Consider the following 57521-nt stretch of genomic DNA (forward strand, 5'->3'; position numbering starts at 1 on the left):
TGGCATAAAAGCGGACGATTTGCCTTCTGGTGAAACAGAGGCATTAAGTGACCGCTCATCTGTGCTAGCATGCCGGGCTCAAGCGTTCTCAGGCTCCGGATGACTTTCAGTCCCGGCGGCGGTCAACGTGCGAATATTCTGATTTGAATCCCAGTCACTCTGGTTCGGTTTTCCGGTTGGCCGCAAGGCTCCTGCCGCTGTAAGGCAGGCGTTCGTCATTGAATGGCCTGGATCGGATCTTGTACTGGCTCATCCCAACCCACGTGACCTTTGGTAGGGGTCACCACTAGGAGAGGAGGCGCCATGCCAACTATTACTCTTCCCGACGGCAGTCAACGTTCATTCGATCACCCGGTTTCCGTAGCCGAGGTCGCCGCATCCATTGGTGCAGGTCTGGCCAAAGCCACTCTGGCCGGCAAGGTCAATGGCCAGTTGGTCGACGCCAGCGACATCATCGACAGCGACGCTACGCTGCAAATCATTACGCCAAAGGATGAAGAGGGGCTGGAGATCATTCGCCACTCTTGCGCCCATCTGGTTGGCCATGCGGTCAAGCAGCTCTACCCGACTGCCAAAATGGTGATCGGGCCGGTCATCGACGAAGGCTTCTATTACGACATCGCCTTCGAGCGTCCTTTTACTCCGGACGACATGGCGGCCATCGAACAGCGCATGCAGCAGCTGATCGAGAAAGATTACGACGTCATCAAGAAAGTCACTCCGCGTGCCGAAGTGATCGAAGTGTTCAAGGCGCGCGGCGAAGACTACAAGCTGCGTCTGGTCGAGGACATGCCGAATGAACAGGCCATGGGTCTGTACTATCACGAAGAATATGTCGACATGTGCCGCGGTCCGCATGTGCCGAACACCCGCTTCCTGAAATCCTTCAAGCTGACCAAACTGTCCGGCGCCTACTGGCGCGGCGACGCCAAGAACGAGCAGTTGCAGCGCGTTTACGGCACTGCGTGGGCGGACAAAAAGCAGTTGGCGGCTTACATTCAGCGCATCGAAGAAGCCGAGAAGCGCGATCACCGCAAGATCGGCAAGCGCCTTGGTCTGTTCCACACTCAGGAAGAATCCCCGGGCATGGTGTTCTGGCACCCGAACGGCTGGACTCTGTACCAGGTGCTCGAGCAGTACATGCGCAAAGTGCAGCATGACAACGGCTACCTTGAGATCAAGACGCCGCAAGTGGTTGACCGCAGCCTGTGGGAGAAATCCGGGCACTGGGCCAACTACGCCGACAACATGTTCACTACTCAGTCGGAAAACCGCGACTACGCGATCAAGCCGATGAACTGCCCTTGCCACGTGCAGGTGTTCAATCAAGGCCTGAAGAGCTACCGCGAGCTGCCGATGCGTCTGGCAGAGTTCGGTGCCTGCCACCGTAACGAGCCGTCGGGTGCGCTGCACGGCATCATGCGTGTGCGCGCGTTCACTCAGGACGACGCCCACATCTTCTGCACAGAAGAGCAGATGCAGGCTGAATCCGCTGCGTTTATCAAGCTGACAATGGACGTATATCGTGACTTCGGCTTTACCGATGTCGAGATGAAACTGTCCACTCGTCCGGAAAAACGCGTCGGCTCGGATGAACTGTGGGATCGCGCCGAAGCGGCACTGGCCGCGGCCCTTGATAGTGCGGGCCTTGCGTACGATCTGCAGCCAGGTGAGGGTGCGTTCTACGGTCCGAAGATCGAGTTCTCGCTCAAAGATTGCCTTGGCCGTGTCTGGCAGTGTGGTACCCTGCAGCTCGATTTTAACCTGCCGATCCGTCTGGGAGCCGAATACGTCTCCGAAGACAACAGTCGCAAGCACCCGGTAATGTTGCACCGGGCGATCCTTGGATCCTTCGAACGATTCGTCGGAATCCTGATCGAGCACTACGAAGGGGCATTCCCTGCGTGGCTGGCTCCGACCCAGGCAGTGATCATGAACATCACTGACAAACAGGCCGATTTTGCCGCCGAGGTTGAAAAAACTCTCAACGAAAGCGGATTTCGTGCCAAGTCTGACTTGAGAAATGAAAAGATCGGCTTTAAAATCCGCGAGCATACTTTGCTCAAGGTTCCTTTTCTCTTGGTTATCGGAGATAGGGAAGTCGAGATGCAGACTGTCGCTGTGCGTACTCGTGAAGGTGCTGACCTGGGCTCGATGCCCGTCGCCCAGTTCGCTGAGTTTCTCGCGCAAGCGGTTTCCCGGCGTGGTCGCCCAGATTCGGAGTAATTACTATTAAGCGTGAAATGAGACAAGATAAACGAGCTGCACCGAAAGCCCCGATCAACGAGAATATCTCGGCACGCGAGGTTCGGTTAATTGGAGCTGAAGGTGAACAGCTTGGGATTGTGTCAATTGAAGACGCGCTTCTTAAGGCTGAAGAGGCCAAACTGGATTTGGTGGAAATTTCCGCCGATGCAGTACCCCCTGTTTGCAAACTGATGGACTACGGCAAATCGATCTTCGAGAAGAAGAAGCAGGTTGCCGCGGCCAAGAAAAACCAGAAGCAGATTCAGGTTAAAGAAATCAAGTTTCGTCCAGGGACGGAGGAAGGGGATTACCAGGTAAAACTGCGCAACCTGGTACGTTTCCTGAGTGATGGGGACAGGGCCAAGGTATCCTTGCGATTCCGCGGCCGTGAGATGGCCCACCAGGAGCTGGGGATGGAGCTCCTCAAGCGAGTTGAAGGTGACTTGCTCGAGTACGGTTCGGTCGAACAGCATCCTAAGATGGAAGGACGCCAACTGATCATGGTCATCGCCCCGAAAAAGAAGAAGTAATCAATAGGGCACGGCAGGCCTTCTGATTATGTTTATCAACTGAATGCGGAGTACCGAACATGCCAAAGATGAAAACTAAAAGTGGTGCTGCTAAGCGGTTTCTGAAAACTGCTAACGGTATCAAGCACAAGCACGCTTTCAAGAGCCACATCCTGACTAAAATGTCGACCAAGCGTAAGCGTCAACTGCGCGGTAGCAGCTTGCTGCATCCGTCGGACGTCGCAAAAGTCGAGCGCATGCTGCGCCTTCGTTAATTTTAGTCAAGAATAGAGGAAGTAACTCATGGCTCGTGTAAAGCGTGGCGTCATGGCGCGTAAGCGCCACAAGAAAATTCTGAAACTTGCTAAAGGCTACTACGGTGCACGTTCGCGCGTATTCCGTGTTGCCAAGCAAGCGGTTATCAAGGCTGGCCAATACGCCTACCGTGACCGTCGTCAGAAAAAACGTCAGTTCCGCGCTCTGTGGATCGCTCGTATCAATGCTGGTGCTCGTGTTAACGGTCTGTCCTACAGCCGTTTCATCGCTGGCCTGAAAAAAGCGTCCATCGAGATCGACCGTAAGGTTCTGGCTGATCTGGCAGTGAACGAAAAAGCGGTGTTTGCTGCGATTGTCGAGAAAGCTAAAGCCACCTTGGCTTAAGTACCCCCGACAATCACCCGGCCTCACTTCCGTGGGGTCAGGTGGTAAACGTCTTAAATAGGGGAAGAGCCTTCAAGCTCTTCCCCTATTTTGTATCTGGAGTCTGTACATGGAAAACCTGGATGCGCTGGTCTCTCAAGCACTAGAGGCTGTGCAAAGCGCTGAAGATATCAATGCCCTGGAGCAAATCCGGGTTCAATACCTTGGCAAAAAGGGTGAATTGACTCAGGTGATGAAGACCCTGGGGAATTTGCCGGCAGAAGAGCGTCCGCAAGTCGGCGCCCTGATCAACGTTGCCAAGGAACGTGTTACAGGCGTTCTCAATGCGCGCATGGCTTTGTTTGAAGAGGCCGAGCTGGCCGCCAAACTGTCTGCCGAATCCATTGACGTGACGTTGCCGGGCCGTGGCCAGACCTCCGGTGGTCTGCACCCGGTTACCCGGACTCTGGAACGTGTTGAACAGTTCTTCACTCGAATTGGCTACGGCATTGCCGAAGGCCCTGAAGTCGAAGACGACTATCACAACTTTGAAGCGCTCAACATCCCAGGCCATCACCCGGCCCGGTCGATGCACGACACCTTCTATTTCAACGCCAACATGCTGCTGCGCACCCATACCTCGCCGGTCCAGGTCCGCACCATGGAATCGAAACAGCCGCCGATCCGCATTGTCTGCCCAGGCCGTGTGTACCGCAGCGACTCCGATATCACCCACTCGCCGATGTTCCACCAGGTCGAAGGCCTGCTGGTTGATCGCGATATCAATTTTGCCGATCTCAAAGGCACCATCGAAGAATTCCTGCGCGTGTTCTTCGAGAAAGAACTGGCCGTACGCTTCCGTCCTTCGTACTTCCCGTTCACCGAGCCGTCCGCTGAAGTCGACATGGAATGCGTGATGTGCAGCGGTAAAGGCTGCCGTGTCTGCAAGCAGACTGGCTGGCTGGAAGTGATGGGCTGCGGCATGGTTCATCCGAACGTGCTGCGCATGTCCGGCATCGACCCGGAAGAGTTCTCCGGCTTTGCCTTCGGCATGGGCGTCGAACGTCTGGCCATGCTCCGTTACGGCGTGAACGACTTGCGTCTGTTCTTCGACAACGACTTGCGGTTCCTCGCGCAATTTCGCTAGTCGTAACGAATTCTTAGGAGAGCAGGATGAAATTCAGTGAACAATGGCTGCGTGGCTGGGTTAGCCCGCAGGTAAATCGCGACGAGCTGGTTGCCCGTCTGTCGATGGCCGGTCTTGAGGTCGATAGCGTGACCCCGGCCGCCGGTGTATTCAGTGGCGTGGTAGTGGGCGAGGTGCTGAGCACCGAGCAGCACCCTGATGCCGACAAATTGCGTGTGTGCCAGGTCAGCAATGGTGCGGAAACCTTCCAGGTCGTGTGCGGTGCGCCAAATGTGCGTCCGGGCCTGAAGATTCCATTCGCCATGATCGGTGCCGAGTTGCCGGGCGACTTCAAGATCAAGAAGGCCAAGCTGCGCGGCGTTGAGTCCAACGGCATGTTGTGCTCGCAAGCCGAACTACAGGTCGGTGAAGGCAATGACGGTCTGATGGAACTGCCGGCTGACGCGCCGGTGGGCGAAGATTTCCGCGTGTATCTGGATCTGGAAGACGCCAGCATCGAGGTCGACCTGACCCCGAACCGTGGCGACTGCTTGTCGCTGGCTGGTCTGGCCCGTGAAGTTGGCGCGTTGTACGCCGCTCCGGTCACCCGTCCAGTGGTGCTTGCCGTTGCTGCCGTGCATGACGACGTGCGTTCGGTAGAAGTGCTGGCGCCAGCCGCGTGCCCGCGTTACTTGGGTCGTGTCATTCGCAACGTTGATCTGTCCAAGCCAACACCGCTGTGGATGGTTGAGCGTCTGCGTCGCGCCGACGTGCGCAGCATCGACGCTGCTGTCGACATCACCAACTACGTGATGCTCGAACTGGGTCAACCGCTGCACGCCTTCGACCTCGCCGAAATCAATGGCGGCATCCGTGTGCGCATGGCGGAAGAGGGCGAGAAGCTGGTATTGCTCGACGGCCAGGAAGTTAGCCTGCGTAGCGATACGCTGGTGATTGCCGACCACACACGTGCCCTGGCGATTGCCGGTGTGATGGGTGGCGAGCACAGCGGTGTATCCGCGACTACTCGCGATGTGTTTCTTGAAAGTGCGTTCTTCGATCAGATCGCTGTCGCCGGCAAGGCTCGTTCGTATGGCCTGCACACCGATGCTTCGCACCGCTATGAGCGTGGCGTGGACTGGCAACTGGCCCGTGAAGCCATGGAGCGCGCTACTGGCTTGCTGCTGGAAATCACTGGTGGTGAAGCCGGTCCGATCATCGAGACGGTCAGCGAGCAGCACTTGCCGTCGATTGCCCCGATTACTCTGCGTGCGCAGCGCATCACCCAAATGCTGGGCATGGAAATGGATTCGGTACAGGTCGAGCGCCTGCTCAACGGCCTCGGCCTGAATATTTCCGCCGACGGAGCAGGGCAGTGGCGCGTTGAAGTGCCAAGTCATCGGTTCGACATCAGTCTGGAAGTCGACTTGATCGAAGAATTGGCCCGTTTGTACGGCTACAACCGTCTGCCGGTTCGTTACCCGCAAGCGCGCCTGGCGCCGCAAGCCAAGGCCGAAGCACGTAGCGATCTGCCTGAACTGCGCCGTCTGCTGGTGGCTCGTGGTTATCAGGAAGCGATCACTTACAGCTTCATCGATCCAAAGCAGTTCGAACTGTTCAACCCGGGCGTCGAGCCGCTGTTGCTGGCTAACCCGATCTCCAACGACATGGCTGCCATGCGCTCGTCGCTGTGGCCGGGTCTGGTCAAGGCGTTGCAGCACAACCTGAACCGTCAACAGGATCGCGTGCGTCTGTTCGAAAGTGGCCTGCGCTTTGTCGGTCAACTGGAAGGCCTGAAGCAAGAGCCGATGCTCTCCGGTGTTGTTTGCGGTAGCCGTCTGCCGGAAGGTTGGGCGCAAGGTCGCGACACGGTCGATTTCTTCGACGTCAAAGCTGACGTAGAAGCCGTACTGGGTTTCGCCGGTGCTCTGGATTCGTTCACTTTCGCCCCGGGCAAACACCCGGCGCTGCATCCGGGTCAAACCGCACGCATTGAGCGGGAAGGGCGAGAAGTCGGCTTTATCGGCGCTATTCATCCTGAATTGTCGAAATCCCTCGGCCTCGATCGTCCGGTTTTCGTTTTCGAGCTGGTTCTGGCTGAAGTGGCACTCGGTAAAATGCCGAAATTCCACGAGTTGTCGCGCTTTCCTGAAGTGCGTCGTGACCTTGCATTGATTGCGCACAAAGACGTTGCAGCCTCGGCTGTATTGGACGTAATCCGTGAAAATGCAGGCGAATGGCTCACAGATCTCAGGCTGTTTGACGTATATCAGGGTAAAGGTATTGATCCTGATAGAAAAAGCCTTGCAGTTGGCTTGACCTGGCAGCATCCATCGCGCACTCTTAATGACGATGAGGTGAATTCGACGACGCAAAATATCCTCACCTCGCTCGAACAAAGGTTGAACGCCACGTTAAGGAAGTGACGTATGGGGGCTTTGACGAAAGCTGAGATGGCGGAACGTCTGTATGAAGAGCTGGGCCTGAACAAGCGGGAAGCCAAGGAATTGGTAGAACTGTTTTTCGAGGAAATCAGGCACGCTCTTGAAGACAACGAGCAGGTCAAATTGTCCGGTTTCGGCAACTTTGACCTTCGGGACAAGCGCCAGCGGCCTGGCCGCAACCCGAAAACGGGGGAAGAAATCCCGATCACGGCTCGCCGTGTGGTCACCTTTCGTCCAGGGCAGAAGTTGAAAGCCCGAGTTGAGGCTTATGCTGGAACCAAGTCATAACGACGAACTACCCGTCATCCCGGGCAAACGCTACTTCACCATCGGTGAAGTCAGCGAGCTGTGTGCCGTAAAGCCACACGTGCTGCGCTATTGGGAGCAGGAGTTTCCTCAACTCAACCCCGTCAAACGCCGCGGAAACCGCCGGTATTATCAGCGCCAGGATGTGCTGATGATCCGGCAGATCCGCGCGCTCCTTTACGACCAAGGGTTCACCATCGGCGGCGCACGCTTGCGTTTGTCCGGCGATGAAGCCAAAGACGACACCACCCAATACAAGCAAATGATCCGCCAGATGATCGCTGAGCTCGAAGATGTTCTGGTGGTACTCAAGAAATAAAAAGCAGCGTTTGAATACTTCCAGTTTTCAAAAGCTTGCGATATATTCTTGAGCGTTCTTCGATGTGAAGAGCGAGTTGCAAAACCAGTCGGGGCGTAGCGCAGTCCGGTAGCGCACTAGCATGGGGTGCTAGGGGTCGAGTGTTCGAATCACTCCGTCCCGACCATATAACTCCAGAAAATCCAACCACTTAGCGGTGGTTGGATTTTTTATGCATCTTTATTTTTCGCGTTTTCTCATTGTCACAGGCTTATGGTTGCCAATTGGTTGCCAATTGCGATTGACTTAAGTCTCAGCTATGAGCATTTTGCTAGTACGTATGCGGTGCATTTCAAAGCACTCCCTGCTAGCTGTTGCTTTTGTCGAGCGTCTGCTTGTGAGTTCATGCCGTTTTTGGCCCTTTTTTGCGCTGTCTTTGGCACCAATCCTGTTTGATATTTATCTTCTTTCTCAGCTTTTTCGCATGTCAGATAGCCTTGCCAAAAGCCCTGTTTCCGGGCGATTAGGGCGTTTTTCCTCACCGGCTCCGCGGCGCTAAACCCTGGAAGCTCAGTTCCGATTCTTCGTTCTTAAAGGTCACCATCCCAAATCATCGAAACAGGCTGTACGTCACGCGGGCCGTGCCTTTGAAAACAAACGGAAGCAGCGAAAGCCGGACTTCCGATTGTGCGCTAGGGAAACGGAACAGAGCGCGGGGAGGGCTCATCTATTCGAATTGATTGCTGATGGGCTGTGGGCCTCCTAAAGACCCTTTGATCACAAGGCCCAGGGGCCGATTTGGAATCACACCATCGCGTCCGAGAGCCTTATTCATACCTCCAAATTCGACGTTTTTGGGCCCAAACCGCAGTGCCAAACAGACCGCAAATTCACCCGATTTCTTGCTGTTTTGGTGACAAACCATTTTGCAGGTAGTTGGCACCGATTGAGTGCCGCTGAACCCTCGAAAGATCCGTCGGCCGCGGCTCCTAGCGGTCAGCTCGGAATCTCTTACAAGGTCCTGCTCGGTGCCAAATCCGCTGCTAACTCACATTATCAAGACGGGCTGCGCAAATGGATTGCGGTTGCCCGATATTTCTCCGTCGGCGCCGCGAAGTCGAGCGTTCTCGATAAATCAGCTATTTTTTGCGTTTAGCTTGCGAAGCTCTTCGTAGGTCGCGGATTGAACGAACCAGAAACCAGAGATGATGCACCAGCTCAAAGTGCCGATGACGAAGGTGCTGATAGCTGCGAGAAAACTCTGGCTCAGCATTACCAGTGCAGCAATCCAGATGACTGCCAGTGCAATGTAGAGAACGGTGTTGTTGACGCTGATAACGAAGTCTTTCATGTGCATTCCTTGAATAGATATTCCTCTGGTTACCCTTCATGGGATTCCAGTGGCGGCATCATATTGCCGTCGCACCAGGCTTCGCTAGTCGCTAATGGGGAAAGACTCGATGTAAGTCATGCTGTTAGGCGATTACTGATTGGGCTTTTTCTCGATATCTTCCGAGTCACTCGACGTCGCCGCATCTTTTTCCGTTTCATGGGCTTGCGCACCCGCATTTCCCCCTGAAGATTCCTCTCCCTTTTTGTTCGCCTTCTCATCATTGGCGCGCGAGCTTTTCGATTGATTGACGCCCGGCAGGGCATTGGGTGACGCGGCGGAGTCAGCGCTGGTTTTCTCGGTTGCCAAGCCGCATGCCGGCCCGATGAGCAACAGACCGGCAAACGATACCGCCATGATTTTCTTGTTCATCATCTAAGCCTCCACGCGATTGGATGTACTGCATTGGAATTGTGAGTCGGGAAAAGGTGCGCGGCGATGGACGAGTGGTAGTAATTACCGACTTGCAACCCGCGTCATTTGGCTGAGCCTTTGGCTTGGCGAGTTGTCGCCAGATATTGTCCAAAAGCGGCAAATTGCTGGCCCCCGAGTTGTCCTTTCATCGTCAAACTCGCCTTTTTTCAAAAGGTTAGGTTGGCTATATGCGGACGATTGTCATAGCCGTTGCAACGCTTTCCCTGGCTGTCTTTGCCTCGGGAGTACAGGCAAAAGAGTTAAGCAAAAGCCATCGTTTCGCCTGTACCTGGGGCTCTGATATCGCCGCAGGAGCGCAGCGATCCAAGCTCTCAGGGATGTCTTTGTATGGCGCGCGTAAACAGTTGCAGGTACGTCGATTTCAGCAGCCATGGATGCGCATGACTGCAATGGGGATTACCGAACAGACCTACAACAGCAGCTCAAAGCTTAAACCGGCGGCGGTCAAGCAGACCTACTACGAGCAGTGCGTGCGACATGAACTGGCCCAGCGATAGACGGGGACTACTCGACATCCAGAACCAATTGGCCAATCGCGGTCTACAGTTCAGTGGATGATCCCACTGTCTGAGAGTACGGATATGTTCAGATCAACTCGATGGGTTGCAGGTTTGATGTCACTTGTTTTGGCTGCCGGCTCGTCGGTGGCGCTGGCCGATCCCGGTAACGGCAAAGGGCAGGGCAACGGTAAAGGCAATCCTCACAATTCCCAGGGCCAGGGCCAAGGGAACAAAGGCAAAAATGCGGGGCGTGACGATTGGAGTCATGGCCCGGCTGTCGACCGAGGTAATGTGATCGGTGTGATTGGCGGCTATCGCGACTACTGGAGCCCAGGCCCTGCGCTGCCTCCGGGCATCCAGAAAAACCTGGCGCGCGGCAAGCCGCTGCCGCCGGGTATCGCGAAAAAACTCGACAATCGCCTGCTTGGCCACCTCCCGCGCTATGACGGCTACGAATGGCAGCAGGCGGGTACGGATTTGATTCTGGTCGCTCTCGCCACGGGGCTTATCTATGAAGTGCTCAATGGTGCCTTTGATTGATTGCAATTAAGTCATCAGCCCAACCTTTTCAGGTTGGGCTTTTTAATACCTTGAAGAAGTCGTAGCAGGAGCAGCGGAGTACCATGTCGCGCTCTATTCACCTGCCGAGCTCAATGTCCTATGCCTGCTTTTTCCCGCGTCACTTCGTTGCTCGACCAAGCGCAACGCGCCTTGCGATTGGTTTGGGGGACGTCGCGCGGGTTGTTTCTGGGCTTGGTGCTGGCGACATTGATTGCAGGTGTGCTACCGGCACTCGCGGCATGGTTGGGGCAGCGGATTGTCGATGCAGTGGTCGCAGCCATGCAGTTGCACGCGCAGCAGGGTGATGCGCCGTTATGGCCGGTGTTGCGTTATGTGCTGCTGGAGGCGGGTGTACTGGCGTTGCTGTCCGCTACACAACGGGCGTTGTCGGTGCAGCAGTCGTTGTTGCGGGTGCAGTTGGGGCAGAAGGTCAACACGTTGATTCTGGAGAAAGCTCAGACCCTGTCATTGGTGCAGTTCGAGAACTCTGAGTTCTACGACAAACTGGTGCGTGTGCGTCGCGAAGCCTCGACACGGCCACTGGCGTTGGTCATGAAGTCGCTGGGGCTGATCCAGAACCTGATCATGCTGATCAGCTTCGGTGTGCTGCTGGTGCATTTTTCCCCGTGGGCATTGGTGCTGCTGGTTATCGGTGCGTTGCCGGTGTTCTTCGCCGAGGCGCATTTTTCCGGTGATGCTTTTCGGCTGTTCACCCGTCGCGCGCCGGAGAGTCGCCAGCAGAGTTACATCGAAACGCTGCTGTCCCACGAGGCCTACATCAAAGAGGTCAAGCTCTTCGGTTTCGCTCCGCTGCTGTTGCAACGCTATCGCGACACCTTCGCCAAACTCTATGCCGAAGACCGGCGACTGACGTTACGTCGCGATAGTTGGGGGTTCGGTCTCGGCTTGCTGGGCACGGCGGCGTTTTACGTGGCGTACGCCTGGGTGGTGATCGATGCGGTGCATGGCAATATCAGCCTGGGTCAGATGACCATGTACCTGGTGCTGTTCAAACAGGGGCAAAGTGCAGTCAGTAGCAGTCTGAGCGCAATCAGTGGTTTGTACGAAGATGGCCTGTACCTCACGAGTCTTTATGAATACCTGGCCGAGCCGGTTCTCGCCGACAGCGGTCACCTGACTGCCGGCGCACGACCGGGCGATGGGTTGCGCTTCGAAAACGTCGGTTTCCGTTACCCCGGTGCAAGTCGTGCGGCACTGGAAGGCATTGACTTGCATCTGGTGCCGGGCAAGAGCATGGCGCTGGTCGGGGAAAACGGCTCAGGCAAGACCACGCTGATCAAGTTGCTGACCCGGCTCTACCGTCCCGATCAAGGGCGGATTCTGCTTGATGGCAGCGATTTGCAGGATTGGGAGGAAACCACGTTACGGCAGCGCATTGGCGTGATTTTCCAGGATTACATCCGCTACCAGTTCAGCGTTGGAGAAAATATCGGCGTCGGCGACACGCTTGCGTTCAACGATCAACAGCGCTGGAAAGAGGCCGCAGCTGAAGGCATGGCAGCGCCCTTTATTGAAGCCCTTGACCGTGGTTATGCGACACAACTGGGACGTTGGTTTGCCGGTGGTCAGGAGTTGTCCGGCGGGCAATGGCAGAAAATTGCCTTGTCCCGGGCCTATATGCGGCGTGATGCCGACGTCCTGATCCTCGACGAACCGACGTCAGCCCTTGACCCGGCGGCAGAGGCGGCAGTGTTCGAGCATTTCAGCCAACACACTGAAGGGCGCATGACCTTGCTGATCTCGCACCGTTTTTCCAGTGTGCGCAATGCTGATCACATCATTGTCTTGGAGCAGGGCCGGATACTCGAGCAGGGCGGCCACGAAGATCTGATCGCCGTTGCAGGGCATTACGCCCAACTGTTCGATTTGCAGGCCCGTGGCTATCGCTAAGAGTCCCGTGCGCTGCGCAGCGCCGCTGGCCCGGCAATCCGCGGAGCAGGTTTGGTCTGCATCAACGCATCGATTGCCTTGCGATAATTCTGTCCGCCCAGCGCCATGCTGTTGTTGTGCGTGGCGCCCGGTACCAGCAGCAGGCGCTTGGGTTGTTGCGCGGCGTTGAACAGTTGCTCACTGAAGCGCGACGGCACAAAAGCATCTGCCAGACCATGCACCACCAACAGCGGCATATGAATATCGGCGATCTTGTCGACGGAATCGAATTTCTGCGACAGCAGCCAGCGCACCGGTAGCGAGGTGTTGGCCACGGCGGCAGCGACGTCCGCCAGCGACGTGAACGTCGACTCGATCACCAGACCGCGCACCGGTAGCGGCGAGTGATTGAGGGTGGCGTCCTGACCGAGTTCGGCCGCCAGATCGATCGCCACAGCGCCGCCCAGGGAATGACCGTAAATCAGGCGTTTTTGTGGATCCGGTTGCAGCAGTTTGAAACGCTCCCAGGCCACCCGGGCATCTTCGTAAACGCTACTTTCCGATGGCAGATCACCCTTGCTCTTACCGAACCCCCGGTAATCGATGGCCAGTACCGAGTAGCCCGCCGCGCGCAATTGCTCGATGCGGAACAACTGCCCGGTGAGGTTCCAGCGCACGCCGTGCAGATAGAGAATCGCCGGTGCGTTGGCTTTTTCCGCCGGCCACCACCAGGCATGAATGTTTTGCCCGGCCTTGAAACTCTTCGGTTGCAGATCGAGTTCCTGCACGCTGCCGGGCAGGCCGCGATACCAGCCGGCCGTGCCCGGTTCGATGCGAAACAGCAGTTTGCGTTCGGTATGTTCCAGCACGGCACAACTCGTCGGCACGCCGATAATCAAGGCGGCCATGCAGGCAAACGCCAAGCGGCGACGGCGCAGACGAGTCATGAAGGAAAGGAACATTAAACGTTTCACCACGGCGCAGACAAAGAACGCTTTTTACCAGATGCCTCGGTCTGCGCGCGATATTTTCGACCACCGTGCATGCGCAACGATTACAAAATGCTGCAACGGCTCAGTCGACCCGCAGCACAATCTTGCCGATATGGTCGCCGGCTTCCATGTGCGCATGGGCCTGCGCCGCGTCGGAGAGTGAGTAAACCTTGTCGATCATCGGCAGGCAGCGTCCGGCGTTCAGTGCTGGCCAAACGTGCTCGCGCAATGCGTCGGCGATGGCGGCTTTCTCCGCAGTGGTTCGTGCGCGCAGCAGCGACCCGGTGACCACCGCGCGTTTGCCGAGGATTGCCAGCAGGTCCACGTCGTTGGCCTTGGCGCCGCCCAGAAAACCGAGCATTACCAACCGCCCGTCCATCGCAAGGGCGCTAACGTTACCGTTGAAGTACGAGCCGCCCATGATGTCGAGAATCACATTCACACCCTGGCCAGCAGTTTTTTCGGCGACGACTTCAGCAAAATTTTGATCGCGATAGTTGATCGCCTCGCCACCCAATTCACGAATCGCCGCACATTTTTCAGGGCTGCCGGCGGTGGCGAAGGCTTCGATGCCGAATTCGCGGCAGAGCATCAGAGCAGTGGTACCGATGCCGCTGGTGCCGCCATGAATCAATACACGTTGCCCCCGGCTGGCGCCGCCGAGGCTGAACAGATTGGCCCATACGGTAAAGAAGGTTTCCGGGATCGCGGCGGCCTGCACCCAGTCGAGGCCATCGGGGATTGGCAACGTCTGGCCCGCCGGGACTGTGCAATATTCGGCATACCCGCCGCCATTGGTCAGCGCACAAACCTTGTCGCCCACGGCAAACTGGCTGACTCCAGCGCCGAGCGCCACCACTTCACCCGCGACTTCCAGGCCGGGAATCGGGTTCATGCCGGGCTTCATCGGATATTTGCCGGCACGCTGCAAGGCGTCCGGGCGGTTGATTCCGGCGGCATGCACACGGATCAGCACTTCACCTGCTGCGGCCACCGGTAGCGGCACGCGTTTGGCTTGCAGGACATCAGGGCCGCCGGGTTCAGTGATTTCGATTCGGGTCATTTCGTTGGGTAAGGACATGTCGATTCCTGTTGCTAGAGGTTCTGTAGATCGGAGCACGGCCCGCAGGCAATGATTCCCTTCAATTTGCGCAGCAGCGTTGTTCAGTCGAAGAGGGCAGCCATTTCAGGGCCTGCTCCAGCAAAAGCGCCACTGCAATCGCGCCGGCAGCGATCACGAACAGCAATGCATGATGGCCGCCCGTGGCATTGAACAACGCCGAATAGGCAAACCCGGCCAGCGCCTGAAACGTGGCAAACGATACGGTGGCGCGGCTCCAGGCGATTTGTTGGCGATGATGATTCGGCACCAACTCATGCACGCGAGCCAGGGCCAGTGGCACGATGCCGGGTGGGAATGAACCGATAATCACTGCCAGCACGGCCAGCGCCATAAAGGATTGGGAAATCGCCAACAGGCCCAGCGCAATCGCCTGCACCACCAATACCAGTCGGATGCCCATCCGTGCGCCAAGCCGATCCGCCAGAAAGCCATAACTCACCGGCCCGACGATTGCACCCAGGCCATACATGACCCACACCAGTGCGCCAATATGCGCCCCGGCACCGAGCCCGCGAGCCACGTAATCCACCAGGAACACCATGGCCGGCACCAAACCTGCGGCCATAAACGCGTACTGGGCGAACAGCAGATAGACGGCGGGCGGCGTTGGCTCAACGGCCGCAACCTCGTGGGTCGCAGTCGGGTGCGGTAAATCGGAAGGCCAGCCAAACCAGCTCAGTGCCGTCAGCAACAACGACAATCCGCCCAGCCCCAACCAGGTGGCTTGCAGGCCCAGGCTCAACAGCGGCGGCACGATTGTCCCGGAACCGGCAATCCCCAGACCGATGCCCAGAAAAATCGCTCCACTGGCCAGCCCTTTGCGGGACGCTGGCACATGAGGCAGTACGGTCGCCGCCACCAGCACCATGATCGCGCCACCCGTAATCCCCGAGAGCAAACGCCAGCCAAAGAACCAACTGACTGATATCGGAAACGCACAGGCAAAAAACGCGGCGGTGACCAGCAGCATCATTAGCCGCAGGGCGTTTTTATTGCCGAGGTGCCGCGCTATCGGTCGGCCGAGCAGGGCGCCAATCAGGTAGCCGACCAGGTTGGCCGCGCCGAGGTAGACCACATCGTGGGCGGAAAACCACTGCGCCTGAATCAGTGATGGAATCAGCGGTGTATAGGCAAAACGCGCCAGGCCGATGCTGACCAGGCTGGCGCTGAGTCCCGCGAAGATCGGTAACGCTGAGGTTGATGTACGCATGACAGCAATCCTGAGGAAGGTTTATGGCGCTCAGCATATCGGCTATCTTTGCTGCGTTAATGCAGCGATTTAGCGTTATAGTGATGCAGATTTGCATCGGGTGGGGACAGGATGAATTGGGATGATGCACGGGTTTTTCTCGCGGTATGTCGGGAGTCGACATTACGCGGCGCGGCGCGGGTACTGGGCGTGGATCAGGCCACCGTCGGGCGACGGATCACGGCGCTGGAGAAGTCCCTGAGCGCGACGTTGTTCCTGCGCACGTCCGACGGTTATGCGCTGACGGCGGTCGGCGAAGCGGCGTTCCAAAGCGTTGAGAAAATGGAGCACTCGGCACTGGAGCTGGAGCGGCAGATTCAGGGGCTGGATGATCGCCTGACCGGTATCGTGCGCGTCAGCACCACCGATTCGCTGGCCATCGACTTCCTGATCCCGGCCATCGCCCGTCTGCACGAGCAACACCCGGACGTGCGCGTGCAACTGGATGCCTCCACGCAGATCCTCAGCCTGGCCAAGCGCGAGGCGGATATCGCCGTGCGCAACACCCGGCCTGACAACCCGGACCTCATCGCCCGGCGGATTGCCCGCTGGCCGGTGGGATTGTTTGCGTCACAGGCGTATATCGACGCCAAGGGCGCTCCACCGCAGGGCACGGCGTTCGAAGGCCATGACCTGGTGGTCTACCAGCCGTATTTGCAGACGAACAAAGACATGACGCTGGTTTCCGAACCGCTGCATCGCGGGCGGATTGTCGCCAGCCTGAGTTCCAGTCTGTTGGTGCGCCGCTCGATTGCGGCGGGTCTGGGTGTAGGAGAAATCCCGGTGTATATGGGCGAGCGTGACGGCCTGATCAGGCTTTGGCCGGAGCGCAATCGTCCGCAACCGTATGAGGTGTGGCTGGTGACCCACGCGGACTTGCGCCATACCGCGCGGGTTCGGGCAGTGATTGAGCAGATTGTCGAGGCATTTGCGCTGGAGAATGAGTGACGGCTTAAAGCGCTTTGGAGAAGCTACGTCGTCTGACGAAACGCCCTACATCCACAGAGGAATGCGCCGGCTTGTGGGCTTGGAACGCCGGCCCTATTGTTGATGTGTCTCGCAGCAACAGAAAATTCGCTTGTGAGTGATGCGCCAGGGAAGGTATCGGTAACCCAAGGAAGGGGATCGGATTGAACGCCAGGGAATTTGAGCAATATCAAAGCACCATCACAATGAGCAAAGGGCATAACACTCAAGCCATGAACGCTATCAGTCGTGAAGAATTCAACGCCAGGATCGAGACCATTGAGGCAAGGATGGATGCTCGGGTCGAATCTGTGTCGGCGAAAATCGAGGGGTTTCTGGATGTTCAGCTCGAGCGAGACAAGGCGCTGCTCGACCGCTACAACTCCATTTCTGCAAATGTGCAGCAGATCGCTCTAGAGTCAAAAGAGGCGGTCCGACAGGCCTCTACGATCAAGGCGAATTATTGGGCTTCAACCGCTGTGTATTTTCTCGGGATCGTCGGCATAGTCGTGGCGACTTACTACGCCAATCAAGCCAACGTCTATGTAGCGATTCAAACGACTTTGTCGGCGGTTCAAGCAGGCAAGGACACCCATCCGCCTAAACCTGCCGTGTCGCCATTACCGATCACGCCACAATAAAGAACGGCCTTCAAATGAAGGCCGTTCTTGTGGGCGTTGAAACCCTGCCTCATGGCATTTGCGGCAATTCCTGAGGCCGCAGATCAAACACCAATACCTCGGCATCCACGCCGTTGCTCAAGGTCAGCGCCTGTTCCTCGCGAACCCGCACGCCGTCACCTTCCTGCAACAACTGGTCATTGAGTTCGACGCTACCGCGTGCCACATGCACGTAGGCGTAACGGTTGGCTTGCAGCTTCAGGGTGGCACTCTCTTTGCCGTCGAACAGTCCGGCATAGACCCGCGCATCCTGGCGCACTGTCAGCGAACCATCGCTACCCTCCGGCGAGATGATCAGTTGCAGACGACCGCGTTTTTTCTGCGCGCTGAAGTGCTCCTGCTGGTAGCGCGGTTTGGCGCCGCCGACGTCCGGCACAATCCAGATTTGCAGGAAGTGCACAGGCTTGGTGGCCGAATGGTTGAACTCACTGTGCGCCACGCCGCTGCCGGCGCTCATCAGTTGTACGTCGCCTGGGCGGATTACCGAGCCTGTACCCAGGGTGTCTTTATGCTCCAGCGCACCTTCAAGCACGTAGGAAAAGATCTCCATGTCGCGATGCGGGTGTTGGCCGAAACCCTTGCCGGCGGCAACGCGGTCATCGTTGATCACCAGCAGGTCGGAAAAACCCTGTTCACGCGGATCGCGGTAGCTGGCAAAGGAAAAGGTGTGGAACGACTTCAACCAGCCATGATTGGCGAGGCCACGATCGGAGGCTTTGCGAAGAGTCAGCATGATGAAATCTCCTTGGGGGACGTGAATTCGTCCGAGTGAGGAGAAGGTTACTGTTTACTCTTCAAGGCAATAAGTAGATGAAAATTGAAATACTGTCCTGTTTTGGTTGACAGTTGTGTGCGGTCGATCACGTATTTTTTTCCGACGACTGCGCCGCAGTTGGCCATAATGCTCAGCCTGTCTTGTCCGTTTACCTTTCTTTATCAGTGATGTTTACCTCATGAAAACCGTGGCAATGGTGTTGTTCCCCGACTTTCTTCTGCTCGATATGGCTGGGCCGCTGGAGGTGTTTTCGGTGGCCAATCGCTATTTGAAACCGGAGTTGCACTATCAACTGACCACTCTTGGCACCGAGCGCGGCCCGTTGCGGGCATCCAATGGTGTGCTGGTACACACCGACCGGCATATAGAAGACGCCCCTGAGCGCTACGATTTGCTGCTGGTGCCGGGAGGGCCAGGGGCTTACAACGAAAGACACCCGGCGCTGCTTGCCTGGCTGAAAGCAGCCGTACCCTGTGCCGAGCGATACGGTTCGATCTGCACTGGCGCCTTCGTACTCGGACATGCGGGGTTGCTCGACGGCTATCGGGTGACTACCCACTGGAACTACACCGAACGCCTGATCAAGGCTTTTCCGAAGGCTAGCGTCGCAACCGATCAGATTTTCATCGAGGATCGCAATCTCATCACCTCAGGCGGGGTCACGGCCGGCATCGACATGGCGCTGGCATTGGTCGCCCAGGATCACGGCAAGAAGCTGGCCCAGGACGTCGCCAAAGTGTTGCTGGTGGTGATGAAGCGTCAGGGCGGACAGGCTCAGTTCAGCCCTTTGATGGCAGCGGTCGCCCCTCTGGAAACACCGGTCACCCGAGTACAGAATTACGTGCTGGAGCACCTCGACGAAGCTTTCAGCGTCGAGCGCATGGCTGGGTTGGCCAACATGAGCGCGCGGCACTTTGCGCGGATTTTTGCCCGCGACATCAATATGACACCCATGGAGTTCCTGCAAAGTGCACGCATCGACTGCGCACGAAATCTGCTGGAAACCAGTGATCTGCCTTTGAAAACCGTGGCCTACAAGAGCGGTTTTGGCAGTGTGCGGCACATGCGCCTGTTGTTCGCTGAAAAACTCGGCCTGACCCCCGTGCAGTACCGCGAACAGTTCAGCTAGAGCGGTTCTGTCCGTTACGCGCACCCGGATGTCCGTGATGCGCCCTGTACGGAGGTTGTGCCGTCATCGCAGGCTGCCAAGATAGTTGGCATGAACAGCCTCAACGATTTGAACCAGGCGACCGTGCTGCATTTCGGCCCCTACGCCTTTCATCTGCGCCAACGGCTGATCCTCGAAGGGGATCGGCCACTGCGCATGGGCGGGCGTGCGCTGGACATTCTGCAGGTGCTGGTCGAGCGCGCAGGTCGAGTGGTCAGAAAGGAAGAGTTGATTGCGCGGGTCTGGCCCACCTCGGTGGTTGAGGAGATCAATCTTCGCGTACACATCGCTGCCCTGCGACGGGCCCTCGGTGATGGTGAAAACGGCCAACGCTACATCGTCAACGTGCCGCAATGCGGCTACTGTTTCGTTGCTGCGGTGCACGGCGACAGTACCGCGCAAGTGGCCCTGGAAAACCTCCAGGCACCGCAACACAACTTGCCTGTGCGGCTGACGCCGGTCACCGGTCGCGACTCAGTGGTGGGCTCGATGGTGCGGCAATTGCCGCTGTGCCGGTTGATGACCGTGACGGGGCCTGCGGGTGTCGGTAAAACCACGGTGGCGTTGCGCGCTGCGGAATTGCTGTTACAGCACTTTCGTGACGGGGTATGGCTGGTGGATCTGGCGGTAGTCAACGACGCTACGCCACTGCTCGATCATCTGTTGCAAACCCTTGATACCGATCTTGTCACGCTGTCTGCCCGCCACACATTGTTGGTGCTGGACAACTGCGAGCACCTGCGCGAAGCCTGCAAGGCTTTGGTTGAACGTTTATTGGAGGCCGCGCCAAGGCTGTCGATTTTCGCCACCAGTCGTGAAGCATTACAGGCCAGTCTGGAGACGGTGCAGATCCTGCCGCCGCTGGTCATTCCAAAATCCTCGGCGTTGAGCAGTGTCGAGGAGACCATGGGCTATTCGGCAGTGCAGTTGTTTGTCAGTCGTGCCCGTGCCCGGCAGCAGGGTTTTACCCTGCGCGAACAAGATCTCCATGCCGTGCGTGACATCTGTCGACGACTCGACGGGCTGCCGTTGGCGATTGAACTGGCGGCGGCGCACATCGATGCGTTGGCGATGGTCGGGTTGCAGTCACAGCTCGACAATTGTTTGCAATTGCTCAGTCATGGCCGGCGTACGGCCGTGCCCCGCCATCAAACCTTGAAAGCTGCGCTGGACTGGAGTTATCAGCACCTGAACGATCAGGAACAACGGGTACTGCAACGCCTGTCAGTGTTCAAAATGGCGTTTGCCATTGATGCCGCGATGGGGGTGATCAGTTGTGCGCAATTACCACCGTCGACGCTGGCCTTGATAATTGAGCGGTTGGCGCAGAAGTCCTTGCTGACGGTGGAGCGGGGCAGTGCCGGGGTGCGCTATCGCATGCTCAACACGACCCGTCGTTATGCCCGCGAGCAACTGGAGCGCAGTGGTGAGTCCAACGACTACGTGCGCCGGCATGCGCGCCACGTCAGTCGCAGTCGTTTGGCTTCAGGTTCGCAGTTGACCGCCCAACTCGTCGAGTAACACGCGCACCTTGCGCAAGTCCGGGGTCGCGTAGCCTTCGGTGAAGCGTTGGTATATCGGACTCAACAGGTCCAGCGCTTCGCGATAGCGGTTCTGCCGTTGCCACAGTTGGGCCAGCGATGTGGCACTGCGCAATTCCCAGGCCAGAGCGCCTTGGGTTTGAGCGATCAACAGCGCTTGGCGCAATACATCTTCTGCTTGCTGAGTGTTGTTGGTTTTAGGGCAACCCGATTCTTCATTCAACAATCGATCCGCCCGAGCGCGCAAAATTTCTGCCGCGCTCCAGCCTGCTGCACCGCTCTGTGCCCGTTCAAGCAACGCATCATCAACAAAGCCACTGTCCAGCGTCACCATGATTTCCCTGATCAGGCCGCTGTCATCGGTTGGCATCGGCGCGGCGGTATCGGCGTCGATGACCTGCGCGTAGTGCCGTGCCCATCGATAGAACAGCAGTACCGAATGCTTCTGTGCCTGCTCCAGCAACAGATTCAGCAAAGCACGGGCGTTTTGCTGGTCTCCGTTGTAATGAGCGATCAGGCAACTGGCCAACGCCAGGGTGTAGCAGATCGAGGTGCCGTGATTGATTTGCACGGCGATGTCCAGTGCCTGCCGTGCCGTACGCCAGGCTTGTTCCGGGAAGCCTTGCAGCCATAACACCCGGGCGAGCACCGTCAATGAGGCGACGCTTTGGTCGTACTGCACGCCGAAGCCATGGGTGAAGCGGTTGAGATTACCGCTTTGCGCCATGCGCTGAATCACTTGCTCTGCATGCAGGCGCGCCTGCGGCTGGTCGCCGGCGTAATGCAGCGCCAATACTCGCAAACGATGCGTGCTCAGCGACAGTAGCGGATCGCCGTGCACGCCGAGTCGATCGAACTGTTCGCTCTGTTCCAGCGCCAGTCGATAGTGGCCACAGCTGAGGTTGACCGCCATGTGCCCGGACACCGCGCGCAGTTGCCCGGCTACATCGTCAAGTTCCTGCGCCAGCGCGTGGGCGTCGACGAAGGCCGCGATGGTTTCCGGGGTGCCGCCCCAGGTGTGGTAGCAGGCGCTGCCGAGCGCCAGTTTCAAGGCGATTTTCACCCGAGGGCAAGCCTCATCAGCGTTTTCGAGCAGGGCCAGCGCCTGACGCACGTAACCGCCGTACTCCTTGAGCAGCGACAACTCTTGCCACAGCGGCGCCGAGGTCGCGGCCAGATAAATCCCTACATCATTGGGGCCGACACCGTTCAGGCTCCAGTCCAGCGCCGCGCGCAAGTCTTCCAGGCCGCGTGCATAACGCTCGATCCAGAGGTCGGTTGGGGTGTTTTCCCAATCGGTCTGCCCCTGATACATAAGTGCCAGGCAGCGTTCAGCGTGGCGTTCGCGGGTTTCGGCGAGTTCGGCGCACTGGTCGAGCTTTTCCAGGGCATAACGGCGCGTGGTATCGAGTAGCCGGTAGAACACCTCTTCATCACCGACTTCGACGTTGAGCAACGACTTGGCGACCAGTTGCGTGATCGAGCCAAACACTTCGCCGGGCTTGATGTGCTGGCCACCGATCACGGCAGCGGCGGACTCCAGCGTGAAGCCGCCACGAAACACGCCGAGTCGGCGCAGGCAAGTCTGTTCGCAATCGGTGAGCAGGTTGAAGCTCCAGTCCAGCGTGGCACGCAGAGTGAGATGACGCTCCACACTGCTTTGATTGCCGGCGGCCAATGCCGGCAAGCGGCCCTGCAACTGGCTCAACAAACCGTTGAGACCCAGTTCGGCGACCTGTGCCGCCGCCAGCTCCAGCGCCAGCGGAATTCCGTCCAGACGACGGCAGATTTCAATGGCATCGGGCAACTCGGCGTCACTGAGTTCGAAGCCCTCGTGAGCCGCCATTGCGCGTTCGGCAAACAGTTGCAGTGCAGAAAAACTCAACGCCTGTACGCGATCAAGCACGGCAATCGGCGGCGGGTAATCAAGGGACTCAAGACGCTGCACATACTCGCCTTCGGCACGCAGGCTCTCGCGGCTGGTGGCCAGAATGTGGACCTGTGGCGCACCGCGCAAAATGCTCTCGCCGATCAGCGCCACGGCGGCGATCAGGTGTTCGCAATTGTCGATCACCAGCAGCATCTGGCGCTGGCGCAGGGCGTTGACCAGACTGGTCAGCGGCTCGTTGTCATGCAGTAGCACATCAAGCAGGGCCGCCAGGTGCGAGCAGATCATTCGCGCGTCGTTGATGGGCGACAGATCCAGCAGCCGAATACCGTCCCGATAGTGGCCGATCATCTGTTCGGCAACGCGCAGGGCCACGGTGGTTTTACCGATACCGCCGGGGCCGACCAGCGTGATGCAGCGCTGGCGCGGCAACTGCCTGATCAGGCTGTCGACCAGCGGCTGCCGGCCGATCATTCGCGTGCGGCGCAGCGGCAGGTTATGCCGCGTGCCGGTCTCGGCGCAGGTGGGTTGGTCGATCAATTGCAGCACGAGCGGTGCGACAAAACTGTAGCCGCGCTGTGCCACGGTGACGATGTATCGCTGTCCGGCCTGACCATCGCCGAGTGCTTTGCGCAGGGCCGCCATGTGAACCCGCAGGTTGATGTCTTCCACGACGCTGTCCGGCCAGACCCCGGCGATCAATTGCTGCTTGCTCACGACTTCGCCGGCATGCGCCAGCAGGATCAGCAGAATGTCCATGGCGCGTCGGCCCAGGCGCAACGGCTGGTCGCCCTCAAGCACCAGCCGTTGTCCAGGATGAATCCGATAGGGGCCGAAACCGATGGCCTGATTCGGGGAAAGACTCAACCGCTCACTCCTGCGAAATTCTTGTCATCCTGCCCCAGGCTTGTGAAGCCTCCGTGAAGGGCAGGGCGGATCAGGGCGTCAGTTGCACGCAAGCCTTCTAATCCGCAGTTTGCGGACATATTCCTCAGGTTCTGGCGCCAGTGCAACGTGCAGATTGCCGTCAACACTCGAAACGCTATGGCGTAACTTCCGTTTTTACACACTGCAATGCCCAAATCACCGCTCTGCGCCACGGACAATTAACAACGATTAACTCGTCTGCGTCCGCTCCAGCCTCAAAACTCCGATCAAACAAGTTCAACCTCAGGCACAGACCTGATGGCTGCAATGGAATGCACTCGTCCGGAGGACGGCGCAATGAGCAACGTGGTGGTGGTCTATCACAGCGGCTATGGCCACACACGCGTCATGGCGAAGCCGTAGCGCAGGGCGTCGAACGGCACCTGGGCAGTACCTGTCGGTTGGTCGCGGTAGAAGAAGTCGAACGCTATTGGGATGAGTTGCACCGCGCCGATGCGATCATCTTCGGCGCGCCGACCTACATGGGTAGCGCGTCGGCGGGCTTCAAGCATTTCATGGAGGCCAGCGCGGCGTTCTATCTGGCCAAACCGTGGCGCGACAAGGTCGCTGCGGGGTTCACCAATTCCGGCAGTCTGTGCGGCGACAAGCTCAATACGTTGCTGCAAATGGCGGTGTTCGCCGCGCAACATTCGATGATATGGGTTGGCCTCGATTTGCTCCCGGCGCGCTCGGCGGCCGGGTGCTTTGATGGGCAATTGAACCGTCTGGGCAGCTCGCTCGGTGCGATGTCCCAATCCAATGTCGAACAGACGCCCGAGCAGGCGCCGCCGCTCGAAGACCGGCGTACGGCGGCCCATCTGGGTGAGCGGGTGGCACAAGTGGCGCAGCGGTTGAGGCACAAGTGAGGAAGTGGCGATAGGATCGGCGCCTACACTGCAAGGCGCATGCCGGCAGACGCTGGCGAAGGTTGCGATCTTTTGAGCTTCATATCCGGCACTTCACGACAGCGCCAGGCAAACGGGCTGATCCCTTCGCTACGGGTGAAGATGTGGCAAAAGTGCGCCTGATCACAGAAACCGCATTCCAGGCTGATCTGCGTCAGGCTCAAGTGGGTGTGCTGGATCAACAGCTTGGCGCGGGCGATGCGCTGAGTCCGGATCCAGTCCTGTGGCGAGAGCCCGGTACTGCACTTGAACGCTCGGGAAAAATGACTGCGTGACAACGAACATGCCTCTGCCAGTTCGGTGACCTCCAGGCTTTCACCCAGGCGATCGAGGATCAACTGTTTGACCCGCCGTTCGCGCTGTGGACTGAGGCCGCCGATGCGCGGTGTGCGGGATTCGCTGGCGGGGGCGAGGGCGACTGTTTGTTGTAAGTGAGCCATGGCCAATGTCCGTGTCGGGGGAGGGGACGCACGCTGGGTGCTTTCCCCTCTGGTCAAGAAAACAATGTTTCGCAGTGGGTTTCATTGTTGGACGGGGCCGGAGGACTGACGAGTTAAACGTTGTTAATTGCGCCGCAAAACTTTGAACTCAGCACATCGCTGCAAGTCGGCGACGGGGCGGATCGGCGAGGATGACGACTAATAAGAGGCACACGTTCGGTGCCGTCGAAGATCGATCAAGCAAGGGGACTCGCATGACAGGTTCGTTGCACGCTGCATTGGGCACACTCGGTTTGGCACTCGCCTTGGCGGCCGGTAGTGCTGTGGCACAAGCGCCGCAGGTCGGTACGCAGGCGCCCGGTTACTTCCGTTTGGCGTTGGGCGACTATGAAGTGACCGCGCTGTTCGACGGCTACAACGATCTGTCGCCCAAACTGCTTCAGGGCATGAGTCAGGGACAGATCCGTGCATTGCTCGCTCGCCGTTCGATTGAAACCCCGGGTGTGCAAACGGCGTTCAACGCGTTTCTGGTCAACACCGGCAAACAGTTGATCCTGGTCGACACGGGCGCCGGGCAGTGCATTGGCGCGACTGCCGGCCAGCTCTCGGCGAACATGCAGGCAGCGGGCTACAAACCGGAACAGGTCGATACCATCCTGCTGACCCATCTGCATCTGGATCACGTTTGCGGATTAGTCGACGCTCAGCAAAAACCGATTTTCGCCAACGCCACGGTGTATGCGGCCAAGGCTGAAGCTGACTATTGGCTCGATCCGCAGGCCTTGGCCAAGGCACCGGCCGGGGCGAAAGAGTTCTTCAAAATCGCTCAGGATTCCACGGCGCCCTACGTGGCCGCCGGCCGCTTCAAAACCTTCACGCCGGGCCAGTCACCCTTGCCGGGCGTGGTTGAGGCGCAACTTGAAAGCGGGCACACGCCAGGCAGCACCACTTACCGATTTACCTCGCAGAACCAGAGCATCGTGTTCATGGGCGATCTGGTGCACAACCTTGCCGTGCAGTTCGAACACCCTGAAGTGTCGATCAGTTTTGACGTCAACAGTCAGCAGGCCATCAAAAGCCGTAACGCCGTGTTCAGCGCTGCTGCCGCCAGCAAAACCTGGGTGACCGCTGCGCACCTGCCGTTTCCGGGGATCGGTCACGTCACCGCCATCGACCAGCATTTCCAATGGGTGCCGGTGGAATACGGCCCTTATAAACGCGCGGCCAAAGTACCGTTGATCGAGTAAAGTAAGGCGCTTTCGCATGACTGAACAAGACCTCCAGGCAAGGAACACGAGCCCATGAACCGTAACGATCTGCGTCGCGTCGACATGAACCTGCTGGTGATTTTCGAAGCACTGATGTTCGAAAAGAACCTGACCCGCGTCGCTGAAAAACTGTTCATGGGCCAACCCGCCGTGAGCGCGGCGCTCGGCCGTTTGCGGGATCTGTTCGATGATCCGTTGCTGTTGCGCAACGGTCGCGGCATGGAGCCGACCGCCCGCGCCCTGGCGATTCTCAAAGAGCTGCAACCGGCAATGGACGTTATTTCCGGGGCGGTCAGCCGGGCCAAGGAATTCGAACCGGCGAGCAGTTGCGAGGTGTTTCGCATTGGTCTGTCGGATGACGCCGAATTCGGTCTGTTTCCGCCGCTGCTTCGCCAACTTCAGGAGGAAGCGCCGGGGATTGTGGTCGTGGTACGCCGCGCCAACTATTTGCTGATGCCGGCGCTGCTGGCCTCCGGAGAAATCTCGGTTGGCGTCAGCTACACCACCGATCTGCCGGCCAACGCCAAACGCAAGAAGCTGCGCGACATTCCCTGCAAAGTCCTGCGCGGCGACGACCGTCCGGGGCCGCTGACGCTGGACGAATACTGCGAACGGCCGCACGCGATGGTGTCGTTCTCCGGTGACTTGAGCGGCAACATCGATCTGGATCTGGCCAAGCTTGGCCGTTGCCGTCGCGTGGTGCTTGGCGTGCCGCAGTTCAGCGGCTTGCGCGCTTTGCTGGCGGGCACCGAAATGATCGCCACGGTGCCGGATTACGCCGCCTGTGCGCTGGTTGAAGGCTGCGCCCTGCGCGCCGAAGACCCACCGTTCCCGATTGAGGCGGCGCAATTGTCGATGGCCTGGAGCGGGGTGCATGACAACGACCCGGCGGAGAAGTGGTTGCGCTCGCGGATCAGCCAGTTCATGTCGGCATCGCTGGATATTCCGCCAGCCTGAAGAAAAAACGTAAATCCCCTGTGGGAGCGAGCCTGCTCGCGATGGCGCCCGGTCAGTCGACTTCAATGTTGAATGACACACCGCTATCGCGAGCAGGCTCGCTCCCACATTGGTTTTAGGTGACTGAAAGAAAGAGAGCACATCCATCCAATTTCTCCCCGCCCCGCATTGGCATTATTCAGGTCAATGACATTTAAAGGGTCGGGTCATGAATGCTTTGCAACGAGACGAACGGGCGCGCGACCTCGGTTTACTGTTTTTACGGGGCAGCGGTGGATTGTTTCTGCTGTGGGTACACGGCTTGCCCAAGCTGCTGGACTTTACGGCCCAACTGCAACTCATCGAAGACCCGTTCCACCTCGGCGCCCACCTCACCCTGATTCTGGCGATCTTTGCCGAAGTCCTCTGCCCGCTACTGATCGTCGCCGGAGTGCTGGCGCGATTGGCGTGCTTGCCTATTCTGTTTGTGCTGCTGGTGGCGATGCTGGTCGTGCATCCGCAATGGAGTGTGGCCGAGGGGCAGTTCGGCTGGCTGCTGTTGATCCTGTTTGCCACTGTGTTTATCGCCGGGCCGGGACGGCTGGCGCTCAATGTTCGTTTACCCGGAGTACTGCGTTATGCCTGAAGTCCTTAGTCAAAAAGCACCGGGGGCCGATGAGACCGTCACGCTGATCGTCAAGCACCGGGTCAAGGCCGGTTTTGAAGCAGCCTATGAAGCCTGGTTGCGCAATATCGTACGGGTGGCGGGGCAGCGCGAAGGGCACTTGGGCGTCGACGTGGTGCGCGGCAAGCGCGCCGGCCTCGATACCTACACGTGCGTGCTGCGCTTTTGCTCGACCGAGGCGATGCAATTGTGGCTGGAGTCACCGCAGCGTCAGGCCCTGGTCGATGAAGCCGCTCCGATGCTCGCTGATGGCGACCAGACTGAGGTCGCCCCGGTCAATGAATTCTGGTTCGCGCCGCTGGCCGATGCCGCCTCGCCGCCACCGCGCTGGAAGCAGGCGGTGGTCACCTTGCTGGTGATTTTTCCGCACACCCTGCTGGTGCCGCTGATCTGGGGGCCGCTGCTCGGGTTGCACCCACTGCTTTCCAACTACGTGATTGCCACGTTCCTGATCACCCTGACCATCGTGTTGTCGGTGGTGTACGTGTTCATGCCGCCCGTGACCCGTTTGTTTGCGCCCTGGCTGGAAGCCGGTCAGGCCCATACACACGTCGAATCCACAGAACACCCGTCACGCTGAAACCATTCATTTTTTGTCGAAGGAACTGCGATGAACGCCGATCTGATTCTCTTCAATGGCCAATTTCATACCGTAGACCGCACTAAACCACTGGCCAGTGCCGTGGCGATCAAGGACGGCCGTTTCGTGGTCGTCGGTAACGACACCCAAGCCATGGCCCTGCGCGGTTCGTCCACGCAAGTGATCGACATGCACGGCCGCTGCGTCATCCCCGGTCTCAACGACTCGCACTTGCACCTGATCCGTGGCGGTTTGAACTACAACCTCGAACTGCGCTGGGAGGGCGTACCGTCGCTGGCCGATGCGCTGCGCATGCTTAAGGAGCAGGCCGACCGCACACCGACCCCGCAGTGGGTGCGCGTGGTCGGCGGCTGGAACGAATTCCAGTTCGCCGAAAAACGCATGCCGACCCTCGAAGAACTCAACCAGGCCGCGCCGGACACGCCAGTGTTCGTCCTGCACCTGTACGACCGTGCGCTGCTCAACCGCGCCGCATTGCGCGTGGCCGGTTACACCCGTGACACGCCGAACCCGCCGGGTGGCGAGATCGTCCGTGATGCCAATGGCAACCCGACCGGCATGCTGGTGGCCAAACCCAACGCGATGATTCTCTACTCGACGCTGGCCAAGGGGCCGAAGCTGCCGCTGGAGTATCAGGTCAACTCGACTCGCCAGTTCATGCGCGAACTCAATCGCCTCGGCCTGACCAGCGCGATCGATGCCGGCGGTGGTTTCCAGAACTACCCGGACGATTACCAGGTGATCGAGCAATTGGCCAAAGATGACCAGTTGACCGTGCGTATCGCCTACAACCTGTTCACCCAGAAGCCGAAAGAAGAGCTGACCGATTTCCAGAACTGGACCGGCAGCGTCAAGTTGCACCAGGGCGACGACTTCCTGCGCCACAACGGCGCCGGCGAGATGCTGGTGTTCTCGGCAGCGGATTTCGAAGACTTCCTCGAACCGCGCCCGGACCTGCCGCAAACCATGGAGCAGGAGCTGGAACCGGTGGTGCGCCATCTGGTTGAACAGCGCTGGCCGTTCCGTCTGCACGCCACGTACAACGAATCGATCAGCCGCATGCTCGACGTGTTCGAGAAGGTCAACCGTGACATTCCGTTCAACGGTCTGCCGTGGTTCTTCGACCACGCTGAAACCATCACCCCGCAGAACATCGAACGGGTGAAAGCGCTGGGCGGTGGCATCGCGATTCAGGATCGCATGGCGTTCCAGGGCGAGTACTTCGTCGACCGTTACGGCGCGAAAGCCGCTGAAGCCACGCCGCCGATCAAACGCATGCTCGCCGAAGGTGTGCCGGTCGGCGCAGGCACCGACGCCACGCGGGTTTCCAGCTACAACCCGTGGACGTCGCTGTACTGGATGGTCAGCGGCCGCACGGTCGGTGGTCTGGCGCTGTACGAAGAAGGTTTGCCGCGCACCACCGCGCTGGAATTGTTCACCCACGGCAGTGCCTGGTTCTCGTCCGAGCAGGGCAAGAAAGGCCAGATCAAAGTCGGGCAACTGGCAGATCTGGCGGCGCTGAGCGCGGACTTCTTCCACGTCGAAGAAGAAGCCATCAAGTGGATCGAGTCCGTACTGACCGTGGTTGGCGGCAAGATCGTTTACGCCGCGGGCTACTTCCAGGATCTCGGGCCAGCCAGCGTGCCGGTGCTGCCGGACTGGTCGCCAGTGGCAAAAGTCCCGGGCCACTGGCGCCAGAACGCGCCGATGCAGGCTCAGGTGCACCAATGCGTCGGCGCGTGCGCCGTGCACTCGCACAGCCATGAAAAGGCGCGCCTGTCGAATGCCCCGGTCAGCGATTTCGCCGGTTTCTGGGGTGCGTTCGGCTGTTCCTGCTTCGCCTTCTGATTCTTACCCAAAAGCGCCGGCCTCGACGGTCGGCGCTTCACGCAACAACCATCCACCCAGGAGTTTCCCATGAGCGTTCCATACAAGCGTCTGAACAAAGATGATGCGGTTGTGCTGCTGGTCGATCACCAGACCGGTCTGATCTCGCTGGTACAGGATTTCTCGCCAAACGAATTCAAGAACAACGTGCTGGCACTGGGCGACATCGCCAAGTTCTTCAAGCTGCCAACCATCCTCACCACCAGTTTCGACGCAGGCCCGAACGGCCCGATCGTACCTGAGCTGCTTGAGCAGTTTCCGGACGCGCCGTTCATTCAGCGTCCAGGCCAGATCAACGCCTGGGACAACGAAGACTTCGTCAAAGCCATCAAGGCTACCGGTCGCAAGCAACTGATCATCGCCGGTGTGGTGACTGACGTGTGCGTGGCATTCCCGACGCTGTCGGCCATCGCTGAAGGTTTCGAAGTGTTCGTGGTGACCGATTCTTCCGGCACCTTCAACACCACCGTGCAACAAGCGGCGTGGGCACGCATGTCGGCGGCCGGTGCTCATCTGATGAACTGGTTCGCTGTGGCTTGCGAGCTGCAGGGTGACTGGCGCAACGACATGGAAGGCCTGGCGCATCTGCTCTCGGAACGCCTGCCGAACTACCGCAACCTGATCAACAGCTACACCAAGTTCACGGCCCAGTAATCGATCGCGCCAGAAAAGCCCCTCACCCTAGCCCTCTCCCCGAGGGAGAGGGGACTGACCGAGGGGTTCTTTCGAGTTGCACCGACCTGAGCGATCGAGTCGATCTCCGGTCTTGAAAAGCTTGAAGATCAGCTCCCTTTCCCCCTCGCCCCCCTTGGGGGAGAGGGTTGGGGTGAGGGGGTAAGCTCTTGATCTTAAAATCTTCGCATCAGCGCTTTTGCAGCCAACCGAGAAACCCGCCTTTCCTCACCACCACCGGTTTAACCATCAACGCGAGGCGACTGTTCTGCTGCCGCACCGCCTGCAACTTGTTCAACGCCCGACCAACCTCAGCGCGCTGCTCCATGCATTCGCGCGTGAGGGTCTTGTCGAGACGGTAGATGATCGAAGACGTCAGCGCCGTAAACGTAGCCTGCGACGGGGTATCCGCCAGAATGCTTTGCTCGCCCATGACCTCACTCGGCCCCATGCGCCCGGCCTCGGTCTGGCTGGCGCCATCCGGCACCGTTGCGCTGACCACTCCGGTGGCAATCACGAACAGACTGTCCGGCACTTCATCCAGATCCAGCACCACTTGGCCCGCGCTGTACTGCTGCGCGACCATCGATTCGGCGAGACGATCACGTTCGTCGGCACTCAGCGAGCGGAAGATTTTCACTTCATCGAGCAACGCGCGGGCGCGGGTCGACGGCTCGATCACGCCGTCCGGATGCCGCGAAATCCCGGCGGCTTCCAAGTGGCGGTGTGCGAGGTCGAAGAGTTGATTGCGCACTTCGCTTTTCTTGCCCAGTTCGGCGATAAACCCGCTGGCCACGTATTCGGACATTTCTTCGCCGGCCTCTTTCAACACCACTTTCGGCGCCGGGCTCAGCAGCAGGCTGCTACTGCCTTGCAGCGTCCGGTCGAGGGCGTCGAGCACGCGGCGTGGGCGGATGTGGTTCGGCACTTTGATGCTGATCGACACGCCATGCATGTTATTCGGCCGGCTAAGGTTGACGATCTTGGCCTTGGCCGCCACCGAGTTCGGCACCACGGCCATGGTGCCGGCGCTGGTCAGCAGGTGCGTGGCGCGCCAATCGATGTCGAGCACTTTGCCCTCGACGCCGTCGATCACCACGAAGTCGTCCACTTGATACGGCTTGGTGGTGTTCAGAACGATCCCGGAAAACACATCGGCCAAGGTGCTTTGCAGTGCCAGACCGACGACGATTGCGAACACACCGGACGTCGCCAGCAAGCCTTTGACCGGCAGCTCCAGCACGTAGCCGGCCGCAGCGACGATGGCCACCAGAAACACCAGCGCACCGATGACGTCCTGCAACAAGCGACCGCTGTGGCCGATGCGCCGCATCAGGATCAGGCCGATGACTTCGGTAAGGACGCGCGCGGCGTACAACCACCAGATAATGCCCAGCGCGGTTGCACCGAGTTGCGCGACCTGGTCATCGGCAAACTGCGGCGCCTGCAAAGGGCTGACACCGGCGTTGATCACCAGCGCGGTGAACGCCAGAAACAGCACCAGCCGCACACCCACGCGCGGCGCGCGATGTGTGAAGGGGGCGAGGTGCCAGAGCAGGCCATCGAGCACCAGCAACACGGCACTCCAGGACAGCAGGTGAGCAAGCATGAAGTTCATGGGAGCGCTTCCACAAAAAAGCCCTTCCCCATACATCGCTGCGTGGGGAAGGGCTTGGGCTTAGTTGAGGTGGGTTTTCAGCTCAGCCGCTGCCTGGCGTACCGCCGCTTTCACTTCGGGAATCTGGCTCAGCGGATTGAGCAAGCCAAAGTCGTGGATCATCCCGTTGTAGCGCACCGCGGTCACCGGTACACCTGCCGCATCCAGGTGTCGGGCATAACCTTCGCCTTCATCACGCAACACATCGAACTCGGCGGTCTGCACCAGCGCGGCGGGCAGGCCTTTGAGCTGTTCGGCGCTGGCGTTCAGTGGCGAGGCGTGGATCTGCGCACGCTCGGCCGGGTTGGTGGTGTAGTTGTCCCAGAACCATTTCATCATGCCTTTGGTGAGGAAGTGACCCTCGGCGAATTGCTGGTACGAGCCATCGTCGAACTGTGCGTTGGTCACCGGCCACATCAGCAACTGGAAGCGCAGCGCCGGGGCTTTCTGTTCTTTGGCCATCAGTGCCACGACCGCCGCCATGTTGCCGCCGACGCTGTTGCCGGCCACCGCCAGACGCTTGCCGTCGACACCGATGTCCTTGCCGTGCTCAGCCACCCATTTGGTTGCGGCGTAAGCCTGGTTGATCGCAGTCGGGTACTGCGCTTCCGGCGACGGCGTGTAATCGACGTACACCGCCACAGCGCCAGAACCCACCACCAAGTCACGAATCAGGCGTTGGTGCGTCGGAAAGTCGCCCAATACCCAGCCGCCACCGTGGAAGAACATGAACACCGGCAACTCGCCTTTGACCTTGGCCGGACGCACCACTTTCAGGTTGATTGTCTGGCCGTCGACCTTGATCGCCTTGTCGCTGACTTCCACACCGGACAGATCAACCTTCACCGAAGCCTGCGCGCCGGTCAGCACCGCACGGGCGTCTTTCGGGCTCAGTTGCTCAAGCGGCTTGCCACCACCGGCGGCGAGGGCTTCGAGAAAGGCTTGGGTGTTGTGTTCGACACCCGGGCTGCCAGCGGCGAAAGCGTTGCCGATGGACAGGGCGAGGAGGGAAGCGGTCAGGGTTTTTTTGACGATGTTCATGTGCAATTCCTTTAATCCGTTTGATTTTTTATGCCTGAGTTGCGGGCTGCTGTGGCGCTGGGGTTCAGGCCTCAGCAACACCGTGAGCACAGATTAGTGGGATGCCGAAAAGTGAAAAAGCGGCTATAAAGCGTTTAACTGTCCACCAGAGAGTGACAATGAACCCGTTCGAAGACATGCGTATTTTTTGCCAGGTCATGGACTCCGGCAGCTTCACCTCAGCAGCCGATCAGTTGGGCCTGTCCAAGCAGTTCGTCAGCCGCCGGTTGATGCAGTTGGAAGAGCGCCTTGGCGTGCGCTTATTGAACCGCTCGACCCGCCGGCTGGACGTCACGCCACTGGGCCAGAGTTATTACGAATCGGCCCTGCGCCTGTTGAGTGAGGTGGAGCAGGTCGAGCAGGGCATCGCCGGGCAAACCGCCGAGCCACGCGGGACAATTCGCCTGAGTGCGCCGCTGTCGTTTGCCGTGGCGCACCTGGGTTGTCTGCTGCCGATGTTCTTGCAGCGCTATCGCGAGGTCACGGTGGAAGTCGACTTGAACGACCGCCCGGTGGACCTGCTCGGCGAAGGCTATGACCTGGCGCTGCGCATTGGTGTGCTGGAAGACTCGACCTTGATCGCCCGCCGTATCGCCTCTATCGAAAGGGTGTATTGCGCCAGCCCGGCCTATCTGGCCGAACGCGGTACGCCGCTCAAACCCGAAGATTTGCACAGTCATGATTGCTTGCCCTACGGTCACGGGCGCTCGGTGCAATGGCGGTTCAATGAGGGGCAGGGCAAGCCGCTGCTGGTCAACGTCACCGGGCGCATGCGGGTCAACAACGGCGAATTACTGCGCGATGCAGCTGTTCAGGGGATGGGGATCACCTATCTGCCGACGTTCATTGTCGGCGCGGCGTTGAAGGATGGGCGATTGGTGCCGGTGCTCGATGACCTGCGTCCGGAGCCGCTGACGTTGTCAGCGGTGTATCCGCAACATCGTCAGGCTTCGCGGCCGGTGCAGGCGTTGGTGGAGTTTTTGCGGGAACGCCTTAACCAGAATCCAGTCGCCCACCCTTTGTAGGAGCTGCCGCAGGGATCGTGGTGTTTTCAGGTGGGTTCAGTTGGCGCGTTTGTCATCGCCAGGTTCGCCGCCGACGTGAACACCGCGATCATCACCGACTTCACCTGACCGGTGTACGCCGTGATCATCCCCCGGTTCGGCGTGATTGCCGCTGCGACCCGAGGCTGAGTGATCGCCGGAATGTCCCGAGCCCTGACCGCTGCTGCCACTGTGTCCGCCGCCTTCGCCATGACCGCTACCGCTGCCACTGCCACCGTGGCCACCACCATTCCCGCCACCACTTCCTCCGCCGCCGCTACCACCGCCCCCACCACCATGGCCGCCACCGTTTCCGCCACCGCCGCCATGTCCGCCACCGCCTCCGCCACTGCCACCTTCCTTGGCTTGAACAGTGGCTACTCCCGACAGGCTGTCCGGAATCAATACGGTAGAAGCTGAAAGAACTGCGCCGATGGCCATTGCGAGCACGAGCTTTTGAATGTGCATATCGTTCTCCGTCTTTGTGATTTTGTTGGGAACGTCGATGAGCATTGTTGCGTCGATCCGACCCGTTCCCGAGGTCAGTGAATACTCGAAGCCAGTTCGAAAATCGGGATGTACATCAGGATCACGATGACCCCGATCAGCAGGCCGATGAAGGTCATCAGCAGCGGTTCGAACAAACGCACGAACCACTCGATCCAGCGGCTGATTTCTTCGTCGTAGAAATCGGCGCTGCGTTCCATCATCTGCCCGAGGTTGCCGGATTGTTCGCCCGCTCGCAGCAGCCGCAGGGACACTGGCGTCACCAGCCGGTTCAGTTCCAGAGCAGCCGACAATGACTGGCCTTCGCGCACTCGCTCGCAGGCCTGATCCAGCCGCGCCCGCGACGCCACGGTGAGCAAGCCGCGGACCATGCCCATGGCTGTGACCAGCGGAATCCCGCCTTGCAGCAGAATCCCCAGCGAACGGTAAAACCGCGCCAGTTCATACATGAAAATCCGTTGATGGACGGCGGGCAGCTTCTCCACCAGCCGATCCAGCCATCGGCGAAACGCCGGCTGTTTTTGCAGCAGGGCGAGGGCCACGACAATCGCCGCCAACGCACCGAAGAACTCAAGCTGATGGGCATGCAGAAACATCCCGCTGCTCATCAGGATCTGCGACAGCCACGGCAGGTTCGAGCCCAGTCCTTCGAACACCAGGCTGAAGCGCGGCACCACGTAACCCATCAAAAACAACACCACGCCACCGCCGACGACCAGCAACAACAGCGGGTAGATCGAGGCGCTGACGATCTTCTGCCGCACCTCGTCCATACGCTGGCGATAGCTGACGTAACGACCCAGTGCTTCGCCGACCGCACCCGTCTTTTCGCTGGACTGCACCAGCGCCACGTACAGCGGCGGAAACACTGCCGACAACTGGCCCAATGCCTGGGAGAACGATTTGCCCTCGTACAGTAGGCGCACCAGTTCACTCAGGGTTTTGCGGGCAGCGGGGGCGGTTTCTTTTTCGGCGAGACTTTCCAGCGCATCGATCAACGGCAAGCCGGCATTGATCAGGGTGGTCAGTTCCTGGCTGAACAACACCAGATTGAAGGTTTCGCGCTGGCGCAGTCGCAGTGAGCGCCAGTGTTTTTCCGCGTGCAGGCTGAGCACGCGCAAACCCTGGTCTTCGGCGATGTGCCGCGCCTCGCTGTGCCCCGGCGCCTCAATGCTCATAGACACCACGCCAGCCTTGCCGACCGCTTTCAGATTAAATCGCATGGGCCGCGCTCCGCTTACTGCCAATTGGTCACTTCGGCGTTTTCGCCGTCACCGCCGGGCTGGCCGTCCTTGCCCATCGACAGCAGGTCGTACTCGCTGTTTTCGCCGGGATAGCGGTAGGCGTAATTTCGGCCCCATGGGTCTTGCGGAAGTTTTTTCTGCAAGTACGGGCCGGTCCATTTCGCTTCATCGCTAGGCGCAAGTACCAATGCCTGTAGGCCTTGTTCGGTGGACGGGTAGTGGCCTACCTCCAGTCGATACAAGTCCAGCGCCTTGCTCAGGCCTTCGATCTGCGCCTTGGCCACTTTCACTTCGGAGCGGCCCAACTGGGCGAAGTATTTCGGCGCGACGATCCCGGCCAACAGGCCAAGGACCACCAGCACCACGAGCAATTCGAGCAGGGTGAATCCGCGTTGGCTACGCGTACGAATTTGCAGCTTCATGATGACCTCCCGTGAGTGGCAGCCGTGTCGCCAAGAGGGCTTATGCAATTGCCATGCTCAGCCCCCGCTTAAACCTGGTTGATTGGCTGAAGCCCTTGTGTTTCGGGCTTTCGAAGAAACGGCACAGTGCTTGCGTATGGCTCAAACGTGATCGGCCATTGGGGCATTTCCCCCAATTTATCGGGGCTGATCCGGGGAGGCCCGACATGAAATTTCTTGCCAGCGGATTGCTCGGCTGTGTGCTGCTTGGCGGCACCGCGCAAGCCGATGTGTTCATCTCCGTGGACGCCAAGGGCAGCTACGTTCTGTCCAATGTTCACCGTCCCGGACGCACTTACGAACGGGTGATTCAGGAAGCCGAAAAACCGCTGGTCAGCCTTGATCAGCAGCCGCAGATGATCGCCAGGCAGCCCTATGCCGAACTGGTCTCGGCGGCGGCGACAGCCCATCAATTACCTGAAGCGTTGCTGCACGCGGTGATCAACGCCGAGTCGCATTACAACGCCGGCGCGACCTCGCCCAAAGGGGCAGGCGGGTTGATGCAGTTGATGCCTGACACCGCACGGGAGTTGGGGGTGAAGGACGTCTACGACCCCAAGGCCAACATCCAGGGCGGGGCCAAATACCTCAAGCGTCTGATGACCCTGTTCGACAACGATATCGCGCTCGCGGTGGCCGCCTACAACGCCGGGCCGGAAGCCGTGCTCAGCCGTGGCCGGGTGATTCCGCCGTTCGCTGAAACCCAGCGTTATGTGCCCAACGTGCTGCGCCAATACCGGCGATTGCAGGGGCTGGCGATGGATGCGCCGTTGTAGGCCCACCCGGTTCACCCACTTTCGGGGCAAACCGGGCAGGCCCGAAAAGTGGGGAAAAGCGGTGGGGAATATCCCCCGTAATCTCAAGTCGTTGCGGTAACTGATTGAACGGTAATGAAATTTTTTGTGGCACGCGGATTGCTCCACCGGTTTACGAGAATCATTCCCGTGAGCACCCACTACGAGGTTTGCGATCATGGTCGGCATTCATCACGCTCATCGCTCATTCAATTGGTTGCTGATACTGGCCTCGATGCTCAGCATCGACCTGGCCAGCGCGGCCGTGCGCTGCGAGCGCAACCTGGTGGCCAATGTCGTGGCCTTCGATCAGCCGCTGATGTTCAACCGCCTCGGTGCGCAGAACGCCAACGGCATGATGTACGCCCTGCGCCGCGATGTGGTCGATGAGCATGACGTGTCGCTGGCCTACGGCGGCGCGGCGGTGCCGGGCAAGGTGTCGTTGCGTGCGGACAAGCGTCCGCGGCCATTGGTGCTGCGGGTGGCGGCGGGGGATTGCCTGACGATCAATCTGCAGAACCTGCTCGACTATCAAGCCAACCCGAACAAGCACTTCGAAAACGAGGGCGAAGAAGAGGGCGGTGAAAACGCCAACGGCGCCGAAGCGTTCAAAGTCGACGAGCAAGTCGCTGATCGTCATGTCGGTTTCCAGGTCAACGGCCTGCAAGCGGTGAACAGCATCGACGACATTTCCTCGTTCACCGGGCGCAACGCCAACACCCTGGTGGTGCCGGGCGCAAGCCGCTCCTATACGTTGTTCGCCGAGCGCGAAGGCGCGTTTGCGGTCAGCAGCCGCGGTGCGACGTTTGGCGGCGAAGGCGCGGCGGGTAACGTTGCCAACGGCCTGTTCGGCCAGGTCGTGGTGGTGCCCAAGGGCGGCCGCAGCTATCGCAACACCCTGACCGAAGAGGAAATGCGCCTGGCCACCACCGGCCGTGCACCGACCGGTCAGCCCATCGTCGACTACCAGGCGCGTTATCCGCAGCGCGAACCGTGGCTGCGCGAAGGCAAGGCCGGCACGCCGATCATCAACATGGTCGACGGCAGTGAAATCATTTCCAGCGAAAGCGACGCGATTGTCATGGGCAGCAACGCCGACGGCAGCTTCCCGGCCAGCACTTATCCGCTGGAATCGGTCGGCAAACGCAACCCGGCGATCCCTAACCGACTCGAACCGTTCCGCGATTTCGCCTCGCAGTTCCAGGACGAAACCGCCGCCACGCAAGCATTTCCCGCTTACTGGGCAGACCCGGTGATGGCCCATGTGCTGGAGCCGACCCGCGATTCGTTCATGATCAACTACGGCTCCGGCGGCATGGGTGCCGAAGTGGTCGCCAACCGTTTGGGCGTAGGGCCGATGCATGACTGCCTGTCCTGCGCTTACGAAGAGTTCTTCCTCAGCTCGCACACCGTCGGCGACGTGGCAATGCTGGTAGACGTACCGGCCAACGCGGGACTTGAGAATATTCTCCCGGGCCAAACGCCTCGTGCCGATCAGATCGGTGTCAAAGCGACCATGGCCCTGTATCCGTCGGAGCCGTCGAACGTCAACCACAGCTACATTGGTGACTTCGTCAAATTCCGCAATACCCACAATGGTCACGAGCAGCACATCTTTCACCTGCACGGCCATCAGTGGCTGTTCAACCCCAACGACGACAACTCCGATTACGTCGACGCCCAGGGCATTGGGCCGGGCGCCGGTTATACCTATGAAATCGCCAACGGCGGTTCGGGTAACCGCAACCGGGTGGCGGGGGATGCGATCTATCACTGCCACTTCTACCCGCACTTCGCCCAGGGCATGTGGGCCATGTGGCGGGTTCATGATGTATTCGAAGAAGGCACCCGGCTCGATGTTTCGCAGCAAGGCGCGGACGGTTATCACAGCGAACCGTTTGCGCTGCGCAGCGGTAAACCGGCGGCCGGTGCCCGGGCATTGCCCGATGGCGAAATCATCGCCGGCACACCCATTCCTGCAATAGTGCCGCTGCCTGGCAAAGCCATGGCACCGATGCCCGGCAAAGTCGTGGTGGTGCCGAAAATCGGTGAAACCCTGGTGGCCGGCAACGACGACGATGACGAAGAAGAGGGCGACGACGACGGCGAGCACCAAGGCGGCAACGCGGGTGGGCAAGCCATCGGTTCCCTGGCGTTGGTGGATCGCAGCGAAGCCAACCGCAATGCTGACGGCAGCCTGAAAAACCCTGGTTATCCGTTCTGGATCGGCGGCATGGAAAGCTCGGTCGGCCAACGTCCGCCAACCCCACCGCTGGACATGCTCGACGCCGCCACCGCGCAATCCCTGAAGGCCAGCGGCAAAGCGCTGTGGGCCAACCTCGACCCGGCGCAATCCGGTGGTTGGGACGGTGGTTTGCAGCGCCATACACTCGATGGCGTGTCGGCGGGAGGCGAGGCGCGCACCGTGACCACGTCGCTGGATTTCTCCAAGGAAGTCACCCGTGCCAAACCGATTTATATGCCGGAAGAGGGCACTGAAGTCGAACAGGCGGCCATGGCCTTCCACGCGAAAAAGGATCACCCAAGCTATGCCTTGCTGCCCGGCAATCAGGTGGTGGCCAAGGCTTTCCGCACCAACGGCGCCTTGCCGATTGCCGGCGCGCCGTACTACGAGCCCTGCATGGATGACCGGCAAAAACGCCTGACCAGCAGCGCCGGCAGCGGTGAGTTCGCCAGCGGCGAGCGGGTTGACGGCATGTCCTTTGTCGGCGCCTCGACCTTCACCGCCGACCGGCCACGGATCTACAAAGCCGCCAACATCCAGTTCGACGCGGTGTACAACAAAGTCGGCTACCACTTTCCGCAGGCGCGCATTCTGGCGCTGTGGGAAGACGCCTGGCCGGTGATCACCAAGCAGCGTCCGCCAGAGCCTCTGGTGATGCGCATGAACACCTTCGATTGCGTGCAATACCAGCAAACCAACCTGGTGCCGGCCACTTACGAGATGGACGATTATCAGGTGCGCACACCGACCGACGTGATCGGCCAGCATATTCACTTGCCGAAATGGGATCTGACCTCGGCTGACGGCTCATCCAACGGCTGGAATTACGAGGACGGCGTGCTCTCCCCAGGCGCCGTGCAGGAACGAATCCACGCGATCCGCGAGTTCAACCAGTGCGAAGGTACCGACCCGCGTGACGGCACGCAGACTTGCCCGAAAGCCAAGGCGCATCCGTACTTTGGTCAATTCGGTCGTGCCGACTGGATCGGTGCGCGCACGGCGATGCAGCGCTGGTTCGTCGATCCGGTGGTCAATATCAAAGGCGTGGACCGTGGCCTCGGCACGATTTTCACTCACGACCACTTAGGCCCATCGACGCACCAACAGATTGGTCTGTACGCCACTGTGCTGGCTGAACCTGCCGGTTCCACCTGGTTGCACGCCGAAACCGGCGAGCCTCTGTACAGCGGCGCACGTCAGGACGGTGGGCCGACTTCATGGCAGGCGGTGATCAACACCGGCGACCTCGATGGCGACGGCAAGAACGACAGCTTCCGTGAGTTCTTCCTCGAATACAGCGACTTCCAGCACGCCTATGAAGCCGGTGTGTATGTCGGCGCCGGGCCTAACGGTGTGCCGAATCCGCAAGCGTTCCCGGCCACGGCCGACAGCTTCCGCTACGCGATCAACCCGCCAGTGCGCAACAACGCCAGCAACCTGCTCGAAGGTATCGTGGAAGTGCAGGGTGGTCAGGTGCCGGGCTGCCCGAGCCGGCCATGCCCACAGGCGATCTCGGTGGATGACCCTGGCATGTTCGTCGTCAACTACCGCAACGAGCCGCTGGCCCTGCGCGTCTACGACCCGAACAAGGTCGGCCCGGACGGCAAGCGCGGCATGCAGGCCGACGGCCTCGGCGGTGACCTGGCGTATGCCATGCAGAGCCGTACCGACCGTGCAATCCCGGCGATGAACCTGGCGCCGAACCTGCTCACCTCGGCCACCGGGCCTACCGGCGGCACCACGCTGTTCCCGCCGCACATCAACAAGGGCGGCGCAGAACCGGGCGACCCGTTCACGCCAATGCTGCGCACTTATACCGGCGACAACGTGCGGCTGCGGGTGCATGCCGGCGGTCATGAGGAAGAGCACAACGTCACCCTGCACGGCGTGAAATGGCTGCAGAGCGGTTCCGGTTTCGGCAACAGCTCCAACTCCGGCTGGCGCGCGTCGCAGATGATCGGCATCTCCGAGCAGATGGGCTTCATTGCGCCGGTGTCGATGCTCTCCAGTTCTGCGGCAACGACGGGCGACTATCTGTACTCGATGGACGCCTCGATCGAAGGCTACTGGAGCGGTATCTGGGGCGTGATGCGCAACTACACCGCCAAACGCAGTGACCTGTTCGCCATCCCGAACAACCCGACTCCGGCCGGTATGCGCAACACCGTCGCGTTTGAAGGCAGTTGCCCACGCTACGGCGCCAACCCGAACGGCATCGGCACCCGGCCGACTGTGCAGCGCAACTATGAAGTGGTCGCAGCCCTGGCCAACGACATCCTCGGCAATACGCTGGGCCTGACCATCGGCGATCCCGAAGGCCTCGGCCAGCATGTCGGCGGGCCGCTAAACCCGGCGGGCGGCACCCTGGTGCTGAACTCGCGCACGGTGAGCATTCCACAGGTGACGGTGACCGACCCTGAAAATGGCGAGACCATAACCATCGGCGGGCAGAGCGGGCCGCTGCATGATCCGACCGCGATCCTGTACGTGCGCAAATCCGACCTTGATCCGGTCAGCGGCAAGCTCAAGCCCGGCATTCCAGTCGAACCGCTGGTGCTGCGCGCGGCTGCGGGTGACTGCATCAACATCACTCTGGAGAACCGCCTGCCGAGCGTGATGCCGGATCTGACCCAGACCGCCGTGATGCAAGGCATGGTCAAGCGCGACCGCAACAGCGGCCTCGGTTCGACCACCTTCAGCAACAACCTGATGCGGCCGTCCAGCCACGTCGGCCTGCACGCGCAACTGCTGGCCTACGACATCACCAAATCCGACGGCACCAACGTCGGCGCCAACCCGACCCAGACCGTGCCGCCGCGCGTTGGCAGCAGCGGCGCGTACCCGACCCGTACTTATCAGTACTACGCCGGGCACCTGGAGCGTGAAGGCAAACCGGTGACCCAACTGGGCCGCAGCGTCGACAACATCAATGCCACGGCGGTCGAGTTCGGCGGTTTGAATTTCACCCCGGCGGACGTGATCAAGCAGCCGCAAAAAGGCCTTGGCGGGGCGATGAGCATCCTGCCGATCGGCGCCACCTGGGTCGACGATGCGCGCAAGGTCAACGCTACGGTCACCGCGCCGGGGCAAACGACTTACCGCGACTTCGCGATGGTCTGGCACAAGGCGTTGAACACCCGTTGGGCCAACGGCCGGCCGGTCGAAGGCATTGCCGCCGAAGGCTTCGGCTTGCCGACCGATCCGCAGGACAACTCGAGCATGGCGATCAACTACAAGACCGAGCCGCTGTGGTATCGCTTCGGCCTCGCCCCGGATGCACCGTTCGGGCACGCCGATGGCGCAGGTTATGGCGACATGACCAACGCGCACATGGCCTACAGCAATGCGCTGGTCGGCGGTGATCCGCAGACACCGGTGCTCTACGCCAAACCGGGGCAGCCGTTGCGCGCACACGTCCTGATGCCGAGCGGTGGCAGCCGTGGCAGCACGTTCCAGCTCGACGGGCACGTCTGGTCGATCAATCCGTTCCAGGCCGAGAAGAGCGACACCAGTGGCTATCCGCTGGGCACGCCGGGCGTGGGTTCGGTGCGTTACGGCTACAACCCGATGTCGATGTACATCGGCGCCCGCGAGAGCGTCCTGCCGGCAGCGCACTTCAGCCTCATGCTGCCGAGCGCCGGGGGCAGCAATGCGATACCGGGGGACTACCTGTTCCGCGACTACGGCGCCTACGGCAACATTTCCGGGTTGTGGGGATTGCTGCGGGTGACCAACGAGCCGGAACCGGCACCGCAGGGACAGTAGCGATAACGAAGAGTTCTGTGGGAGCGAGTTGTCAGGCAGAGATTAGGGGAGTGCGTATGAACAGGATCATCAACATCACGGGAGTTTGTCTGCTGACAGTCGCGGGGGCGTTGCTCACGCTCAGCGAAATGGCGCTGGCGCAACCCGAGAGCGGCCAGGTGCTGAAACGCGATGGCGTGGCGGTGGACTTCAAGCTCCAGCCGCTGGCCGCTGACGGCAAACTGCGTGAAGGCGAGTTCGCCGACGTGCAGTTCCGCATCACCGACAGCGCCTCCGGCCAGCCGTTGTCCGGTGTGGCGCCGGGGGCGTGGGTCGACCCTGAAACCGTCGCCGCCGATCTGGCCCAGGGTCGCGAAAAAAGCTGCAAATCCCGGGTCGGGGTGTTCCTCAAATCCAACATCGGCGCGCGGCCACTGCTCGATCTCAACAGTTATTACCTGTTGGTGATGAACCGCGACGCGAGCATTGCCGTGGTCGATCCCTCGGTGTCGGTCGGCGGCATCACCAGCACCATGGCGCGGATCGAACTCAAGCAACCGCCGATGGACTGGGTCACGCCCAAAGACAACAAACGCGTATTCGTGTCGATGCCCACGGCCGGCGAAGTGGCGGTGATCGACAGCGAACAATTCAAAGTCCTCGACTCGATTGCCGCTGGCAGCCAACCGGTGCGCGTGGCACTGCAACCGGACGAACGTTTGCTGTGGGTCGGCAACAACGCGAGCAAAGCCGAAGAGTCCGGGGTGACGGTGATCGACACTCAGAGCCTCAAACCCCTCAAGCATCTGGCCACCGGCCGTGGCCATCACGAAATCAGCTTCAGCAAGGACAGCCGTTTTGCCTTCGTCAGCAACCGTGACGACGGCACCGTGAGCGTTGTGGATATCGCCAGCCTGAACATCCTCAAGCAAGTCAAAACCGGCTCCAGCCCGCTGTCGGTCGCGTACTCGCCATTGTCCGGCGGGGTTTACGTGGCCGATGGCAAGGACGGCACCGTGACCGTGATTGACGGCAACAGCCATGCCGTGCGCCGGGTTATCCCGCTCCAGCAAGGCCTCGGCCCGATGGGTTTCAGCGCTGACGGCCGCTTTGGCGTGGTGCTCAACACCGTGGAAAACCGCGCCTCGATCATCGACGCGGCCAACGACTCGGCGATCCACGACCTCGACGTGTCCGCCGAACCCTATCAAGTGGTGTTCACCAAGGCCTATGCCTACGTGCGCGGACTGGCCTCGCCGAAGGTCACCATGATCAATCTGGCCTCGCTCGGTGAAGGCCGCCAGCCGATCAGCCAGGGTTTTCAAGCCGGCCCGCAACCGCCGCGCATGGCCGGGGATTTGCCGCTGGCCTCAAGCCTGGCGGTATCGCGCGACGACAACGCAGTGTTCGTGGTCAACCCGGTGGACAACACCACCTATTTCTACGCCGAAGGCATGAACGCGCCGATGTCCGGTTACCCCAACCGGGGGCAGATTGCGCGGGCGGCCATGGTCATCGACCGCAGCCTGCGCGAAGTGTCGCCGGGGCTGTACAGCGCGCGGGTGAAACTGCCGCCAGCGGGGCGTTTCGACGTGGCGTTCCTGCTCAATCAACCGAACATCATTCACTGCTTCACGGCGCAAATCGAAGCCGATGGCACGGTGGCAAAACACCTCGGGCAGCCGAAGGTCGAGTTTCTGCTCGACAAGACTGCCGTGGCGCTCAATGACCCCTACGTGGTGCGTTTTCGCATCGTTCAGGGCAAGCAGAAAGTCCAGCGCAGCGGCGTGAAAGACGTGCAGTTGCGCTACTTCCTCGCACCGACCTCGCACCCCCGCGAAGTGGCGGCACGGGAAGTCGCCGATGGCGTGTACGAAGCGCCGGTGACCCTTGATCGCAGCGGCGCCTGGTACCTGCATGTGCGTGCGGCATCGCTGGGTGCCGGTTTCGATGACAAGACCTTTGCCAGTGTTCGGGTAGCCCCGGGCCAGACGCGTTGATCCGTTCTCATGAAGAGGAATTTCGACATGAACCGATTTGCATCCCGTGGCCTGTTGACCCTGTGCCTGCTGAGCGTGGGCATTCACCAGGCTCAGGCCCATTCAGCCGACGAACATGCCGGGCACAAAGCCGCCGTCCCCAGCAATTCGCAGGAAAACGCTCAAGTCAAATTCGCCAACGTCTCGTTGCTCGATCAAAACGGCAAAACCGTGCGCCTGGAGCAGGATCTGGTGCAGGGCAAAATCGTTGTCATGAGCTTCATCTACACCAGTTGCACCACGGTGTGCCCGGTGGTGTCTTCGATCATGGGCAAGGTGCAAAAGCAGCTGGGCGCACGGGTAGGCACTGAAGTGCAACTGGTGTCGATCAGCGTTGATCCGCAACGCGATGACCCGAAACGCTTGCAGGAATACGCCCGCACCTTCCAGCGTGGCCCGGGCTGGAGCTGGTTGACCGGCTCGTCGCAATCGATCACCGAAACCCTCAAGGGGCTGGGCAGTTTCAGCGGCGACTTGAAGAATCATCAACCGCTGATCCTCGTCGGCGACGGCGATAGCCGCCACTGGACCCGCTATTACGGCTTCACCGATCCGGCGCTGCTGTCCAAGGAAGTGGAAAAGCTCAGCGGCCTGCGCACCCACGCCAAACACACCGCCATTGCCATGGAGCAACAGCCATGAGAGCCCTCGACTGGATTTCCCTGACCGCGTGCTTGTGCATTTTCGGCAACGTCGCCGTTGCCCACGAAGGCCATGCTCCCGAGGCTACTGACACCAAAACTGAAAGCGTAGCGGCGGCACCGGCCACAGGCACCCGCGACGCTAAAACCTGGTTCACCGACACCCCGTTGCAGGATCAGAACGGTGAAACCCTGCGCTTCTACAGCGACGCGCTGCAAAACCGCGTGGTGCTGCTCAACGTGATTTTCACCAGTTGCAACGATGCCTGCCCGTTGATTACCCGCAAACTCAAGGAAGTGCGCGAGTTGCTGGGTGACAAGGCTCAGGACATCACCTTTATTTCCCTTACCAGTGACCCGCTGCGCGATACGCCGGCGGTGCTCAAGGCTTACACCTTGAAGCAGGGTTCCGATGACCCTCATTGGCTTTTTCTTACCGGCGACAAGGCGCAGATGGACCTGGTGTTGAGCCGTATCGGCCAGATCATTCCGACACCGGAACAACACTCCACGCAGTTGATCGTCGGCGATGTCGCCAACAAACGCTGGAGCAAAATCCGCCCCGATGCCCCGGCCGCCGCCATTGCCCAGCGCTTGCAGTTGCTGACAATGCCCGTGGCTGGCCGTTGAGCACGCACCATGAAGCGCTGCCGTGTTCTCGCCCTGTTCCTGCTCGCCAGCGTCAGCTTTGGCGCGGCGGCGCTGCCGCTGACGCCCGAAGAAGCGGCGGGCAAGCGCCTGTACCGCGAAGGTCTGTCGGCCAGTGGCGAGGCGATCATGGCGCGGGTCGGCGCGGCGGATGTGTTGCTGCCGGCCACCAGCCTGCCGTGCAGTAACTGCCACGGCGCCGATGGCCTCGGCCGGCCCGAAGGCGGGGTGCGTCCGCCGGCGTTGAACTGGTCGCGGCTGACCAGCAGTTATGGCCAGCAACAGGTCAACGGCCGCCACTATCCGGCCTACACCGACAGCAGCGTGGCGAGGGTGATTCAGCAGGGACGTGACCCCGGCAACAACCGTCTCGACCCGAGCATGCCGCGCTTTCTGCTGTCGATGAAGGATCAGCGCAACCTCACCGCCTACCTTAAACGCCTGGCCGATGAGCGCGACCCCGGTCTCGATACCGAGACCTTGCGCCTCGGTACGTTACTGCCCAGCCAAGGACCGTTAGCCGAGGAGGGCGCCACGGTGGCGGCGGTGCTCAACGGCAGTGTCGCGCGGATCAATCAGGCGGGCGGCATTCATGGCCGGCAGTTGCGCCTGACGGTGATCGACCCCGGCCCGGATCGCGCCAGTGCCGAACAGGCGTTGCAGCGGCTGATCGAGCAGGAACAGGTGTTCGCCCTGATCGCGCCGCTGGCGCCGGCCCTCGACAGCGCGTTGGCAACCCGTTTGGAGCAGGCCGGCGTGCCGCTGATCGGGCCGTTGTCGCTGCTCGGCTCGGTGCAGGCCAGTGCGCAGATTTTCGAACCGTTGCCCGGATTGCGCGAGCAACTGATTGCCCTGGCCGATTACGCCACGGCCAGCTTGCGCGTGCTGCAAGGGCCGACGCTGATTGCCTGTGCGGACGACCCCACGCAGACGCAAGCGGCGCAAACCCTGGGTCAGTATTTGCAGGGTCACGGCTGGCAGAACGTCCAGGTACACGTCTATGACCCGGCGGCGGATGCGCTGCCGTTGGGCTCGCGTTCAGTCTTCTATCTGGGCAGCGGCGCTGGCTTCAGTCGCCTGGCCACACGCTTGCAAAGTGCCGGGCAGGTGCCGTACCTGTTCGCCGCCTCGAGCCAGGTGGCCGGGGATCTGATGCAGGTGCCGGAAGGCTTTTCCCGGCGGGTGTTCCTCGCCTATCCGTTCGTACCGAGCGACTGGACCCAGAGCGGACGCATGGCCCTGACGTTGCTGCGCGAGCATCAAGGCCTTGGCGCTCAGCACGCAGTGCTGCAGGTCGGCGCCTACGCCTCGATGTTGCTGCTCAGCGAAGGCATGAAACAGGCCGGACGCGATGCCAGCCGCGAAAAGCTGGTGGCCGCGCTGGAAGGCCTGCACGACTTCGACACCGGTCTGACCCCGCGCCTCAATTTCGGCCCCGGACGACGCCTGGGGTTGAGCGGCGCGCATGTCGTCACGGTGGATTTACCGGATCAGCGCTTTTATCTGGTTGCACCCTATAAACCGATTGTTGCCAGCCCCTGAACGGAGGCTCTGATCATGAAGCTCAGAACGTTAATGCTGTTGCTGACATGCTGGTTGCCCGTAGCCTTGGCCAACAATGGGCCAGCGGCTGCGCGGGTCAATGGCGAGGAAATCTCCGAGTTTCGCCTTGAGCGGTTCTTCGCCGAGTACCTGGAAGATCAGGGCCGCGCGGTGGCGAGCATTCGCAATCCCAAAGCCTATAAACAGCTGCGTCAGGCCGCGCTCGATGCGCTGATCGACAAAGAGCTGCTGTGGCAGGAATCGCGCAAACGTGGCGTGGTGATTGACGAGCAAAGCGTGCGCCGGCAGGTCGAACAGACTCGCACTACAATCGGCGGCACCGAGAACTTCAACCGGCGTTTGCAGGAGGCGGGTTTCGATGAAGCCTCGTACGTCGAGTACATGCGTCGCGAACTGGCCGCGCAGCAGATGTTCGCCGACCTGATCCGGCAGCGGTTCACCCAGACGAGGCACGTCTTGATCAAAGTCGCGCCGAACGCCGATGCCGCCACGCAGGCTCAGGCACGTCTACGCTTAAATCAGATGCGAGCGTCTATCATCAGCGCTTCGGGGTTTGCCAGCGGTGCGGTGCGATCACCGTTTGGTTGGCATCTGATTTATTTGCAGAACCAGTTGGAGGCGAGCGATGTCCCACAATCAGAGGGGCTGGAAGCAGTCACGGGCGAGTTTGCCCGACAGCAACAGACCCAGGCTCGTCGCCAAGTGCTCGCGCAATTGCGGGCGCAGAACAGGATCGAACGAATTGACGACGATTGAAGGTTCCCCCCCATTAGTGGGGAATGGCTTCGATGCCCATTCAGGTGCTTCCCCGTTTTTGGGGAACGGGGTACCGGGACGAGCGGGCATTGTCATGAAATTCAAGGACATGAAGACTAAAATTTACCGGCACTCAGCCTGGCATGAAGTGTGCGTTACCCATGGTAAGGCGCACTCCAGCGGGTTCAGTTTTCGGACTTGCGGGTTTCAAGGAGTCGACCTTGGTTAACAAAGTACTGGTTGTCGAAGACGAACAGCTGCTTGCACAGAATCTTCAGGATTATCTGTCGGCGCAGGGGCTGGACGTCCGGATTGCACATGACGGAGCGACGGGTATCGGTTCAGCCGAAACGTTTGCCCCCGACGTGTTGGTGTTCGATTACCGCTTGCCCGATATGGAAGGCTTTGAGGTGCTCGACGCGGTCCGCCAGAACAGGGCGTGTCATTTTGTGCTGATAACGGGTCACCCGACCGCTGAAGTTTGTGAGCGGGCACGGCAACTGGAAGTCAGCCACATCCTGTTCAAACCGTTTCCATTGGCGGAACTGGCCCGAGCTGTCTGCGACCTTCTGGGGTTCAAGCGCGAAGCGAAACCCGGTGCGAACCCTTCCGAGGGTTTCGTCGAACGACGCCAGAGCAGGACCGAGAGCTTCCCGTTGCAGTTGTACGATGGCAGTTGGGTGCTGGCGGATCGACGACGACAGTCGCCATCCAAGGCACCGGACGACGATCAAATGCTCACCGGGGAGTAGTGGCGCGATCAGACGTTCCGGCATTTGCCGCCAGGGTTTGTCGCGCCGACAGGGCTTTAAGCCCCGGTTGGAGAGCAAACCATGGAACGTCTGTCCGTTGTCGTCGAACCGCTGGTGGTGGAAAGCGCACCGCTACGCTTTTCCAGTGAGCAGTTGGCCCAGGCCCGGGCGCGGGCCGCCAGTTCCGGGGAACGCGTTCTTGATGCGCTCGGCGTGCTGTGCGAACTGGCGCCGATGCCGTTCATTGATTGCCTCGGCGCCACCCTGCATTACCCGGTGCTCGACACCGACAGCCTGTTTCAATCGACGCCGGTATTCGACCGGGTCACCCTCGCACAATGCCTCAAACGTGAATTCATCCTGCTGCGCCACAACGACGAAGTCATCGGCGTGTTTGCCGACCCCTTTGATTCGGCGCGGCTGGCCTGGATCGACGATTGCCTGCACGGGGCGCCGCTGCATCTGGTACACGCAGACGACCTCAAGGCCTATCTGGCACGCCACGAAGAGAGCTTCCACGCTGTCGAATCGCTGAACGCCCAGGGCGACACCCACAGCGAGATCGACACCCTGCAAAGCCTGTCGCTGACCAGCATCAGCGAAGACGCCAGCAGCGTGGTGAAGCTGGTCAACTCGACCCTCTACGACGCGCTGAAAATGCACGCCAGCGACATCCACCTCGGTACTACCGGCCACGGTCTGGTGATCAAGTACCGCATCGACGGCGTGCTCAACAACATCAGCAAAGTCCAGGGCGCCGAGTTTGCCGAACAGGTGATCTCGCGGGTCAAAGTCATGGCCGAACTGGACATCGGCGAGAAACGCGTACCGCAGGACGGTCGCTTCAAGATCGGTATCAGTGGCCGGCAGATCGACTTCCGGGTATCGATCATGCCGAGCATCTTCGGCGAAGACGCGGTGCTGCGGGTGCTCGACAAACAGGATCTGGCCGACAAGGTCTGCGGCGTGCAACTGCAAGCGCTGGGCTTTGAAGACGAGACCCTGCGCCAGTTGCGGCGCCTCGCCGCCGAACCCTACGGCATGGTGCTGGTCACCGGCCCGACCGGCAGCGGCAAGACCACCACGCTCTACGCGATGATCACCGAGATCAACCACGGCGTGGACAAGATCATCACCATCGAAGACCCGGTCGAATATCAGTTGCCGGGGGTGCTGCAAATCCCGGTCAACGAGAAAAAAGGCCTGACCTTCGCCCGGGGGTTGCGCTCGATCCTGCGTCATGACCCGGACAAGATCATGGTCGGCGAAATCCGCGACCCGGACACCGCGCAGATCGCCGTGCAATCGGCACTGACCGGGCACCTGGTGTTCACCACCATCCACGCCAACAACGTCTTCGACGTGATTGGCCGCTTCACCCAAATGGAAATCGACCCCTACAGCCTGGTGTCGGCGCTCAACGCGATCCTCGCCCAACGCCTGATTCGGCTGGTGTGCAGCAGTTGCAGCGCGCCGGTCAACCCGAGCGATGAAGAACTGCGCGCCTCGGGCCTCGACCCGCAGAAAGTCGACCACTACCACTTCGTTCACGGCAAAGGCTGCGGCCACTGCCGGGGCAGCGGTTATCGCGGGCGCACGGCGATTGCCGAGTTGCTGCACCTGGACGACGAGCTGCGGCAGATGATCGTCGAGCGCCAACCCATCACCAAAATCAAAGCCCTGGCCTGTGCCCGTGGTTTGCGCCTGCTGCGCGAATCGGCGCTGGAGCTGGTGGAACAAGGTCGCACCACGCTGGAGGAGATCAATCGTGTCACTTTTATCTCGTGAACATTTTGTCGCCGTGCTCGGCGCCAGCGGTGTTGGCCTGGGGCAGCGGCGGGGCAGTGAAACCCTGTGGCTGGGCAGCGTCGGTTACATCGACGAAGGCTTCCAGAGCTACGCGGTGGCGCTGGACACCCTCGACCGTCTACTCGGTGAACACGCCCGCGCCGGTGCCGAATTGAGCGTGGTGATCTCCGGCCACTTCAGCCGTTTCTGTCTGGTGCCGTGGAGCACGCAAATCAGCAGCCCGGATGAGCTGAGGGGCTTCGCCCAACTGTGCTTCGAAGACCTGTTCGGCGTGCCGACGCAAACCTGGACTCTGGTGTTGTCTGCCGAGCCTGCCGGTTACGACCGCATCGCCAGCGCCTTGCCGCAAGACTTGCTCGATCGCCTGCGGGCACTGGTCAGCGGCCGTGGTGTGCGCCTGCGCTCGGTGCAGCCATACCTGATGACGGCGTTCAACCGTTTCGACAAAAGCCTCGACGCCGGCGACTTCCTCTTCGTGGTCGCCGAGCCGCAACGCAGCGTGTTGCTGCTGGCCCGGGAAGGGCGTTGGGCAGGCGTGCGCTCGGCGGGTGGCAGCGACAGCGATGCAGCGCTCAGTGCCTTGATCGGTCGCGAACGGCAGTTGCAGGCGTCGACCAGCGAACGCGCCTTCAACGTTTATCTGCATGCCCCGGCGCGCCTCGATGCGCATCCGGACGTGGCCGGGGTGCAACTGCGCACCCTTGAAGACGACTCGATGACCGTGCGTGACGGCTTGTACGTCATGTCCCGGGCGGTGGCCTGACATGCGCGCCCTCAACCTCGACTTTCAGCCACGTCCACGCTCCGGCCTGTTGGGTTGGAGCCTGCTCGGCGGTGGCGCGTTGCTGGCGCTGCTGTGTTTCGGCGTGCAACAGCACCTCGATGCCCAGGCCGAACAACAGCAAGGTCATTTGCAAACCACACAACGCCAGCTCACCGGCGACAGTGCCAGCAAAAGCACCTTGAGCCCGGCCGAAACCCGTGAGCAAGCGCAAAACCTTGCGGAAATGCGCAAGGTCTCGCAGCAACTGCGCCGCCCGTGGGAACGCCTGTTCGCCATGCTTGAGGCCATGCCCCGCGAGGACATCGCGCTGCTGACCCTGACCCCGGATGCGCGCAAGGGCCAGTTGCGCATCAGCGCCGAAGCGCGGGATCTGCCAGCGATGCTGGCTTTCCACAAGCGTCTGGAAGCCAGCGACGAGCTGTCCGACGTGTCGCTGCTGAGCCACGAAATTGTCGTCAAATCACCGGAACAACCGGTGCAATTCAACCTGTCGGCGACTTGGGAGATTGGCGATGCGAATCCCTAGACTGATCGTCCACGAATACCTGCAAGGCCTTGGCCTGCCGGGTCTGGCCGGGCTGGCGCTGTTGTTGATCGCGCTGATCTGGGCACTGGGCGGCTTGCTGCCGGGCTGGCAATCGTTGCAGCACCTGAACCAGCAGACTCAGGAAGCCAGCGAGTATCTGGCCAAGGTGGAGGACGGCAGCATCGCGCCGCCGGTGGTGCCACAGCGTCAGCTCGACGATTTCCGCAACAAGCTGCCGGCGCAGCCGCAAGCCACCGTGGCCATCGACCGCATCTACGCGCTCGCCGCCCAGGAACACATCACCCTGGCACGCGGCGAATACGCCCTCGGCGTCGATCCGAAAACCCATCTGGCGCGCTACCAGATTCTGCTGCCGGTACGCGGCAGCTATCCGCAACTGCGCCGCTTCCTGCACGCCTTGCTCGGCCAGTTGCCGGCGGTGGTGGTGGAAGACGTCGAGTTTCAACGCAAGAAGATTGGCGACACCGACCTCAACGGCCGGATCCGTATGACCCTTTACCTGTCGAGGTCGTGATGAATACCAAGCGCGTGACAGGTTGGGTGGCGTTCTTCGGCGTGGCGGCGGCGCTGGCCTGGTTGCCGGAATTTCTCTCGCCGAGCAAAGACGCCGATTCGGCTGAAGTGGCCGTAGCGACGCCTGCAAAAAGCGCCAGCCGTGGTGCGTTGCCGGCCAGCAGCGGCAAAGTCAAAGCGGCGCCGATCAAGGACTTGAGCCCGGCCGGTGATCTGTTCGCCACCAAGAGCTGGAAGGCCGCGCCAACCCTGGCCACGGTCACTGAACAAGCGATTACGCCAACCCCGGTGGTGCCTGCCCCGAGCCTGCCACCGGTGCCGTTTCAGTTCGTCGGCAAGCTGCATGACCGCAGCGACCTGCAAGTTTTTTTGCAGAGCGGCGAAAAGATCTACGTCGTGCGCAACGGGGATGTGATCGACGACACCTGGAAGATCACCGGCATTTCCGAACTGGAATTGAGTCTGGTCTACCTGCCTTTGCATTTGTCGCAGACCTTGTCTGTGGGGAGTACGCAATGAACAGATCCCTTTTACTGATGAGCCTGGGCCTCTGCGCCGGGCTGGCCGCGTGCAGTTCTGCGCAGGTGGCCAACAAGGAAGCTGCCGACCTGATCGAGCAGGGCCAATACGAGGCCGGGCTGGCCCGGGTCGAGGAAGGCTTGCGCGAGGATCCTCGCGACACCGAGTTGCACCTGCTGCTCAACAGCGGCCGGGCCAAGGCGATCACTGCATTGCTGACCTCCGGTGACACCGACCGCTCACGCCGCGATTTCGCCTCGGCGCGCACCGCCTACAACCGCGTACTGACCATCGAGCCGAACAACCGCCGCGCCCAGGATGCCCTGCGCCAACTCGACTACCTGCGCAGCATGGACGAGAAGCTTGAACTGGCCCGTGGCGACTTGCGCCGGGGTGACATCTACGGTGCCGATCGGCAGGTCAAACAGATCCTCGAACTCGACCCGACCAACGAAGGCGCGCTGGAGCTGCAAGGCAACATCCGCCTGGTGCAGAGCCGCAACGTGATCCCGTATCCGCAACTGCGCACCAAGCTCGACCGCCCGGTAACCCTGGAATTTCGCGAAGCCAACCTCAAAACCATTTTCGAAGTGCTGTCGCAGGTCGCCGGCCTGAATTTCATCTTCGACAAAGACCTGCGCCCGGACATGAAAGCGACGATCTTCGTGCGTGACGTGCGCATCGAAGACGCGGTGACACTGTTGCTGCAACAGAACCAGTTGCACCAGAAAGTGGTGAACGAAAACACGCTGCTGATCTACCCGGATTCGCCACAGAAGCTCAAGGACTATCAAGAGCTGGTGATGCGCACCTTCTACCTGACCAGCATCGATGCCAACACCGCGTTGAACATGGTCAAAACCATGCTCAAGACCCGCGACGTGTTCGTCGACGAACGCCTCAACACCCTGACCATGCGCGACACCGAAGACGCCGTGCGCATGGCGGAAAAACTCCTGCAATCGCAAGACCAGTCCAACCCCGAAGTGGTGCTGGAAGTGGAAGTGATGGAAGTCGCCACCCAGCGCATTCTCGACCTGGGCCTGCAATGGCCGAACACCTTTGGTGTGGTCAACAGCGACGGTTCGGCGGTGACACTGCTTGATCAACTCAAAGGCATCAACTCCAGCCGCATCAGCATCTCGCCATCGCCACAGGCCAAGATCAACGCGCAGGACAACGACATCAACACCCTCGCCAGCCCCGTGATTCGGGTCAGCAACCGTGAGCAGGCGCGTATCCACATCGGTCAGCGCGTACCGATCATCAGCGCCACCTCAGTGCCTTCAACCCAAGGCCCGGTGATCACTGAAAGCGTGACTTACCTGGATGTCGGTCTGAAGCTCGAAGTGCAACCGACCGTGCATTTGAACAACGAAGTGGCGATCAAGATTGCCCTGGAAGTGAGTAACGCCACGCCGCTGGAACCGACCCGCCAGGGCACGATCCCGGTGCAGGTCGACACCCGCAACGCGCAGACCTCTTTGCGCCTGCATGACGGCGAAACGCAGATCCTCGCCGGCCTGATGCGCAACGACCACGGCGCCACCGGCAACAAGATTCCGGGCCTTGGCGACATACCTGGCATTGGCCGACTGTTCGGCAGCAACAAGGACACCGTCGGCAAGTCCGAACTGGTGCTGTCGATCACCCCACGGATCGTGCGCAACCTGCCTTATCAAAGCCCCTCGGACATGGAGTTTTCCACCGGCACCGAAACCAGCATGCACATTCAGGCGCCGGATCGCTCGATGCAGACCTACACCGCGCCAGCGCCTGTTGTGCAGCCTCGCGCTGTCGGCAGTTCGGCCGTGGCGACCACCCGTGTCACCGTCGAGAAGCCTTGATCATGAACGCCTCCCAGCGCGGTTTTACCTTGATCGAAGTCGTGGTGACGCTGGCCCTGATCGGCCTGTTGGCGAGCATGGCCGCGCCACTGACCGAGACCGTGGTGCGGCGCGGCAAGGAGCAGGATTTGCGCACCGCGCTGTATCAGATTCGCGATGGCATCGACGCCTATAAACGTGCCTTCGACGCCGGGTATATCGAGAAGTCGATGAACAGCAGCGGCTACCCGCCGAACCTGCAAGTGCTGGTCGAAGGGGTGCGTGATGTGCGCAGTGCCAAGGGTGCCAAGTTCTACTTTTTACGCCGTATCCCGCGCGATCCGCTGGTGCCGGCCAAACGTGATGACGAAGGGGGTTGGGGCGTGCGCGCCTACAACAGTTCGGCTCAAAACCCGCGCGATGGCGAGGACGTGTTCGACGTCTACTCCACGGCACGCGGCAAGGGCCTCAACGGCATCGCCTACCGCGAGTGGTGAACCTCATGCGCCGGGAAAAAGGTTTTACCTTGCTGGAGCTGATGGTGGTGATGGCGATCATCGCCACGCTGATGACCATCGCGCTGCCGCGCTACTTCAACAGCCTCGAAGCGTCGAAGGAAACCACTTTGCGCCAGAGCCTGTCGGCGATGCGCGAAGCGCTGGATCACTACTACGGCGACACCGGGCGCTACCCCGATTCCATCGAGCAATTGATCGAACAACGTTACCTGCGCAACGCGCCACTGGACCCGATCACCGAACGCAAAGACCTGTGGGTGCTGATCGCGCCACCGGAAGGCGTCGCGGGCGGCGTGGCCGATATCAAAAGCGGTGCCAACGGGAGGGCGCGTGATGGTAGCCAGTATTCCGAGTGGTAACCGCGCGCAGCAGGGTGGCTTCACCTACTTGGGCGTGCTGTTTCTGATCGTCGTCATGGGCATGGGCCTGGCCAGTGCCGGCGAGTTGTGGTCGACCGCCTCGCGCCGCGACCGGGAGAAGCAATTGCTCTGGGTCGGCACGCAATATGCCCAGGCGCTGCGCAGCTACTACCGCAGTTCGCCGGGGCTGGCGCAGTACCCGAAAGAACTCGCTGACCTGCTCGACGATCAACGTTTTCCGGAGGCTCGGCATCATCTGCGTCAGCTCTATCCGGACCCGATCGGTAAAGGTGAATGGGCACTGCAACGGGGTTTTGACGGACGCATCACCGGCCTCAACAGCCCTTCGACCGAGGTGCCGTTGAAGCAGGCAGACTTCCCCACGCAGTGGTCGGATTTTCAAGGCATGCAGCGTTATTCGGAC

Annotated in this window: 52 protein-coding genes, 1 tRNA gene and 1 pseudogene (1 of these 54 cut by a window edge); 41 read left to right on the plus strand and 13 right to left on the minus strand. The window is 60.3% G+C overall.

Annotated elements, in window-relative coordinates; all coding sequences use genetic code 11:
* The first annotated feature begins 303 nt into the window (after positions 1-303).
* The 9 genes from thrS (at position 304) to IAI51_RS02100 (ending at position 7756) form a co-directional block, all read left to right on the plus strand.
* Positions 304-2226, plus strand: coding sequence for a threonine--tRNA ligase (thrS, locus tag IAI51_RS02060; protein ID WP_187676968.1), 1923 nt, complete (start codon positions 304-306; stop codon positions 2224-2226).
* The gene (gene infC, locus IAI51_RS02065; protein WP_176469887.1) at positions 2226-2777 is read left to right on the plus strand and encodes a translation initiation factor IF-3; all 552 of its coding nucleotides are present in this window, start codon (positions 2226-2228) and stop codon (positions 2775-2777) included. The genes thrS and infC overlap by 1 nt, the downstream gene beginning before the upstream one ends.
* Before the next feature lie 59 nt (positions 2778-2836).
* Positions 2837-3031 (plus strand): 50S ribosomal protein L35, encoded by a 195-nt coding sequence (rpmI, locus tag IAI51_RS02070; RefSeq protein ID WP_002553160.1) that lies wholly within the window; start codon positions 2837-2839, stop codon positions 3029-3031.
* A gap of 28 nt (positions 3032-3059) precedes the next feature.
* On the plus strand, positions 3060-3416 hold the full coding sequence (gene rplT, locus IAI51_RS02075) for a 50S ribosomal protein L20 (protein ID WP_042558693.1): 357 nt from the start codon (positions 3060-3062) through the stop codon (positions 3414-3416).
* Between the two features lie 109 nt (positions 3417-3525).
* Entirely contained in the window at positions 3526-4542 is a 1017-nt protein-coding gene (pheS, locus tag IAI51_RS02080; RefSeq protein WP_003226365.1) for a phenylalanine--tRNA ligase subunit alpha, read from the plus strand.
* A 26-nt stretch (positions 4543-4568) separates the two neighbouring features.
* A complete protein-coding gene (gene pheT / locus IAI51_RS02085; protein ID WP_187676969.1) occupies positions 4569-6947 on the plus strand; it encodes a phenylalanine--tRNA ligase subunit beta in 2379 nt (792 codons plus the stop codon).
* Positions 6948-6950: 3 nt separating this feature from the next.
* Positions 6951-7253: an integration host factor subunit alpha gene (gene ihfA / locus IAI51_RS02090; RefSeq protein ID WP_002553164.1), complete on the plus strand. Its 303-nt coding sequence runs from the start codon at positions 6951-6953 to the stop codon at positions 7251-7253.
* Positions 7234-7590 carry a MerR family transcriptional regulator gene (locus IAI51_RS02095; protein ID WP_003179985.1) on the plus strand — a complete coding sequence of 119 codons (357 nt, stop codon included), beginning with the start codon at positions 7234-7236 and terminating at the stop codon, positions 7588-7590. Before ihfA ends, IAI51_RS02095 begins: the two co-directional genes overlap by 20 nt.
* An 89-nt stretch (positions 7591-7679) precedes the next feature.
* Positions 7680-7756 (plus strand) — tRNA-Pro (locus tag IAI51_RS02100).
* Positions 7757-8704: 948 nt separating this feature from the next.
* On the opposite strand, the gene IAI51_RS02105 is transcribed toward IAI51_RS02100, so the two are convergent.
* Positions 8705-8920, minus strand: coding sequence for a hypothetical protein (locus IAI51_RS02105; protein ID WP_187676970.1), 216 nt, complete (start codon positions 8918-8920; stop codon positions 8705-8707).
* Positions 8921-9052: 132 nt separating this feature from the next.
* Positions 9053-9331, minus strand: a complete 279-nt coding sequence (locus IAI51_RS02110; protein WP_187676971.1) for a hypothetical protein — start codon at positions 9329-9331, stop codon at positions 9053-9055.
* Positions 9332-9561: 230 nt separating this feature from the next.
* On the opposite strand from IAI51_RS02110, the gene IAI51_RS02115 reads away from it, so the two are divergent.
* From IAI51_RS02115 to IAI51_RS02125, 3 genes are all read left to right on the plus strand, one after another.
* Positions 9562-9891, plus strand: coding sequence for a hypothetical protein (locus tag IAI51_RS02115; protein ID WP_187676972.1), 330 nt, complete (start codon positions 9562-9564; stop codon positions 9889-9891).
* Positions 9892-9975: 84 nt separating this feature from the next.
* Complete coding sequence (locus IAI51_RS02120) at positions 9976-10434, plus strand: anti-virulence regulator CigR family protein (RefSeq protein ID WP_187677107.1); 459 nt, start codon at positions 9976-9978, stop codon at positions 10432-10434.
* 120 nt (positions 10435-10554) lie between these two features.
* Complete coding sequence (locus tag IAI51_RS02125; RefSeq protein ID WP_187676973.1) at positions 10555-12366, plus strand: ABC transporter ATP-binding protein; 1812 nt, start codon at positions 10555-10557, stop codon at positions 12364-12366.
* Here the strand turns inward: IAI51_RS02125 and IAI51_RS02130 are convergent.
* The 3 genes from IAI51_RS02130 to IAI51_RS02140 all read right to left on the minus strand — a co-directional run bounded on the left by IAI51_RS02130 (position 12363) and on the right by IAI51_RS02140 (position 15670).
* The gene (locus tag IAI51_RS02130; protein ID WP_187676974.1) at positions 12363-13307 is read right to left on the minus strand and encodes an alpha/beta hydrolase; all 945 of its coding nucleotides are present in this window, start codon (positions 13305-13307) and stop codon (positions 12363-12365) included. The genes IAI51_RS02125 and IAI51_RS02130 overlap by 4 nt on opposite strands.
* Before the next feature lie 112 nt (positions 13308-13419).
* Complete coding sequence (locus IAI51_RS02135; RefSeq protein WP_187676975.1) at positions 13420-14418, minus strand: NAD(P)H-quinone oxidoreductase; 999 nt, start codon at positions 14416-14418, stop codon at positions 13420-13422.
* A gap of 61 nt (positions 14419-14479) precedes the next feature.
* Complete coding sequence (locus tag IAI51_RS02140) at positions 14480-15670, minus strand: YbfB/YjiJ family MFS transporter (RefSeq protein ID WP_187676976.1); 1191 nt, start codon at positions 15668-15670, stop codon at positions 14480-14482.
* A gap of 111 nt (positions 15671-15781) precedes the next feature.
* Here IAI51_RS02140 and IAI51_RS02145 point away from each other — a divergent pair, with 111 nt between their 5' ends.
* Together IAI51_RS02145 and IAI51_RS02150 are read left to right on the plus strand one after the other, a co-directional pair.
* Positions 15782-16657 carry a LysR family transcriptional regulator gene (locus IAI51_RS02145; RefSeq protein WP_187676977.1) on the plus strand — a complete coding sequence of 292 codons (876 nt, stop codon included), beginning with the start codon at positions 15782-15784 and terminating at the stop codon, positions 16655-16657.
* A 182-nt stretch (positions 16658-16839) separates the two neighbouring features.
* Complete coding sequence (locus IAI51_RS02150; protein WP_262410279.1) at positions 16840-17316, plus strand: hypothetical protein; 477 nt, start codon at positions 16840-16842, stop codon at positions 17314-17316.
* Between the two features lie 49 nt (positions 17317-17365).
* On the opposite strand, the gene IAI51_RS02155 is transcribed toward IAI51_RS02150, so the two are convergent.
* A complete protein-coding gene (locus IAI51_RS02155; protein ID WP_187676978.1) occupies positions 17366-18088 on the minus strand; it encodes a pirin family protein in 723 nt (240 codons plus the stop codon).
* Between the two features lie 220 nt (positions 18089-18308).
* On the opposite strand from IAI51_RS02155, the gene IAI51_RS02160 reads away from it, so the two are divergent.
* Positions 18309-19259 carry a GlxA family transcriptional regulator gene (locus IAI51_RS02160; RefSeq protein WP_187676979.1) on the plus strand — a complete coding sequence of 317 codons (951 nt, stop codon included), beginning with the start codon at positions 18309-18311 and terminating at the stop codon, positions 19257-19259.
* Between the two features lie 90 nt (positions 19260-19349).
* Entirely contained in the window at positions 19350-20819 is a 1470-nt protein-coding gene (locus tag IAI51_RS02165; RefSeq protein WP_187676980.1) for an ATP-binding protein, read from the plus strand.
* Here IAI51_RS02165 and IAI51_RS02170 read toward each other — a convergent pair.
* Complete coding sequence (locus tag IAI51_RS02170) at positions 20784-23594, minus strand: ATP-binding protein (RefSeq protein ID WP_187676981.1); 2811 nt, start codon at positions 23592-23594, stop codon at positions 20784-20786. The genes IAI51_RS02165 and IAI51_RS02170 overlap by 36 nt on opposite strands.
* Positions 23595-23951: 357 nt before the next feature.
* Here IAI51_RS02170 and IAI51_RS02175 point away from each other — a divergent pair.
* Positions 23952-24520: pseudogene (locus tag IAI51_RS02175) on the plus strand (flavodoxin family protein).
* Positions 24521-24543: 23 nt separating this feature from the next.
* Here IAI51_RS02175 and IAI51_RS02180 read toward each other — a convergent pair.
* Positions 24544-24999 carry a helix-turn-helix domain-containing protein gene (locus IAI51_RS02180; RefSeq protein ID WP_187676982.1) on the minus strand — a complete coding sequence of 152 codons (456 nt, stop codon included), beginning with the start codon at positions 24997-24999 and terminating at the stop codon, positions 24544-24546.
* Positions 25000-25253: 254 nt separating this feature from the next.
* Here IAI51_RS02180 and IAI51_RS02185 point away from each other — a divergent pair, with 254 nt between their 5' ends.
* The 6 genes from IAI51_RS02185 to ycaC all read left to right on the plus strand — a co-directional run bounded on the left by IAI51_RS02185 (position 25254) and on the right by ycaC (position 31030).
* A complete protein-coding gene (locus IAI51_RS02185) occupies positions 25254-26246 on the plus strand; it encodes an MBL fold metallo-hydrolase (protein ID WP_187676983.1) in 993 nt (330 codons plus the stop codon).
* Positions 26247-26300: 54 nt separating this feature from the next.
* Complete coding sequence (locus IAI51_RS02190) at positions 26301-27224, plus strand: LysR family transcriptional regulator (RefSeq protein ID WP_187676984.1); 924 nt, start codon at positions 26301-26303, stop codon at positions 27222-27224.
* A gap of 208 nt (positions 27225-27432) precedes the next feature.
* Positions 27433-27849: a DoxX family protein gene (locus IAI51_RS02195; protein WP_187676985.1), complete on the plus strand. Its 417-nt coding sequence runs from the start codon at positions 27433-27435 to the stop codon at positions 27847-27849.
* A complete protein-coding gene (locus IAI51_RS02200) occupies positions 27842-28468 on the plus strand; it encodes an antibiotic biosynthesis monooxygenase (RefSeq protein WP_187676986.1) in 627 nt (208 codons plus the stop codon). Before IAI51_RS02195 ends, IAI51_RS02200 begins: the two co-directional genes overlap by 8 nt.
* Positions 28469-28498: 30 nt before the next feature.
* The gene (locus IAI51_RS02205; RefSeq protein ID WP_187676987.1) at positions 28499-30337 is read left to right on the plus strand and encodes an amidohydrolase; all 1839 of its coding nucleotides are present in this window, start codon (positions 28499-28501) and stop codon (positions 30335-30337) included.
* A 69-nt stretch (positions 30338-30406) separates the two neighbouring features.
* Positions 30407-31030, plus strand: a complete 624-nt coding sequence (gene ycaC / locus IAI51_RS02210) for an isochorismate family cysteine hydrolase YcaC (RefSeq protein ID WP_187676988.1) — start codon at positions 30407-30409, stop codon at positions 31028-31030.
* A gap of 208 nt (positions 31031-31238) precedes the next feature.
* Here ycaC and IAI51_RS02215 read toward each other — a convergent pair whose 3' ends face one another.
* Together IAI51_RS02215 and IAI51_RS02220 are read right to left on the minus strand one after the other, a co-directional pair.
* On the minus strand, positions 31239-32666 hold the full coding sequence (locus IAI51_RS02215; protein ID WP_187676989.1) for a mechanosensitive ion channel family protein: 1428 nt from the start codon (positions 32664-32666) through the stop codon (positions 31239-31241).
* A gap of 60 nt (positions 32667-32726) precedes the next feature.
* Positions 32727-33746, minus strand: a complete 1020-nt coding sequence (locus tag IAI51_RS02220; protein WP_187676990.1) for an alpha/beta hydrolase — start codon at positions 33744-33746, stop codon at positions 32727-32729.
* 158 nt (positions 33747-33904) lie between these two features.
* Between IAI51_RS02220 and IAI51_RS02225 the strand changes: the two genes are divergently transcribed.
* A complete protein-coding gene (locus IAI51_RS02225) occupies positions 33905-34810 on the plus strand; it encodes a LysR family transcriptional regulator (RefSeq protein ID WP_187676991.1) in 906 nt (301 codons plus the stop codon).
* Positions 34811-34846: 36 nt separating this feature from the next.
* On the opposite strand, the gene IAI51_RS02230 is transcribed toward IAI51_RS02225, so the two are convergent.
* The 3 genes from IAI51_RS02230 to gspG all read right to left on the minus strand — a co-directional run bounded on the left by IAI51_RS02230 (position 34847) and on the right by gspG (position 37001).
* The gene (locus IAI51_RS02230) at positions 34847-35296 is read right to left on the minus strand and encodes a hypothetical protein (RefSeq protein WP_187676992.1); all 450 of its coding nucleotides are present in this window, start codon (positions 35294-35296) and stop codon (positions 34847-34849) included.
* Positions 35297-35370: 74 nt separating this feature from the next.
* Complete coding sequence (locus IAI51_RS02235; RefSeq protein WP_187676993.1) at positions 35371-36558, minus strand: type II secretion system F family protein; 1188 nt, start codon at positions 36556-36558, stop codon at positions 35371-35373.
* Positions 36559-36572: 14 nt separating this feature from the next.
* Positions 36573-37001 carry a type II secretion system major pseudopilin GspG gene (gspG, locus tag IAI51_RS02240; RefSeq protein WP_187676994.1) on the minus strand — a complete coding sequence of 143 codons (429 nt, stop codon included), beginning with the start codon at positions 36999-37001 and terminating at the stop codon, positions 36573-36575.
* A gap of 206 nt (positions 37002-37207) precedes the next feature.
* Between gspG and IAI51_RS02245 the strand changes: the two genes are divergently transcribed.
* The 17 genes from IAI51_RS02245 to IAI51_RS02325 form a co-directional block, all read left to right on the plus strand.
* Positions 37208-37816: a lytic transglycosylase domain-containing protein gene (locus IAI51_RS02245; RefSeq protein WP_187676995.1), complete on the plus strand. Its 609-nt coding sequence runs from the start codon at positions 37208-37210 to the stop codon at positions 37814-37816.
* Between the two features lie 196 nt (positions 37817-38012).
* Positions 38013-43844: a manganese-oxidizing multicopper oxidase MnxG gene (gene mnxG, locus IAI51_RS02250; RefSeq protein WP_187676996.1), complete on the plus strand. Its 5832-nt coding sequence runs from the start codon at positions 38013-38015 to the stop codon at positions 43842-43844.
* Between the two features lie 56 nt (positions 43845-43900).
* Entirely contained in the window at positions 43901-45823 is a 1923-nt protein-coding gene (locus IAI51_RS02255; protein ID WP_187676997.1) for a YncE family protein, read from the plus strand.
* A gap of 27 nt (positions 45824-45850) precedes the next feature.
* Positions 45851-46504 (plus strand): SCO family protein, encoded by a 654-nt coding sequence (locus IAI51_RS02260; RefSeq protein ID WP_187676998.1) that lies wholly within the window; start codon positions 45851-45853, stop codon positions 46502-46504.
* Positions 46501-47133 (plus strand): SCO family protein, encoded by a 633-nt coding sequence (locus IAI51_RS02265; RefSeq protein ID WP_187676999.1) that lies wholly within the window; start codon positions 46501-46503, stop codon positions 47131-47133. The genes IAI51_RS02260 and IAI51_RS02265 overlap by 4 nt, the downstream gene beginning before the upstream one ends.
* 9 nt (positions 47134-47142) lie before the next feature.
* Positions 47143-48693 (plus strand): ABC transporter substrate-binding protein, encoded by a 1551-nt coding sequence (locus tag IAI51_RS02270; protein WP_187677000.1) that lies wholly within the window; start codon positions 47143-47145, stop codon positions 48691-48693.
* Positions 48694-48708: 15 nt separating this feature from the next.
* Complete coding sequence (locus tag IAI51_RS02275) at positions 48709-49470, plus strand: SurA N-terminal domain-containing protein (protein WP_187677001.1); 762 nt, start codon at positions 48709-48711, stop codon at positions 49468-49470.
* Positions 49471-49691: 221 nt separating this feature from the next.
* Positions 49692-50222, plus strand: a complete 531-nt coding sequence (locus IAI51_RS02280) for a response regulator (protein WP_187677002.1) — start codon at positions 49692-49694, stop codon at positions 50220-50222.
* Positions 50223-50303: 81 nt separating this feature from the next.
* Positions 50304-52010: a GspE/PulE family protein gene (locus IAI51_RS02285; protein WP_187677003.1), complete on the plus strand. Its 1707-nt coding sequence runs from the start codon at positions 50304-50306 to the stop codon at positions 52008-52010.
* Positions 51991-52794, plus strand: a complete 804-nt coding sequence (locus IAI51_RS02290; RefSeq protein ID WP_187677004.1) for a hypothetical protein — start codon at positions 51991-51993, stop codon at positions 52792-52794. Before IAI51_RS02285 ends, IAI51_RS02290 begins: the two co-directional genes overlap by 20 nt.
* A 1-nt stretch (position 52795) precedes the next feature.
* Positions 52796-53341, plus strand: a complete 546-nt coding sequence (locus tag IAI51_RS02295; protein WP_187677005.1) for a PilN domain-containing protein — start codon at positions 52796-52798, stop codon at positions 53339-53341.
* Complete coding sequence (locus IAI51_RS02300; protein ID WP_187677006.1) at positions 53328-53876, plus strand: GspMb/PilO family protein; 549 nt, start codon at positions 53328-53330, stop codon at positions 53874-53876. Before IAI51_RS02295 ends, IAI51_RS02300 begins: the two co-directional genes overlap by 14 nt.
* Positions 53876-54394 (plus strand): hypothetical protein, encoded by a 519-nt coding sequence (locus tag IAI51_RS02305; RefSeq protein WP_187677007.1) that lies wholly within the window; start codon positions 53876-53878, stop codon positions 54392-54394. Before IAI51_RS02300 ends, IAI51_RS02305 begins: the two co-directional genes overlap by 1 nt.
* Positions 54391-56241, plus strand: coding sequence for a secretin N-terminal domain-containing protein (locus IAI51_RS02310; protein ID WP_187677008.1), 1851 nt, complete (start codon positions 54391-54393; stop codon positions 56239-56241). The genes IAI51_RS02305 and IAI51_RS02310 overlap by 4 nt, the downstream gene beginning before the upstream one ends.
* Before the next feature lie 2 nt (positions 56242-56243).
* Entirely contained in the window at positions 56244-56717 is a 474-nt protein-coding gene (locus IAI51_RS02315) for a type II secretion system protein (protein WP_187677009.1), read from the plus strand.
* Between the two features lie 5 nt (positions 56718-56722).
* Complete coding sequence (locus IAI51_RS02320; protein ID WP_187677010.1) at positions 56723-57097, plus strand: type II secretion system protein; 375 nt, start codon at positions 56723-56725, stop codon at positions 57095-57097.
* A protein-coding gene (locus IAI51_RS02325; RefSeq protein ID WP_187677011.1) for a type II secretion system protein crosses the window boundary here: on the plus strand, positions 57072-57521 show its 5' portion. Its footprint extends 90 nt past the window's final position; 450 of the gene's 540 nt are visible here — the first part of the coding sequence; the start codon lies at positions 57072-57074; the stop codon falls past the right edge of the window. The genes IAI51_RS02320 and IAI51_RS02325 overlap by 26 nt, the downstream gene beginning before the upstream one ends.

This window comes from Pseudomonas sp. N40(2020) (assembly GCF_014472415.1).
Taxonomy (GTDB): Bacteria; Pseudomonadota; Gammaproteobacteria; order Pseudomonadales; family Pseudomonadaceae; genus Aquipseudomonas.

Bases quoted from the DNA above. Each gene is read 5' to 3' on its own strand.
- thrS (WP_187676968.1), top strand. From the start codon at position 304: ATGCCAACTATTACTCTTCCCGACGGCAGTCAACGTTCATTCGATCAC.
- rpmI (WP_002553160.1), top strand. From the start codon at position 2,837: ATGCCAAAGATGAAAACTAAAAGTGGTGCTGCTAAGCGGTTTCTGAAA.
- rplT (WP_042558693.1), top strand. From the start codon at position 3,060: ATGGCTCGTGTAAAGCGTGGCGTCATGGCGCGTAAGCGCCACAAGAAA.
- pheS (WP_003226365.1), top strand. From the start codon at position 3,526: ATGGAAAACCTGGATGCGCTGGTCTCTCAAGCACTAGAGGCTGTGCAA.
- pheT (WP_187676969.1), top strand. From the start codon at position 4,569: ATGAAATTCAGTGAACAATGGCTGCGTGGCTGGGTTAGCCCGCAGGTA.
- ihfA (WP_002553164.1), top strand. From the start codon at position 6,951: ATGGGGGCTTTGACGAAAGCTGAGATGGCGGAACGTCTGTATGAAGAG.
- IAI51_RS02095 (WP_003179985.1), top strand. From the start codon at position 7,234: ATGCTGGAACCAAGTCATAACGACGAACTACCCGTCATCCCGGGCAAA.
- IAI51_RS02105 (WP_187676970.1), bottom strand. From the start codon at position 8,920: ATGAAAGACTTCGTTATCAGCGTCAACAACACCGTTCTCTACATTGCA.
- IAI51_RS02110 (WP_187676971.1), bottom strand. From the start codon at position 9,331: ATGAACAAGAAAATCATGGCGGTATCGTTTGCCGGTCTGTTGCTCATC.
- IAI51_RS02115 (WP_187676972.1), top strand. From the start codon at position 9,562: ATGCGGACGATTGTCATAGCCGTTGCAACGCTTTCCCTGGCTGTCTTT.
- IAI51_RS02120 (WP_187677107.1), top strand. From the start codon at position 9,976: ATGTTCAGATCAACTCGATGGGTTGCAGGTTTGATGTCACTTGTTTTG.
- IAI51_RS02125 (WP_187676973.1), top strand. From the start codon at position 10,555: ATGCCTGCTTTTTCCCGCGTCACTTCGTTGCTCGACCAAGCGCAACGC.
- IAI51_RS02130 (WP_187676974.1), bottom strand. From the start codon at position 13,307: ATGTTCCTTTCCTTCATGACTCGTCTGCGCCGTCGCCGCTTGGCGTTT.
- IAI51_RS02135 (WP_187676975.1), bottom strand. From the start codon at position 14,418: ATGTCCTTACCCAACGAAATGACCCGAATCGAAATCACTGAACCCGGC.
- IAI51_RS02140 (WP_187676976.1), bottom strand. From the start codon at position 15,670: ATGCGTACATCAACCTCAGCGTTACCGATCTTCGCGGGACTCAGCGCC.
- IAI51_RS02145 (WP_187676977.1), top strand. From the start codon at position 15,782: ATGAATTGGGATGATGCACGGGTTTTTCTCGCGGTATGTCGGGAGTCG.
- IAI51_RS02155 (WP_187676978.1), bottom strand. From the start codon at position 18,088: ATGCTGACTCTTCGCAAAGCCTCCGATCGTGGCCTCGCCAATCATGGC.
- IAI51_RS02160 (WP_187676979.1), top strand. From the start codon at position 18,309: ATGAAAACCGTGGCAATGGTGTTGTTCCCCGACTTTCTTCTGCTCGAT.
- IAI51_RS02165 (WP_187676980.1), top strand. From the start codon at position 19,350: ATGAACAGCCTCAACGATTTGAACCAGGCGACCGTGCTGCATTTCGGC.
- IAI51_RS02180 (WP_187676982.1), bottom strand. From the start codon at position 24,999: ATGGCTCACTTACAACAAACAGTCGCCCTCGCCCCCGCCAGCGAATCC.
- IAI51_RS02185 (WP_187676983.1), top strand. From the start codon at position 25,254: ATGACAGGTTCGTTGCACGCTGCATTGGGCACACTCGGTTTGGCACTC.
- IAI51_RS02190 (WP_187676984.1), top strand. From the start codon at position 26,301: ATGAACCGTAACGATCTGCGTCGCGTCGACATGAACCTGCTGGTGATT.
- IAI51_RS02195 (WP_187676985.1), top strand. From the start codon at position 27,433: ATGAATGCTTTGCAACGAGACGAACGGGCGCGCGACCTCGGTTTACTG.
- IAI51_RS02200 (WP_187676986.1), top strand. From the start codon at position 27,842: ATGCCTGAAGTCCTTAGTCAAAAAGCACCGGGGGCCGATGAGACCGTC.
- IAI51_RS02205 (WP_187676987.1), top strand. From the start codon at position 28,499: ATGAACGCCGATCTGATTCTCTTCAATGGCCAATTTCATACCGTAGAC.
- ycaC (WP_187676988.1), top strand. From the start codon at position 30,407: ATGAGCGTTCCATACAAGCGTCTGAACAAAGATGATGCGGTTGTGCTG.
- IAI51_RS02215 (WP_187676989.1), bottom strand. From the start codon at position 32,666: ATGAACTTCATGCTTGCTCACCTGCTGTCCTGGAGTGCCGTGTTGCTG.
- IAI51_RS02220 (WP_187676990.1), bottom strand. From the start codon at position 33,746: ATGAACATCGTCAAAAAAACCCTGACCGCTTCCCTCCTCGCCCTGTCC.
- IAI51_RS02225 (WP_187676991.1), top strand. From the start codon at position 33,905: ATGAACCCGTTCGAAGACATGCGTATTTTTTGCCAGGTCATGGACTCC.
- IAI51_RS02230 (WP_187676992.1), bottom strand. From the start codon at position 35,296: ATGCACATTCAAAAGCTCGTGCTCGCAATGGCCATCGGCGCAGTTCTT.
- IAI51_RS02235 (WP_187676993.1), bottom strand. From the start codon at position 36,558: ATGCGATTTAATCTGAAAGCGGTCGGCAAGGCTGGCGTGGTGTCTATG.
- gspG (WP_187676994.1), bottom strand. From the start codon at position 37,001: ATGAAGCTGCAAATTCGTACGCGTAGCCAACGCGGATTCACCCTGCTC.
- IAI51_RS02245 (WP_187676995.1), top strand. From the start codon at position 37,208: ATGAAATTTCTTGCCAGCGGATTGCTCGGCTGTGTGCTGCTTGGCGGC.
- mnxG (WP_187676996.1), top strand. From the start codon at position 38,013: ATGGTCGGCATTCATCACGCTCATCGCTCATTCAATTGGTTGCTGATA.
- IAI51_RS02255 (WP_187676997.1), top strand. From the start codon at position 43,901: ATGAACAGGATCATCAACATCACGGGAGTTTGTCTGCTGACAGTCGCG.
- IAI51_RS02260 (WP_187676998.1), top strand. From the start codon at position 45,851: ATGAACCGATTTGCATCCCGTGGCCTGTTGACCCTGTGCCTGCTGAGC.
- IAI51_RS02265 (WP_187676999.1), top strand. From the start codon at position 46,501: ATGAGAGCCCTCGACTGGATTTCCCTGACCGCGTGCTTGTGCATTTTC.
- IAI51_RS02270 (WP_187677000.1), top strand. From the start codon at position 47,143: ATGAAGCGCTGCCGTGTTCTCGCCCTGTTCCTGCTCGCCAGCGTCAGC.
- IAI51_RS02275 (WP_187677001.1), top strand. From the start codon at position 48,709: ATGAAGCTCAGAACGTTAATGCTGTTGCTGACATGCTGGTTGCCCGTA.
- IAI51_RS02285 (WP_187677003.1), top strand. From the start codon at position 50,304: ATGGAACGTCTGTCCGTTGTCGTCGAACCGCTGGTGGTGGAAAGCGCA.
- IAI51_RS02295 (WP_187677005.1), top strand. From the start codon at position 52,796: ATGCGCGCCCTCAACCTCGACTTTCAGCCACGTCCACGCTCCGGCCTG.
- IAI51_RS02300 (WP_187677006.1), top strand. From the start codon at position 53,328: ATGCGAATCCCTAGACTGATCGTCCACGAATACCTGCAAGGCCTTGGC.
- IAI51_RS02305 (WP_187677007.1), top strand. From the start codon at position 53,876: ATGAATACCAAGCGCGTGACAGGTTGGGTGGCGTTCTTCGGCGTGGCG.
- IAI51_RS02310 (WP_187677008.1), top strand. From the start codon at position 54,391: ATGAACAGATCCCTTTTACTGATGAGCCTGGGCCTCTGCGCCGGGCTG.
- IAI51_RS02315 (WP_187677009.1), top strand. From the start codon at position 56,244: ATGAACGCCTCCCAGCGCGGTTTTACCTTGATCGAAGTCGTGGTGACG.
- IAI51_RS02320 (WP_187677010.1), top strand. From the start codon at position 56,723: ATGCGCCGGGAAAAAGGTTTTACCTTGCTGGAGCTGATGGTGGTGATG.